This window comes from Rhodococcus sp. 06-156-4, from assembly GCF_002259345.1.
In the GTDB taxonomy this organism is placed as follows: Bacteria; Actinomycetota; Actinomycetes; order Mycobacteriales; family Mycobacteriaceae; genus Rhodococcoides; species Rhodococcoides fascians_E.
The window spans coordinates 57,289-114,959 of sequence record NZ_NPGB01000026.1; the positions used below are offsets into that span (position 1 = coordinate 57,289).

Annotated in this window: 53 protein-coding genes and 3 pseudogenes (2 of these 56 only partly in view); 34 read left to right on the forward strand and 22 right to left on the reverse strand. The window is 64.7% G+C overall.

Going from position 1 to position 57,671, the window contains the following annotated elements; translation table 11 throughout:
* On the reverse strand, positions 1–936 hold the 5' portion of the coding sequence (locus CH290_RS17755; protein ID WP_026347941.1) for a potassium channel family protein. Its footprint begins 132 nt before the window's first position; the window shows 936 of its 1,068 coding nt (coding positions 1–936); it begins with the start codon at positions 934–936; its stop codon lies beyond the left edge, outside the window.
* Between the two features lie 148 nt (positions 937–1,084).
* Here CH290_RS17755 and CH290_RS17760 point away from each other — a divergent pair, with 148 nt between their 5' ends.
* Positions 1,085–1,468 (forward strand): DoxX family protein, encoded by a 384-nt coding sequence (locus tag CH290_RS17760; protein ID WP_020112090.1) that lies wholly within the window; start codon positions 1,085–1,087, stop codon positions 1,466–1,468.
* A gap of 3 nt (positions 1,469–1,471) precedes the next feature.
* On the opposite strand, the gene CH290_RS17765 is transcribed toward CH290_RS17760, so the two are convergent.
* From CH290_RS17765 to CH290_RS17785, 5 genes are all read right to left on the reverse strand, one after another.
* A complete protein-coding gene (locus tag CH290_RS17765; RefSeq protein ID WP_094620629.1) occupies positions 1,472–4,972 on the reverse strand; it encodes an ATP-dependent helicase in 3,501 nt (1,166 codons plus the stop codon).
* Entirely contained in the window at positions 4,969–8,331 is a 3,363-nt protein-coding gene (locus CH290_RS17770) for an ATP-dependent helicase (RefSeq protein ID WP_033190579.1), read from the reverse strand. The genes CH290_RS17765 and CH290_RS17770 overlap by 4 nt, the downstream gene beginning before the upstream one ends.
* Before the next feature lie 66 nt (positions 8,332–8,397).
* Complete coding sequence (locus tag CH290_RS17775) at positions 8,398–9,378, reverse strand: ABC transporter substrate-binding protein (RefSeq protein WP_019666064.1); 981 nt, start codon at positions 9,376–9,378, stop codon at positions 8,398–8,400.
* Positions 9,375–11,210, reverse strand: a complete 1,836-nt coding sequence (locus CH290_RS17780) for an ABC transporter ATP-binding protein (RefSeq protein ID WP_033190578.1) — start codon at positions 11,208–11,210, stop codon at positions 9,375–9,377. Before CH290_RS17780 ends, CH290_RS17775 begins: the two co-directional genes overlap by 4 nt.
* Complete coding sequence (locus CH290_RS17785; protein WP_230621119.1) at positions 11,207–12,937, reverse strand: ABC transporter ATP-binding protein; 1,731 nt, start codon at positions 12,935–12,937, stop codon at positions 11,207–11,209. Before CH290_RS17785 ends, CH290_RS17780 begins: the two co-directional genes overlap by 4 nt.
* 113 nt (positions 12,938–13,050) lie before the next feature.
* On the opposite strand from CH290_RS17785, the gene CH290_RS17790 reads away from it, so the two are divergent.
* Genes CH290_RS17790 through CH290_RS17810 form a run of 5 tightly spaced genes read left to right on the forward strand, consistent with a single transcriptional unit; the run spans position 13,051 to position 17,024 of the window.
* On the forward strand, positions 13,051–13,737 hold the full coding sequence (locus CH290_RS17790) for a TetR/AcrR family transcriptional regulator C-terminal domain-containing protein (RefSeq protein ID WP_033190576.1): 687 nt from the start codon (positions 13,051–13,053) through the stop codon (positions 13,735–13,737).
* Between the two features lie 7 nt (positions 13,738–13,744).
* Positions 13,745–14,521, forward strand: a complete 777-nt coding sequence (locus CH290_RS17795; protein WP_033190575.1) for an alpha/beta fold hydrolase — start codon at positions 13,745–13,747, stop codon at positions 14,519–14,521.
* A complete protein-coding gene (locus tag CH290_RS17800) occupies positions 14,522–14,827 on the forward strand; it encodes an MGMT family protein (RefSeq protein WP_019666069.1) in 306 nt (101 codons plus the stop codon).
* A gap of 11 nt (positions 14,828–14,838) precedes the next feature.
* The gene (locus CH290_RS17805) at positions 14,839–15,273 is read left to right on the forward strand and encodes a PaaI family thioesterase (protein ID WP_019666070.1); all 435 of its coding nucleotides are present in this window, start codon (positions 14,839–14,841) and stop codon (positions 15,271–15,273) included.
* Complete coding sequence (locus tag CH290_RS17810; protein WP_033190574.1) at positions 15,270–17,024, forward strand: NTP transferase domain-containing protein; 1,755 nt, start codon at positions 15,270–15,272, stop codon at positions 17,022–17,024. Before CH290_RS17805 ends, CH290_RS17810 begins: the two co-directional genes overlap by 4 nt.
* 1 nt (position 17,025) lies before the next feature.
* Here the strand turns inward: CH290_RS17810 and CH290_RS17815 are convergent, their stop codons facing one another.
* From CH290_RS17815 to CH290_RS17835, 5 genes are all read right to left on the reverse strand, one after another.
* Positions 17,026–17,763, reverse strand: a complete 738-nt coding sequence (locus CH290_RS17815) for a sirohydrochlorin chelatase (RefSeq protein WP_080733952.1) — start codon at positions 17,761–17,763, stop codon at positions 17,026–17,028.
* 1 nt (position 17,764) lies between these two features.
* Positions 17,765–19,018, reverse strand: coding sequence for a uroporphyrinogen-III synthase (locus CH290_RS17820; RefSeq protein ID WP_033190573.1), 1,254 nt, complete (start codon positions 19,016–19,018; stop codon positions 17,765–17,767).
* Positions 19,015–19,407 carry a nitrite reductase small subunit NirD gene (gene nirD, locus CH290_RS17825; RefSeq protein WP_019666074.1) on the reverse strand — a complete coding sequence of 131 codons (393 nt, stop codon included), beginning with the start codon at positions 19,405–19,407 and terminating at the stop codon, positions 19,015–19,017. The genes CH290_RS17820 and nirD overlap by 4 nt, the downstream gene beginning before the upstream one ends.
* Before the next feature lie 113 nt (positions 19,408–19,520).
* Positions 19,521–22,028 carry a nitrite reductase large subunit NirB gene (gene nirB, locus CH290_RS17830; protein WP_033190572.1) on the reverse strand — a complete coding sequence of 836 codons (2,508 nt, stop codon included), beginning with the start codon at positions 22,026–22,028 and terminating at the stop codon, positions 19,521–19,523.
* A gap of 51 nt (positions 22,029–22,079) precedes the next feature.
* Positions 22,080–23,504 (reverse strand): nitrate/nitrite transporter, encoded by a 1,425-nt coding sequence (locus tag CH290_RS17835; RefSeq protein ID WP_033190571.1) that lies wholly within the window; start codon positions 23,502–23,504, stop codon positions 22,080–22,082.
* A 192-nt stretch (positions 23,505–23,696) separates the two neighbouring features.
* On the opposite strand from CH290_RS17835, the gene CH290_RS17840 reads away from it, so the two are divergent.
* The 5 genes and pseudogenes from CH290_RS17840 to CH290_RS30305 all read left to right on the forward strand — a co-directional run bounded on the left by CH290_RS17840 (position 23,697) and on the right by CH290_RS30305 (position 26,537).
* Complete coding sequence (locus tag CH290_RS17840; protein ID WP_033190570.1) at positions 23,697–24,026, forward strand: hypothetical protein; 330 nt, start codon at positions 23,697–23,699, stop codon at positions 24,024–24,026.
* 284 nt (positions 24,027–24,310) lie between these two features.
* Positions 24,311–24,817 (forward strand): hypothetical protein, encoded by a 507-nt coding sequence (locus CH290_RS17845; protein ID WP_033190640.1) that lies wholly within the window; start codon positions 24,311–24,313, stop codon positions 24,815–24,817.
* Positions 24,817–25,212 (forward strand): hypothetical protein, encoded by a 396-nt coding sequence (locus CH290_RS17850; RefSeq protein WP_033190569.1) that lies wholly within the window; start codon positions 24,817–24,819, stop codon positions 25,210–25,212. Before CH290_RS17845 ends, CH290_RS17850 begins: the two co-directional genes overlap by 1 nt.
* Positions 25,213–25,428: 216 nt before the next feature.
* Positions 25,429–25,889, forward strand: a pseudogene (locus tag CH290_RS17855) (alanine dehydrogenase); the annotation flags it as partial.
* 495 nt (positions 25,890–26,384) lie between these two features.
* Complete coding sequence (locus tag CH290_RS30305) at positions 26,385–26,537, forward strand: hypothetical protein (protein ID WP_155295549.1); 153 nt, start codon at positions 26,385–26,387, stop codon at positions 26,535–26,537.
* A gap of 116 nt (positions 26,538–26,653) precedes the next feature.
* Here CH290_RS30305 and CH290_RS17860 read toward each other — a convergent pair whose 3' ends face one another.
* The gene (locus CH290_RS17860; protein WP_033190567.1) at positions 26,654–27,133 is read right to left on the reverse strand and encodes an Lrp/AsnC family transcriptional regulator; all 480 of its coding nucleotides are present in this window, start codon (positions 27,131–27,133) and stop codon (positions 26,654–26,656) included.
* 160 nt (positions 27,134–27,293) lie between these two features.
* Between CH290_RS17860 and CH290_RS17865 the strand changes: the two genes are divergently transcribed.
* The 4 genes from CH290_RS17865 to lpdA are packed head-to-tail and all read left to right on the forward strand — an operon-like array spanning position 27,294 to position 32,074.
* Positions 27,294–28,409 carry a thiamine pyrophosphate-dependent dehydrogenase E1 component subunit alpha gene (locus CH290_RS17865; RefSeq protein ID WP_033190566.1) on the forward strand — a complete coding sequence of 372 codons (1,116 nt, stop codon included), beginning with the start codon at positions 27,294–27,296 and terminating at the stop codon, positions 28,407–28,409.
* Position 28,410: 1 nt separating this feature from the next.
* Complete coding sequence (locus tag CH290_RS17870; RefSeq protein ID WP_033190565.1) at positions 28,411–29,415, forward strand: alpha-ketoacid dehydrogenase subunit beta; 1,005 nt, start codon at positions 28,411–28,413, stop codon at positions 29,413–29,415.
* Positions 29,412–30,710 carry a dihydrolipoamide acetyltransferase family protein gene (locus tag CH290_RS17875; RefSeq protein WP_033190564.1) on the forward strand — a complete coding sequence of 433 codons (1,299 nt, stop codon included), beginning with the start codon at positions 29,412–29,414 and terminating at the stop codon, positions 30,708–30,710. The genes CH290_RS17870 and CH290_RS17875 overlap by 4 nt, the downstream gene beginning before the upstream one ends.
* On the forward strand, positions 30,707–32,074 hold the full coding sequence (lpdA, locus tag CH290_RS17880; RefSeq protein ID WP_033190563.1) for a dihydrolipoyl dehydrogenase: 1,368 nt from the start codon (positions 30,707–30,709) through the stop codon (positions 32,072–32,074). Before CH290_RS17875 ends, lpdA begins: the two co-directional genes overlap by 4 nt.
* Before the next feature lie 230 nt (positions 32,075–32,304).
* On the opposite strand, the gene CH290_RS17885 is transcribed toward lpdA, so the two are convergent.
* Both CH290_RS17885 and CH290_RS17895 read right to left on the reverse strand, forming a co-directional pair.
* On the reverse strand, positions 32,305–32,484 hold the full coding sequence (locus CH290_RS17885) for a hypothetical protein (protein WP_033190562.1): 180 nt from the start codon (positions 32,482–32,484) through the stop codon (positions 32,305–32,307).
* 349 nt (positions 32,485–32,833) lie between these two features.
* On the reverse strand, positions 32,834–33,700 hold the full coding sequence (locus tag CH290_RS17895) for a LysR family transcriptional regulator (RefSeq protein WP_033190639.1): 867 nt from the start codon (positions 33,698–33,700) through the stop codon (positions 32,834–32,836).
* A 94-nt stretch (positions 33,701–33,794) separates the two neighbouring features.
* On the opposite strand from CH290_RS17895, the gene CH290_RS17900 reads away from it, so the two are divergent.
* From CH290_RS17900 to CH290_RS17930, 8 genes and pseudogenes are all read left to right on the forward strand, one after another.
* On the forward strand, positions 33,795–34,223 hold the full coding sequence (locus CH290_RS17900) for a DUF3237 domain-containing protein (RefSeq protein WP_052083293.1): 429 nt from the start codon (positions 33,795–33,797) through the stop codon (positions 34,221–34,223).
* Positions 34,224–34,364: 141 nt separating this feature from the next.
* Positions 34,365–35,795 (forward strand): sulfatase family protein, encoded by a 1,431-nt coding sequence (locus tag CH290_RS17905; protein ID WP_033190559.1) that lies wholly within the window; start codon positions 34,365–34,367, stop codon positions 35,793–35,795.
* 42 nt (positions 35,796–35,837) lie between these two features.
* Positions 35,838–37,184 (forward strand): MFS transporter, encoded by a 1,347-nt coding sequence (locus CH290_RS17910; RefSeq protein ID WP_212555954.1) that lies wholly within the window; start codon positions 35,838–35,840, stop codon positions 37,182–37,184.
* A gap of 2 nt (positions 37,185–37,186) precedes the next feature.
* On the forward strand, positions 37,187–38,146 hold the full coding sequence (locus CH290_RS17915) for a formylglycine-generating enzyme family protein (RefSeq protein WP_080748801.1): 960 nt from the start codon (positions 37,187–37,189) through the stop codon (positions 38,144–38,146).
* Positions 38,143–38,511 carry a YidH family protein gene (locus tag CH290_RS17920; protein WP_033190558.1) on the forward strand — a complete coding sequence of 123 codons (369 nt, stop codon included), beginning with the start codon at positions 38,143–38,145 and terminating at the stop codon, positions 38,509–38,511. Before CH290_RS17915 ends, CH290_RS17920 begins: the two co-directional genes overlap by 4 nt.
* A pseudogene (locus CH290_RS30765) lies at positions 38,508–38,708 on the forward strand (DUF202 domain-containing protein); the annotation flags it as partial. The gene CH290_RS17920 and the pseudogene CH290_RS30765, both read left to right, overlap by 4 nt.
* A 12-nt stretch (positions 38,709–38,720) precedes the next feature.
* The gene (locus CH290_RS30950) at positions 38,721–38,846 is read left to right on the forward strand and encodes a hypothetical protein (RefSeq protein ID WP_254924964.1); all 126 of its coding nucleotides are present in this window, start codon (positions 38,721–38,723) and stop codon (positions 38,844–38,846) included.
* Positions 38,847–38,955: 109 nt separating this feature from the next.
* Entirely contained in the window at positions 38,956–40,380 is a 1,425-nt protein-coding gene (locus CH290_RS17930) for an FAD-binding oxidoreductase (RefSeq protein ID WP_033190557.1), read from the forward strand.
* On the opposite strand, the gene CH290_RS17935 is transcribed toward CH290_RS17930, so the two are convergent.
* The 5 genes from CH290_RS17935 to CH290_RS17955 all read right to left on the reverse strand — a co-directional run bounded on the left by CH290_RS17935 (position 40,342) and on the right by CH290_RS17955 (position 44,924).
* Positions 40,342–41,445, reverse strand: a complete 1,104-nt coding sequence (locus CH290_RS17935; protein WP_141216118.1) for a PucR family transcriptional regulator — start codon at positions 41,443–41,445, stop codon at positions 40,342–40,344. The genes CH290_RS17930 and CH290_RS17935 overlap by 39 nt on opposite strands.
* A 37-nt stretch (positions 41,446–41,482) precedes the next feature.
* Entirely contained in the window at positions 41,483–41,881 is a 399-nt protein-coding gene (gene paaI / locus CH290_RS17940; RefSeq protein WP_033190555.1) for a hydroxyphenylacetyl-CoA thioesterase PaaI, read from the reverse strand.
* Positions 41,882–41,883: 2 nt separating this feature from the next.
* The gene (locus CH290_RS17945; RefSeq protein WP_033190554.1) at positions 41,884–42,207 is read right to left on the reverse strand and encodes an EthD family reductase; all 324 of its coding nucleotides are present in this window, start codon (positions 42,205–42,207) and stop codon (positions 41,884–41,886) included.
* Entirely contained in the window at positions 42,204–44,231 is a 2,028-nt protein-coding gene (gene paaZ / locus CH290_RS17950; protein ID WP_033190553.1) for a phenylacetic acid degradation bifunctional protein PaaZ, read from the reverse strand. The genes CH290_RS17945 and paaZ overlap by 4 nt, the downstream gene beginning before the upstream one ends.
* Before the next feature lie 75 nt (positions 44,232–44,306).
* Entirely contained in the window at positions 44,307–44,924 is a 618-nt protein-coding gene (locus CH290_RS17955) for a TetR/AcrR family transcriptional regulator (protein WP_026347377.1), read from the reverse strand.
* Between the two features lie 112 nt (positions 44,925–45,036).
* Between CH290_RS17955 and CH290_RS17960 the strand changes: the two genes are divergently transcribed.
* From CH290_RS17960 to paaK, 10 genes are all read left to right on the forward strand, one after another.
* Positions 45,037–46,215: a thiolase family protein gene (locus tag CH290_RS17960; protein WP_033190552.1), complete on the forward strand. Its 1,179-nt coding sequence runs from the start codon at positions 45,037–45,039 to the stop codon at positions 46,213–46,215.
* A complete protein-coding gene (locus CH290_RS17965) occupies positions 46,212–46,931 on the forward strand; it encodes an enoyl-CoA hydratase/isomerase family protein (RefSeq protein WP_033190551.1) in 720 nt (239 codons plus the stop codon). The genes CH290_RS17960 and CH290_RS17965 overlap by 4 nt, the downstream gene beginning before the upstream one ends.
* Positions 46,928–47,779: a 3-hydroxyacyl-CoA dehydrogenase family protein gene (locus CH290_RS17970; RefSeq protein ID WP_033190550.1), complete on the forward strand. Its 852-nt coding sequence runs from the start codon at positions 46,928–46,930 to the stop codon at positions 47,777–47,779. Before CH290_RS17965 ends, CH290_RS17970 begins: the two co-directional genes overlap by 4 nt.
* Positions 47,776–48,534, forward strand: coding sequence for an enoyl-CoA hydratase-related protein (locus CH290_RS17975; RefSeq protein ID WP_033190549.1), 759 nt, complete (start codon positions 47,776–47,778; stop codon positions 48,532–48,534). The genes CH290_RS17970 and CH290_RS17975 overlap by 4 nt, the downstream gene beginning before the upstream one ends.
* A gap of 82 nt (positions 48,535–48,616) precedes the next feature.
* Positions 48,617–49,561 (forward strand): 1,2-phenylacetyl-CoA epoxidase subunit PaaA, encoded by a 945-nt coding sequence (paaA, locus tag CH290_RS17980; protein WP_033190548.1) that lies wholly within the window; start codon positions 48,617–48,619, stop codon positions 49,559–49,561.
* Complete coding sequence (gene paaB / locus CH290_RS17985) at positions 49,558–49,920, forward strand: 1,2-phenylacetyl-CoA epoxidase subunit PaaB (RefSeq protein ID WP_019662811.1); 363 nt, start codon at positions 49,558–49,560, stop codon at positions 49,918–49,920. Before paaA ends, paaB begins: the two co-directional genes overlap by 4 nt.
* A gap of 8 nt (positions 49,921–49,928) precedes the next feature.
* Positions 49,929–50,846, forward strand: coding sequence for a 1,2-phenylacetyl-CoA epoxidase subunit PaaC (gene paaC / locus CH290_RS17990; RefSeq protein ID WP_033190547.1), 918 nt, complete (start codon positions 49,929–49,931; stop codon positions 50,844–50,846).
* A 5-nt stretch (positions 50,847–50,851) separates the two neighbouring features.
* The gene (paaD, locus tag CH290_RS17995) at positions 50,852–51,349 is read left to right on the forward strand and encodes a 1,2-phenylacetyl-CoA epoxidase subunit PaaD (protein ID WP_033190546.1); all 498 of its coding nucleotides are present in this window, start codon (positions 50,852–50,854) and stop codon (positions 51,347–51,349) included.
* Positions 51,349–52,443: a 1,2-phenylacetyl-CoA epoxidase subunit PaaE gene (paaE, locus tag CH290_RS18000; protein ID WP_019662808.1), complete on the forward strand. Its 1,095-nt coding sequence runs from the start codon at positions 51,349–51,351 to the stop codon at positions 52,441–52,443. Before paaD ends, paaE begins: the two co-directional genes overlap by 1 nt.
* Positions 52,444–52,460: 17 nt before the next feature.
* A complete protein-coding gene (gene paaK, locus CH290_RS18005; RefSeq protein ID WP_033190545.1) occupies positions 52,461–53,768 on the forward strand; it encodes a phenylacetate--CoA ligase PaaK in 1,308 nt (435 codons plus the stop codon).
* Between the two features lie 432 nt (positions 53,769–54,200).
* Here the strand turns inward: paaK and CH290_RS18015 are convergent.
* Positions 54,201–54,914 (reverse strand): annotated as a pseudogene (locus CH290_RS18015) (integrase); the annotation flags it as partial.
* Positions 54,915–55,309: 395 nt separating this feature from the next.
* Positions 55,310–56,557: an MFS transporter gene (locus tag CH290_RS18020; protein WP_033190636.1), complete on the reverse strand. Its 1,248-nt coding sequence runs from the start codon at positions 56,555–56,557 to the stop codon at positions 55,310–55,312.
* 100 nt (positions 56,558–56,657) lie between these two features.
* Between CH290_RS18020 and CH290_RS18025 the strand changes: the two genes are divergently transcribed.
* Entirely contained in the window at positions 56,658–57,323 is a 666-nt protein-coding gene (locus CH290_RS18025; RefSeq protein ID WP_033190543.1) for a FadR/GntR family transcriptional regulator, read from the forward strand.
* A gap of 18 nt (positions 57,324–57,341) precedes the next feature.
* Here CH290_RS18025 and CH290_RS18030 read toward each other — a convergent pair whose 3' ends face one another.
* Positions 57,342–57,671, reverse strand: the 3' portion of a protein-coding gene (locus CH290_RS18030) for a TIGR02569 family protein (RefSeq protein WP_026347942.1). It continues 525 nt past the right edge of the window; the window shows 330 of its 855 coding nt (coding positions 526–855); its start codon lies off the right edge, out of view — the gene reads right to left on this strand; it ends in the stop codon at positions 57,342–57,344.

The following is a 57,671-nucleotide window of genomic DNA, read 5'->3' on the forward strand; positions in this document are numbered from 1 at the left end:
CCCGCCCACCTCGTCGCGCTCGACTTCGCGCTCGGCGACAGCGAATCCGGCCTCCGGCGTCAGGAGATCCTCGATCATCTCCACCACGCTCGGCGTCGAGGTAGCGATGCCGAGCAGACGTCCTGCGGTCTCCGAGGACACCACCACCGAGTCCGCACCCGACTGCCGAACCAGGTGAGTGTTCTCGGCCTCTCGTACCGACGCGACGATCTTGGCCTTCGGCGCGATCTCGCGCGCGGTGAGCGTCACCAGCACCGCGGTGTCGTCGCGGTTGGTGGCGACGATGATCGCTGCGGCGTGCTGTGCGCCGGTCAATCGCAACACGTCCGACTTGGTTGCGGAACCGTGCACCGTGACCAACCCCATGTTGGACGCGGAATCGAGGACCGTCTGGTCCGTATCCACGACGACGATCTCCGACGCGGGAACACCGTCCCCGAGCATGGCGTCGACCGCGGTGCGGCCCTTCGTTCCGAAACCGATGACCACGGTGTGATTGCGCACGCTGCGCCTCCATCGCTGAATTTTGAATGCCTGCCGGGAACGCTCCGTGAGAACCGCGAGCGTCGTGCCGACCAACAAGATGAGGAAGAAGATTCGAAGTGGTGTGATCACCAGAATGTTGACGAGGCGGGCCGACGGCGCGATCGGGGTGATGTCGCCGTATCCGGTCGTGGACAACGAGACCGTCGCGTAGTAGAGCGCATCGAGGAAGGACAGTTCGTTGTCCTGAGCGTCCCGATACCCGTCGCGGTCCAGGTACACGATCACCGCGGCCAGCAGCAAGGCCGCGAGCGCGATGAGGATGCGCCGATAGATCGCGCGCCACGGGCTGCTCTGCAACTCCGGGACCCGCAGAACACCCACCAACGCGAAGTCCGGCTTGTCGGTCAGCGTGTCGCCCGCACTCAAGCGGGCACGCAATCTACCAGCCACGTTTCCTTCTCTGCTCTCGTCGCATCTGCACTCGTCGCAGCCCGTTCGTTCACCGCAACGGTCCGGCTGGCAGCCTAACCCCAATCCGCGATTTCGCTCGTGCCGACGCGTCGACCACTGTCGTCGCCGCTTGTGGCACGGTGTAGCCATGACACAGCGCACGAGTCACGCCGCGGCCGCACGACTCGCCGTTCTTCTGGGCGGCGCGGGGGTCCTCCACTTCGTCACCCCCCAGTTCTTCGACATGCAGGTACCCCGCGCTCTTCCGGGCAAGGCGCGCACGTACACGCAGGTGTCGGGAATCGCCGAGCTCGCCGTGGCCGGTGCAGTGGCCGTTCCGGCGACACGGCGCCTCGGTGGCGGGCTCGCTGCAGCGCTCTTCGTCGCGGTGTTTCCCGCGAACATCGACATGGCGCGCAGGTTCGTGAGCAACCCCAAGACCTCCCCCGTCGTCAAAGCCGCTGTGCTGGCCCGTCTTCCGCTCCAGATTCCACTGGTGACCGAAGCCCTGAAGGTACGACGACTGTCCTGACGCTCACGATCTCTCGCCGAACTCGATGTCCCGGGTCCCGTCGATGAGGGTCGCGAGTTGCCCGGCGTCGGGCAGGTCGTTCGGAGCGATGGTCCGGCCGCTGCGCACATAATGGAACGCGGCACGCACACGATCCAGAGGAACGGGCTCCGCAGTCGACGCGGACATCAGTTCGGCCCACGCGATGCGATACGCAGCGAGCTGCATGACCACCGACTTCTCCTCGGCGGCAGTCGGCTCCTGACCCGTCTTCCAGTCGATGACGGTCCATCCACCGTCCGAATCGGCGAACACCGCATCGATCCGGCCCCGAAGTACCGTCCCGGCAACGGACGTCTCGAACGGGACCTCGACCTCGATCGGACTACGAAGCGACCAGTCGGAGTCGAGGAAGGCCTGCTGCAACGTCTCGAGATCGACATCGGCGGAGGCACCCGTGTCCGCCGAACCCGGTAGCTCGTCGAGATCCAACAACCTCGTCGCCCCGAAGCGTCGCTCGATCCAGGCGTGGAACGCTGTGCCTCGACGCGCCAGAGGGTTGGGAGGAAACGGCAACGGTCGACGAAGTCGCGACGCCAACGCGTCCGGATCTGCGGCGAGATCGACGAGCTGACTCACCGAGAGGTTGTGCGGCAACTCCACATCCACCCTGGTGTGCATACGCTCCTCTCGTTCGGCGAGCAGAGCATCGACGTCGGCAGCCCAGTTCTCCGGATCGGATTCGTCGTCGTGCCCGGAAGGCTGCGACGTGTCCACGCTCAGGACCGCCCTCACTCCACGCTCCACGGCGTCGCGGCGCAGTCCCAGCGGATCTCGCGGCCACAGGGCAGAATGAGGCTGGGCCGCAAGCGGATTCTCCAATCCGTCCTCGGGCTCGGGGTCCCAATGATCGACGACGCCGACAGGGCGGCCGCGGTCGGAGCCGTCGTCGAGGACGGCCCGCACCTCACTGAGGAAGTCGGACGGTCCGCGCGGTTTGCTGCTCGTCTCGTCCCAGTGGTGACCCGAGACGAACAGGACCCGTTCCGTCCTGGTGAGCGCTACGTAGAACAGGCGGCGGTCCTCGGCCAACCGGCGACGTGCCAGCGCGTCCTTGTGCCGGTCGATGGCGTCGGCGAGGTCCTTACGGTTGTGCACGTCGTCGAGTTCCAGAACGGGGACGCCCTCGGACATCCGACCGCTGTCGCCGGCGACCGATCTGTCTCCGCGCAGTGTCGGCGGAAGCTCCGCCATCGCGCCGAGCCAGGTCGATGCAGCCGTCGACGACGGAAATACACCCTTGGACACGTGCGGGACAGCGACGACCTCCCATTCGAGGCCCTTCGCCGAATGCACGGTGAGTACCTGCACTCGGTGCGGCGCCACCTCGATCTCCCCTGGTGCAAGTCCGTCCTCGACGGTCTCCGCGGCGGCGAGAAAGGCAAGGAAACCGGTGACCGTCGCGCTGGGATTGTCGGCGTAATCGGCCACCACAACCGCGAATTCGTCGAGGTGCTCGCGGCCGACCACTCCGACGGCGGACATCGGCGTACGAGCCTGGGCTTCGATTCCGATGCCCATCGACCGCTCGATGTCGGCCACGAGCTCCGTCAGAGGCTGACCGATTCGATCCCGTAGTGCATGCACCTCGGCGGCGAGCGCGGAGATCCTCGCGAATCCGCTCTCCGAATAGCGCTCCTCCGGACCGGGATCGGCGATCGCGTCCGCCAGTCCGGCGTCCTCCGAATGCTCACCCGGGAGCGAACTTTCGAGCGCGGCATCGAGCGCCGCCACATCGTCGACTCGGCCCGGTGTTCCGTGGCCGGAGCGAATTCCCAGTTCCCGCATTCGCCGCGACAGAGCACGAAGGTCGGCGGCACCGATCTGCCAACGCGAACCGGTGAGGACACGCATGGCTGCACTTCCCGCCATCGGGTCCGCGACCAGTCGGAGCATCGCGATGACGTCGGCGACCTCCGGGACGTGCAGCAAGCCGCCGAGTCCGACCACCTCGACCGGAAGACCCCGGGCGCGTAGTGCATCGGCTATCGGTTCGGCGTCGGCGTTCCTACGCACCAACACCGCCGCCGTCGGGGGTAACCGATCCTCGGCGAGCGCCGATCGATACTCCCCGGCGATGCTGTCCGCGACCCACTCGCGCTCGTCGACCACCGTCGCCGACAACGCAATCCTCACGTCACCGGGCTCCACCCCCGGCCGCGGCCGAAGCGTCGGCACCGACACACCAGTCTCCGGGTCGCTCCCGCCGGCTCCGCTCCCAGCCCCCGGGTCGCTCCCGCCGGCTCCGCTCCCAGCCCCCGGGTCGCTCCCGCCGGCTCCGCTCCCAGCCCCCTCACGGAGCGGCGTCGTGATCCGATTCGCGAGTTCGAGCGCTTCGGCAGGATTGCGCCAGCTGGTCAGCAGTTCGAGCCTGGGTGCGGGTGCGCCGCTCGACTGCGGGAAATCGGTCGCGAACCGCGGGAGGTTGGCCGCCGAGGCACCTCGCCATCCGTAGATCGACTGCATCGGATCACCGACCGCAGTCAATGCGAGAGTGGCGTCGGATCCTCGACCGAACAACGAGGACAACAGGACTCGCTGTGCATGGCCCGTGTCCTGATACTCGTCGAGTAATACCAGCCGGAACCTGCTCCGTTCGGACCTGCCCACGTCCTGGTGTTCGGCCGCGACCCGTGCCGCGAGCGACATTTGACTGCCGAAGTCGAGCGCACCCTCGCGACGCAGTGTCTCGGCGAGCCGCTCGACCAGTGGCAACAACGCAACACGTGCGTGCTGCGCATCGACGATGTCCAGCAGGGCCTTCGCCGGACCGCCTCGCTGCTTGGGACCGGGGCCGAGGGTGTGGACCAGTCGATCGAGCTCCAGGTGCGCGCCGCGGAGGGCGTCGGGCGCGACCAGATGCTCGGCGAGCTGACCCGACAGCGCAAGAACCGCCTCGGTGATCGACGTGGGGTTGCGTTCGGTGTCCAGGTCGCCGTCCCACGTGCTCACCACCCGATGCGCCAACTGCCACAGTTCGGTCTCCGACAGGAGTGTGGCCGAGGGCTCGATCGGGAGCAACAGTCCGTGCTCGGTCAACAGCCGCCCCGCGTACGAGTGGTACGTACTCACTTCCGGCTCACCGCTCAGAATTCGTTCTCGCAGAGCGAGACTGGGATCGAGTTCTCGAACGATGTCGGAACCGGCGAGCCGCGCGAGGCGGGCCCGGATTCGCGAAGTGAGCTGCTGCGCGGCCTTTCGTGTGAACGTGAGGCCGAGTACGGCGTCGGGGTCGACGAATTCGTTGGCGACCATCCAGACGACGCGCGCAGCCATGGTCTCGGTCTTGCCCGCTCCCGCTCCTGCGACGACGAGCGTCGGCCCGAGCGGGGCCGAGATCACTGCCGCCTGTTCTGCTGTCGGCGGATGCTTCTGCCCCAGCGCCCGAGACAACTCGATCGGATCGATCCGTGCGTCGCGAACGGAACGTTCGAGCCGTGTGCCGGTTTTGGTGACCGTACTCAACTTTCGGTGACCTGCCTTCCGGTTTCCTGCGCCGGGCAACTGGACTTCACCGGGCAATGCCTGCACCCGTCGTTCACGAATGCCTCGAAATACGGGCCTTGCGTCGCCGACGCCGCGGCGTGAACCGTGTCGCGCCACTCGGCCAACTTCTCCGGCGTCGGCGCTTCCTGGATACGCTGCGTCGCACCGTCCTGTTTGTGGGGCTTGGCGACGAAGACCAACCGTGCTCCGCCCGGCTCGCCCGCCGGCTCTCCTTCGATGGCGCCGGCCGCGGCCGCCACCTGGTAGGTGGCCAACTGATTGTGGGAGCGAGCGTCCTCCTTGGACATGACCGTCTTGGCCGTCTTGACGTCGATGATCACCGGCCGACCGTCCGGGTCGTGCTCGAGCCTGTCGATTCGTCCACGGAGCGCTACGGACGGTTCGTCGTCGGTCCGCGCCGGGAGCACACCGTCGACTGCTACCTCCACCCCTGCTTCGGTGAGCTCACCTCGGGTTCCACTGAGCCATCTCTCGAAGGTGTCCAGCATCGCTCCGGTGCGATCCAACTCGTGACGCGAGAACCACTGCGAGCCGAGATCCACCGCGTCCCAGGCAGTTTCGAGAGCACGCCGGACCTGCTCCGGAGGCATTTTTCCGGCAACCGCCTGAACGAGAGTGTGCACGAGAGTTCCCGTCACCGCGTGGGTGTTGGCGCCGTCGTTGCCGCCGTGGCGGTCCAGCATCCACCGGAGCGGGCATGTGGTGAGCTGCTCCACGGTGGACGGCGACAGCGGTACCGGGCCGTCACCGAGTGTCCACAGCGGAGCGTCGGTACTGGTACCCGCAACTCCGAACCACTCGCGTGGGTGTGCGCCCTTCACCCCAGCGTCGGCCAGCCTGGCCAGTTGCCGCGCGGCGCGGGCGTGCTTCTGCGGGTCGTGTTCGGCGACATCGGCGTCGCACACGACTCTGCGGAGCTCGGCGACCAACATGGGCAGTGCGAGTACTCGTGCCGCAGGCTGCGGCACCTCGGGAACATGCTCCAGCTCGTCCGCATCCTCGTTACCTCGAAGTTCGTCGAGAAAGCGCGACCGAACCAGATCGGTGTCACCCGTCGAGGAGTCCACTGCAGTGACCAGCAGAGTCGACCGCGCTCGACTGCATGCGACCATAAACAACCGTCTCTCGTCCGCGAGCAGAGGCGCCGTCTTGGACAACGTTCCGTCCGACGTCACGTCGTCGGCGACTCCGGACGCGAGATCGACGAGGGATTCCGTTCCCAACAAGCTGCCGCGAGCCCGGAGACCTGGCCACAAGCCCTCCTGCACACCGGCTACAGCCACGAGATCCCACTCCCGGCCCGCTGCCGAGTGTGCGCTCAGTACGGTCACGGCATCCTTGGGGACAGCACCGGCCATGCCATTCGACGTCGGAATCTGTTGTTGCGAAATGTATTCGACGAACCCGGCGAGCCGCGCCTGCGGCAGACGATCGACGTATGCGGCTGCGCTGTCGAACAGGGCGACGACGGCATCGAGATCACGGTCCGCCTGAGCACCGGCCGATCCTCCACGAGCCGACGCCGCCGACCACCGCCGCTCGAGCCCGGAGGCCTGCCACGCAGCCCACAGCACGTCCTCGACTCCACGTCCGCGGCGTGCGACGGCGTTGGCCTTGCGCACCACACCGAGCACGCGGCGCAGCGGAGCCGCCTCCACGTCGGACAACTGGGCCATCCACCGAGAACGGTCCGTCTCGGGGGCGGTGTCGCTACCGGAATGCGATCGAACTCCGGTGATGGCCTGCCGCAGCAGCTCTGCCGAATCCCGCTCCCCTCCCGAAGCCAGCTCCACACGCCGGACACCGCGGCGGAGGCGTCGAAGTGCCACCGGATCCGCGCCGCCGACCGGACCCGACAGCAGAGCGAGCGCGTCCTCACCGTCGAAGGTCGGGTCCACCAGGGCGCGCACCACGAGCAGTAGACCGACGGCGCCGTGCTGACGATGCAGCGGAAGTTCCGACGCCGGCGTCAGGATCGGGACCCCCGCCGCCTGCAAGGCTCGGCGCAGCGGCGCGATGACGCGGGGAACGGACCGTACGACCACGGCCATCGCGGACCACGGCATGCCGTCGACGAGGTGCGCGCGCCGCATCGTGTCCGCGATCAGCGCCGCTTCCTTCGCGGCCGACGGCAGCACCTGCACGAGCGCTCGGGCGTCGCCGTACTGCGCGGACGCCACTGCCTCCGGGGCGCGGTGCCGACCGAGGCCGGGTAGACGCCCGCTGATCCTCGCGGTGACAGCAGCGACTGCGGGTGCGCTGCGGAAATTTCGGTCGAGCATCACGTGTTGCTCGGACCCGGCGTCGGCGAGGTCGGCCAGAAAGGACGGGTCGGCGCCGCGGAAGGTGAACACCGATTGATCCGGGTCTCCGGCGATCACCGTCGATTCCGTGCGGCTACCGATCAACCGAACCAACTGTGCGGCTTGTGGATCCAAATGCTGCGCATCGTCGACGACGAGGTGTCTGATACGGGCGCGCTCGGAATGAAGAAGATCGGGGTCGGTGGCGAACGCCATCAGTGCACTGCCGATGAGTTCGGCAGCGTCCAGCCCGGGTGCCGACGCGCCTGCCGCCTCGACTCCGACGGCTCCGCGCAGCAGCATCGCTTGCTCGTACCGCGCGGCGAACTTTCCGACGGCCATCCACTCCGGACGCGCATGCCTACGACCCAGTTTCACCAGATCCTCCGGACCGATCCCGCGTTCTGCCGAGCGCAGCATGAGGTCGCGTACCGCGGTGACGAACCCCGCCATGCCGAGCGCGGGACGCAATCGGTCCGGCCAGTCCTGGGCTCCGTCCTCGAGGTCGCCGCGCAGCATCTCGCGGACGACGGCGTCCTGTTCGGCGCCGGTGAGCAGCCGAGGGGGCGGGTTGCCGTGAATGGCCGCCTGCAGGCGCAGCACAGCGAAGGCGTAGGAATGTACCGTTCGTACCAGGGGCTCCCGTGTTGCGCGCACGGCGTGCTCACCGGCGAACAATCCCCCGGTGATCTGCTGACGCATCGCGGTGGCCGCGCGCTTCGACTGAGTCAGCACGAGGACCGCTTCCGGGTCACCGGCGACGATCCGCGACACCGCATAGTCCGCGACCAGGGAGGACTTACCAGTACCCGGACCTCCGATCACCTGCCACGGCTGCCAGGCGGGTGCGCCGTCCACCGCGGCGGACACGGCGTCGGTCCTCCCGGCGAGCATGTGCGCCGCAGAACCCGTCCACGTCCGGGGCGGTACGGCGACCTTCGGTGCCCGCACGAGGGTGGCCGCAGCGGCGTGCCTACCCCCGTGCTGGGTACCGCTCCGACTGTCCGAACTCATTGCTCGATTGGATCATGGGCCACCGACATGTCGTCCCCGCCCCGAAGTGCTCGCCGGGACCCGCGGTCACCTCGAGGCGGCGACGAAGTCGTCGTAGCGGCTCTGCGCCGTCGCCTCGCTTCCGACGTCGCCGACGTTCCCGTCGATCAGGGCGCGGAGATCGCGCACCAACCAGTACACGGCGAACGGGTGACCCGCGAACCACATGTCACCGTTGACCTCGACGGCTCGGTCCCCTGTTGCCTCGGCGAAACCCGGTGTCCGCCGGACATTCTCCGCCGAGTAGACCCCCTCGTCGAACACGGCCACGATATCGGCGTTCTGGCTCGGCAGCACTTCGGGCGACAGGGCCGTCCACGGGCCGCCCGTTCCGCCGGTCGACGGGTCTGCTTGCATCGGTGGTGCACTGATACCCACCTCGGCAGCGAGAATCGACGACGGAGCCGTGGGAGCCGCGACGGCCAGGATGTCGGAGCTGTTCATCAGAACCGACAGCGACACCGGATGGGCAGCCACATCACTGCGCAGAGCGTCGATGTCGGAATCCAGAACCGATTCGAGGCGCGCCGCGTCGTCGTCACGGTCGAACACGCCGGCCGTGAACGCCAGCGACTCCCGCCATGGCGTCGCGTACGGCATCGGGACTGTCGGGACGGTCTCGGAGATCGCACGGTACAGGGTGTCGTCGCCGTAGTCACTCGAGACCACGAGGTCCGGATTCTGCGCAAGCACGTCCTCGGTGGGAGGCGCGCCCGTCGGGGGTACCTCGATGACCTCCGAACCCGCTTGCGCACTCAGCCGATCGCCGATGGGGGAACCGAACCCGGTGAACACGACGGCAGGCACCACCCCCACGGCCAGCAAACTCATCGCCGCGTACTCGTCGGTCGCGACGATGCGCTGCGGATGCACGGGCACTTCGGTGGTCCCGTAGGAGTGGTCGACAGTTCGCGTCGACTCCTGGCCGGAGTTGTCGGTGGTCGACGAACACCCTGCGACGATCAGAGTTCCGATCACCGCGGCGGTGAGTGCGGCAAAGACCTTCACCCGTTGTTCTCCTGCTCGATCCCGAGCTTCTGCTGTGTCACTGTCGCTTCCTCGTTCCGTGGTTTCTCGTTCTGTGATTTCTTGGTGTTCAGGGTCCATCCGACTGCATCGGTGCGATCGCGGAAGAAGCTGGAGTACAGGCCGTCTCGTCCGACGAGCTCGTCGTGTGTGCCGATGTCCTCTACCGTTCCATCACCGAGTACCACGATTCGGTCTGCACCGCGGACGGTCTCGAGCCGGTGCGCGATGACGATGACAGTCCGTCCCGTCGACAGTTCTCGGATCGCTGCGCCCACGGCTGCCTCGTTCTCCGCGTCGAGCGCGGCCGTTGCTTCGTCCAGGAGGACGATGGGCGCGTTTCTCACCAGCGCACGGGCTATGGACACGCGCTGCCGCTGACCGCCGGAGAGCAACGCGCCGCCTTCGCCTACTCGTGTGTTCCATCCTTCCGGCAATTCGGCGACGACCGAATCGAGCCGAGCCGCGCGGGCCGCAGCGTGGATCTCCGCGTCGGATGCGGTCGGGTTGCCCAGGCGCACGTTCTCGAGGATCGTGTCGTCGAACAGATACACGTTCTGGAACACCATTGCGATCATGCTCGCAAGCGACGACGACGCCATGTCTCGCACGTCGACACCGCCGATACGGACGGCGCCCTCGTCGGTGTCCCAGAACCGCGCAACCAGCCGGGTGAGCGTCGATTTTCCGGAACCGGACGGGCCGACCAGCGCCGTCACCGTGCCTGGTTCGCAGCGAAAGCTGACCTCACGCAACACTGGGCGCTCGTCGTATCCGAATGTGACGCTGTCGAATTCGACCGAAACGCCAACCGCAGAATCCGCGGAGTCACCGACAGAGACTGGACTCGGCTCCTTCGGATAGGCAGGCTCGGGAAGTGGCTCGGCGTCGAGGACGGCCGTGACACTGTCGAGGGCAGTGTCGGCGAGCCTCAGACCCGATGCGTACGCGCCGAGCAGCGACAGCGGTTCGACGAACCTCACGGCAAGAAGCATGACGACGACCGCGTCGGCGGCCTGCAGCTCGCCGCCGAGCGCAAGGTAGGTCGTCACGACGAGCACGAGCACCAAGGTGAGTCCGACTGTTGCGACGAACCTCGCGAGAGGAGCGTTCTGCCGGTCCAGACTTGCCCGAGTCGACACCCTCGAGGCGTCGATGGTCCGGTTCAGCTCGTCCCAGCCGTCGGTGAGCCTTCCCGACGCTCGCAGCACCGGTTGCAGGCGTGCGAACTCGAGAACACGCTCGGAGACCTCGGTGTGGATGCGCTCCTCGCGATCGTGTTCGGGGCCGACGATGGTCTTGATGCGACGGAAGAAGAAGTACAGCAACGGTATCGGGAGGATCATCACTGCCGCGACCCGCCAGTCGACGAATGCGGTGACGATCACCACGGTGGCAGGCGTCGTGACCGCCACGGTCAGTTGCTGCAGGAACACCGACGGCACGCTCATCAAGTTCTGCAGAGACGTGGACATGATCGCCGAGACCTGCCCGGCACGCGGACCGGTGAACCATCCGAGCGGCAGAGTGGTCACGTGCGCTCCGATCTTTCTCATCAGAGCATCGGTCATCGCGTCGATACCGACGTAGAACCCCACGTTGGATGTCACGATCAGTGCCGCACCCGACGCCGCGGCACCGACAGCGGCGATCACGATCCACCCGACCGGGACCTTCCCGTCGAACAGGGATCGGAGAATCGGTACGAGGGCGCCGAACACCAGCCCCTGGGTGACACCGACGATCGAGTATCCGACGACCAGGCCACGCAGCCCGCTCGGCCTGTCCAGCAACGCATCCGTGCGGCCGATCATCGTGCGCCTGCTGCAACACGCATCTGGCGGTAGCGCCCGCCGAGAGCGTCGAGCTCGTCGTGCGTGCCTTGTTCCACTACACGTCCGCCTTCCAGTACGACGATCGAATCCGCGTCGCGAATCGTCTCGAGTCGATGAGCGATCACCAGCACGGTCCGTCCGGCGACCAGGGTCGACAATGCGCGTTGAATTCGGGCTTCGCTGTGAGGATCGGCATGTGCGGTCGCCTCGTCGAGAACCAGGATCTTCGCGTCCTGCAACACAGCTCGGGCGATCGTGATGCGTTGCAGCTCACCGCCGGACAGCCCGGACCCGCTCGAGCCGAGAACGGTGTCGTAGCCGTCTGGCAGTTCGGTGATGCGGTCGTGGATGTAGGCCGCACGTGCGGCAGCCTCGACGGCATCGTCACCGGCCTCCGGACGGGCAAGCCGAATGTTCTCGCGCACCGTGTCGCGGAGCACCTGCGCGTCCTGGAAGACGACAGCGACGTCGGACAGGAGTTGTGCCTGATCGACGTCCCGGACATCGACACCCCCGATCCGGACGGCTCCGCCGGACACGTCCCAGAACCTCGGGACCAGCCGCGCCACAGTGGTTTTCCCCGACCCCGACGGACCGACGAGCGCGGTGACGGTACCTGGTTCCATCACCAGGTTCACTGCGCGGAGTGCCACGTGCGCGTCGGGGCCGTCCCCGTACGCGAACACCACGTCGCTGAATTCCACCGAGGACCCGACGGGTGACGCCGGGTGTTCGGACGGCGGCAGCGGCGGTGTGGCCAGGACTGTCCCGACGTGAGCCGCGGCGACACTCGCGCTGCTGATCGACCCTGCGATCTGAGTCAGGTTCATGAACGGCCCCGGCAGACCCACTCCCACCGCGAGGAACGGCAACAGATTCACCGGCTCGAGCGAGTCCGAGACGACAAGCACCGATCCGGTGGCGAGAATCCACACGATCAGGACAGCGGGCGAATACAGCACCGTGAGCACGGTCACCGGGCCACCGGTGCCCTTCATCCACGTCCGGCAGATGTCGGTCAACCGATCGACCGATGACGTGAAACGCGAGAACACCTCTGTTCCGCGTCCGTACGCTTTGACGACCTCGATACCGTCGACCAGTTCCACGGTGGATCGGGCAGCGTCGGCGAGTGCAGTGTTGTAGGCGCCCATGTACTTCCGAAATGTCGTGCGCATGGGCGGGCTGACCAGAAGGAACGCGATCACGACGAATCCGACGACGAGGGCAGCCATTCGCCAGTCGACGAGAAACAGGTAGATCGACGCGACGACGGGGGTGACGACGGTTCCCGCGAGCTCGGCGACCGAGTGAGCGACGATGACGTGCATACGCTTGACGTCGTCGGAGACTGCCTTGTCCACCTCGGACGACCCGGCGTCGCCGAACCAGCCAAGCGGTGCAGCGGCGAGTACCTCGACGATGGATCGACGGGTGATGGCCCGAAAATCGGCGTCGGCGTAGTGACACAGCACCGTGGCGACGCCGTAGAGGAGGATTCGAGCTACCGCACCGACGATGCCGACGAGGGTCCACCACCACACGGCGTCGGGGTCTGCGCCGAGCAGTGACCTGCCGGCCTCGGCGACTGCAACGAAGGGCACCACTGCGGCTGCGCCGGAGAGTGCGGCCAGTACGGCGCCCGCGACCAATCGACCGCGGACCGGCCGCAGAAAATCGAGAAGCGAAACAGAGGGGGGATTCATGCGCACCCGTCTACTATTGGATCACTGATCTAATTCTGGAAGGAAAGGTACCAGTGCCGGGAACGGAACGTAAAGGCTCTCGTTCGCAGAACAAACGCACCTATCGAACCGGGATGACAGCGGAGTTGATCGTCGTCGAAGCGGTGGCTCTGACGCGAGTCCACGGCCTCGACGGCTGGACGAGCAGGCAGCTGGCGACAGCACTGGACACGTCACTGTCGGTGATCGCCCACCACGCGGGAGACAGGGCCGCGCTGTGCGCGGCTGTCGTCGACCGTGTCTCGTCGTCCGTATCCGTTCCACCGGAGGAACTTTCGTGGCGGCCGTGGCTCACCGAGCTCCTGCTTAACGTGCGTCACGCCTTCGCGCGACATCCTGGAGTGGCGCAGTGGAGCCTGTTGCACGGGCCGGCGACCCCGGCGATCGCACCGATACTGGAGGCTGCGGTGTCGAAGCTGATCGATGCCGGATTCGGCGACGCTGCGGCGCCCGCGTACACGGTCGCGTTCACGATGTGCGTCTCGCACGTGGCACTGGCCGACGCCCGGATGATGTCCGGTCCCGATCATCGTGCGATGCTAGGCAACCTGCCGCCCGCGGACGAACGAGGTCGCGGACTGGGCGCGGTGGCCGACATGATGGAACGTTTCGCGGCGGACAACGGTGCCGAGGAGCACTTCAGGTACGCACTGGACTGCGTTCTCGACGGCATCGAAGCTCACCGTGCTCGCCTGCACCGCGCCGTCCGCAGCTCGAGTGAAGCCGTCGAAGCGAGCAGCAGAATACCGGGTACGGCATAGTTGAGCCGTGCCGAAGTTGAACTCTTACACGTACGGTCCCGCCGACGGACCCGAAGTTCTCGCTGTTCACGGAATGACGGGACACGGCGCACGCTGGGCGCACCTAGCCCACCAGCATCTCGCCGATGTTCGCGTGCTGGCTCCCGATCTCGTCGGCCACGGCCGGTCTCCGTGGACGCCGCCGTGGGACATCGACGCTCAGGTCGACGGCTTGAGCGAGCTGCTCGACGCGCATGCTCGGGGCCCGGTGGTGGTCGTCGGTCACTCCTACGGTGGTGCGCTTGCCGTACACCTCGCGAAGTCCCGTCCCGAGAAGGTACGCGGGTTGCTGTTGCTCGATCCGGCGATCGAGCTGGACCCGTCCGACCTCCTCGAAGTGGCTGGGCTCACGGCCAAGTTTCCCGATTACACCGACGCCGAGGAAGCCAAGTCGGAGAAACTGAACGGCGCGTGGGCCGACGTCGATCCGGCTTTGCTCGATCAGGAGGTGCAGGACCACCTCGTCGACGCCGACAAGGGGCGTGTCGCCTGGCGGATCTCGACCCCGGCGATCGTCTCGTCGTGGGGTGAACTCGCCCGGCCGCTCGTGGTTCCTCCTGCCGATGTGCCGACGATTTTGGTGCAGGCGATGCGCGTGCAACCTCCGTACGTCGGAGACAAGTTCAAGGCCGCGTTGTCCGATCGACTCGGGGACAACCTGACCGTCCTGGAGTTCGACTGCGACCACATGGTGGCTCAGGCCAAGCCCGCAGAGGTCGCCGAGCTGGTGCGTCGGCTCCTGTAGATGGCAGCGATCACCGACGAGCAGGTCGAACGGGTCCGCGAACTCGTCGCGTCGATTCCAGCTGGACGCGTCAGTACCTACGGGGACATCGCTGCCGCAGCGGGCCTGTCGAGTCCGCGCATCGTGGCGTGGATCATGCGCACCGACTCCGCGGACCTGCCGTGGCATCGGGTGCTGCCGGTGAGCGGCAGACCGGCAGCTCACCTCGCGACTCGTCAGTTGGAGAACCTGCGGAGCGAAGGCGTCCTCGCCGTCGACGGGCGGGTGCGCCTGGGGGAAATTCGGTTCGCGTTCGGCGCCGACTAACCTCGGAAAGCATGAACCTCGGACCGTTCGATCCTCGCCCGACTGCCAAGTACGCACTCGGTAAGGCAAGCCCGTTCGTCGCGGCAGCCGGACTGGTCGTCGACGAGGTCTCTGGAACTCGGGTGGTCGGCCACATCGAGCTGTCGGAGGACCATCACACTCCGTGGGGCGTCGTGCACGGTGGGGTCTACACCGCGGCAGTCGAATCCGCTGCGAGCATCGGCGCGAGCGAAGCGGTGAAGGATCGAGGCGAGTTCGCCGTCGGTGTGCACAACGGTACCGATTTCCTTCGCGCCAGTAAGGGCGGCAGAGTGGACGTCGTCGCAGAGCCGCTGCAGCAAGGCCGAATTCAGCAACTGTGGCTGGTCACGATCACCGCCACGGACAGCGGAAAGGCCATTGCCCGGGGGCAGGTTCGGCTGCAGAACGTGCCGCTCCCGACATGAGCATCACCGGTGTCGACGCGGTCATCCTTGCGGGAGGCGCCGCACGCAGGATGCACGGCGTCGACAAACCAGGCCTGACCGTCGGCCGAATCAGCATGCTGCAGAGAATGATCGACGCGGCCGCGGTAGCAGACACCATCGTCGTCGTCGGACCGCATCGACCGGAGTTGGCGCCGCACATCGTGCAAACCCGCGAGAATCCCGCCGGGTCCGGGCCGGTCGCGGCGATCGCAGCGGGGTTGGACGCCCTCCGCGATCGCAGCGTCGGTACCGGTGACGCGAACGCACTTCTGATACTGGCCGCGGATCTCCCGTTCGTCGACGCCGCGGCGATCGATCGCCTCGTGGCGGAGTCGGACGCTGCTGCCGCCACCTTCGCGGCGGACGGCGACGGACGCACGCAGTACCTCTTCGGTGTCTGGAACACCGCAGCCCTCAGGCGCAGCATCGACGATCTCCCGGACACGCGGGATCTGCCGATGCGTGCGTTGATTCCGCAGGATCACCGCGTGATCCGCATCGACGGCGTCGACGACTGCGACACTCCCGAGCATCTGAGTCTGGCGCGGCGACACCTCGCCGAGTACTTGCCGGCTCAACCCGTACCGACCGTCGACGAGGCACGCGAGACGATCCGAAACAGGCTGCGCCCCATTCCGACCCGACGTACGGCCACCCGTGACGCTCTCGGTGCGACCTCGAGCGAGCCCGTGATCGCGTCGGCCCCTCTGCCGCCGGTCGACATCTCGGCGATGGACGGATACGCGGTGTGCGGGACGGGGCCGTGGACGATTCGCAGCGAGATCGCATTCGCAGGCACATCGGGCCACCGGCCGCTGGGGCGCGGGGAAGCCATGCGCATCGCCACCGGTGCCCTCGTTCCCGCGGGAGCGGACTCGGTAGTACGGGACGAAGACGTGCGAGTGTCCGGTGACGACTTGAATCGAGCCGAGGGTGCACCCGTGCACGACGACACTCGGCGTGCGGGCGAGGATTGGATCGCCGGAACGGTACTCGCCCCGGCGGGAACCGACATCGGGGCCGCCCTCGTGTCCGTCGCCCTCGGCGCCGAGATCGAGGACATCTCAGTACGCGGACCGGTCCGAGCACGAATAATTCTCAGCGGGAACGAGATTCGGGGACCCGGCGAGCTACAACCAGGGCAGACCCGCGACACCATCGGGCCAGTCTTGCCGAACTATCTCGCTGCGTGCGGCATCTCCACGACCGACTCGGAACACCTCGACGATTCGCCCACGGCGTTCGACGATCTCCTCGCCGACCCCACCGACGCCGATCTCGTCGTCGTCGTCGGTGCGACCGGAGGCGGAGCCGCCGATTCTCTGCGCAGCGCGCTCGTCGACGCGGACGCGGACGTCGTGGTGCACCGCACGCGCGTCCGTCCGGGCGGTTCGCAGATCACAGCGGTGCTACCGGACGGTACGGTGGTGCTCGGACTGCCCGGTAATCCGTTCGCGGCCGTCGCGACGGTCATGGTGACTGGACCCGCCGTCGTCGACGCTCTCACAGCGCGAACTCCCCGACCTCCGCTGCTGGGGTACGTGAGCGGGACCGACAAGGCGTCGACGACACGCATCGTGCCCGTTGTGCGGGACGGCACTGGCTGGCGCGTCTCCCCCGGCATCGGGACCGCCCATCTGCGCACTCTGATCGACAGCGACGCCGTGGCGTTGATCCCGCCGGAGCACGACCCCGACGTACCCGTCGAACTGGTGCTCCTGCCTCGGTGAACTACCGCACGGACCCGCGCGAGTAGTCGTTCGACCGCGCCGCAAGCTCGGCGGAGCCGCTACGGAACCGGTCGACGACGAGGTCCACGATGCCCTGATGCAGCCCGAGAGGATCGGCCACGCCGTCGCTCCCGGCGTCGGACAGTCGGTCGTGAAAGAGCCCTCGTGCCAACAGATACGACGCCACGAACACCCGCTGGTGGCCGTACGACCGTAGTGTCGCCACGGCGTCGGGAACGGTGGGGCTGGCGGTCGCGACATAGCCGATCCGGACCGGCACGTCGGTCAGTTCGGCCACCATCAGTGCAGCGCGGCGATGTTCGGCGAGGGCGCGCCGATCCGACGACCCGGCCGCAGCGAACACGATGGCATCACCCGGTCGCCAGCCCGCCGCGAGCAGTCGGTCCACCATCACTCGGGCGAACACACGGTCCGGTCCGAGTGCCGGCGTCACCGTCGTGCACGGATGCTCGCTCGCGGCGACCTCACGTGGAACATCGGTGTGCACGTGATACCCGGACGCCAGAAACGCCGGGACCACCACAGCGGGACCCTCCAGCTCGCGCAGCACCTCGGCAGGGGACGGCCCCAGCACGTCGACGAACGCCACCCGGGTCGGTCCGACCTCGGCGCCGACGGCCTCGGCCAGTGTCGCGATCATTTCGACGCCGCGTGGATTGCGAGTTCCATGGGCCACCAACACCAGCGAAGGTGTTGCGGCAGAGCGAATACCGTTCATGTCAGTACTTGCTTCCTTCCTGGTATGCAGCTACACCGACGCTCTCGGCAGCGACGCCGGTGTCGGATGGTGCATCGGGGAGTGTGTCGACCGGATCGATCGCGAGTCGATAGCCCCGCTTGACCACTGTCTGAATCACTTTCGGCGCACCGAGGGAGGATCTCAGTCTCGTCATGGCCGTCTCGACGGCATGGGTGTCGTCGCCGCCTCCCGGGAGAGCGCCGAGCAGATCGTCCCTGGACACGACGCGGCCCGGTGTGGCAGCCAACGTCTTCAGGATCGCCATGCCTGCCGGAGACACCGCCCGAACGACACCGTCGACGACGACGCATCGACTCCGCACACTCAGCGAGTGACCGCCTGCGCTCATCGGAGCGGCACGCCTCGGTAGTTCCTCGGCGATGTGCCGCGCGAGCGATCCCAGCCGGGCCCGCGTCGGTTGCGTCGTCGGCACGTTCGATTGTTCCAACGGCGCCGCGGTGACCGGTCCGACGCACACGGCGAGAACGCGCGTCCGCAAAGAATGCAGCAACGCGTCCAGAACACCGTTCTCGTCCGCCCGCATCAACAGCGACACCACCGCCGGGGCGCTCGTGAAGCTGATCGCGTCGAGATCCCCCAGGACGACGGCCTCGATCATCCGGTCCATCGGTGAGCTGTCGTCGGGAGCCGTCCACCGGTACACCGGAACCGGCACGACCTCGGCGCCGGCATTGCGCAACGCCTCGCAAAAATCGGGCACCGGCTCCCATTCGGTCGTGGCACCGTGCAGCTGAACCGCGATCCGTGTGCCCTCGACGCCCTCGGCGAGCAGGTGTTCGAGCACCTCCGCCGAGGATTCGGACGCCGGGCTCCACTCTTCTCGCAAGTCGGCGGCTCGAATGGCGCCCTTCGCCTTGGGCCCGCGAGCAAGAACTCTCGACGCCGCGAGGGCCTCGTTCAACGCTTCCGCTCGGCCCCACCCCTCCGCGGCCTCGATCCATCCTCGAAAACCGATACCCGTGGTGGCGACGGTTATCTCGGGAGGGTCGGCAATGATTTCCTCGGTGACGCGTTCCAACTCGGCGTCGTCGGCCAGCGGGATGATTCGGATCGCGGGTGCGTGCATGACCGTCGCACCTCGTCGTTGCAGCAGTGTCTCGAGCTCGTCGGCCCGGCGTGACGCGGTGATCCCGACGGCGAATCCGGCCAGAGGCTCCCCCGAGACCGGTGTCGCAGCGCACGACTCCGTTCCCGCCTCGGCTGCACTCGTCACGTCGATTCGCCCCGCACGTGGATGACGCCGCCGTCCGTCCTGGTCTCGAAGGAACCGAGGCCGACGCTCTCGTCGTCGAGGCACCGTCCGTCGACCAGCGAGAAAACCTGCTTCAGCAGAGGCGACGCGACGGTCGCCTCCCCGGCCCGATCGCCGACGAGTCCTCTGGACATGACGGCCGCACGACCGAACGGGTCGACGTTGCCGACGGCGTAGGTCTCGCCCGTCTCGAGCAGGAACAGGGCTACCTGTGTACCTCCGCGCAACAGCACGGCTACTCCCCTGCCGGGTACCAGGGAATCGACGGTGCACGCCGGTGTCCACTCACGAGCCGAATGAGTGCCGCCCGCGGCCGGTGTGGTGGTACTGAGCGAATCGATGACAGTCATGGTGTCGGACCTCCTGATGCAATTGCACTGTGCCGATGTTTCTTCGTCGTTAAGGGCCGATTACCCGGGTGTGCACATGCGTGCAGACCCGGGAACCAGCCCGCGTGAGGTGCTCAGGCGCCGATCTTCGGCATGCCCATCAACACCGGCACCTTGCGCCGGCCGGTGTCGTCGAACGAGATGGTCGGGTCCGACTCCGCGGGAGCGTTGACGAACGACACGAAGCGGCCGAGCTTCTCCTCGTCTTCGAGTACGCCTGCCCATTCGTCCTTGTAGCCCGCGACGTGGCGCTCCATGTCGGCCTCCAACTCGGCGCCGATGCCCAAGCTGTCCTCGCACACGACGGCCTTCAGATGGTCGAGACCACCGTCGAGAGAATCGAGCCACGGCGCGGTGCGCTGGAGCCGGTCCGCTGTCCGCACGTAGAACATGAGGTACCTGTCGATGTAACTGACCAGCGTCGCATCGTCGAGGTTCGACGCCAGCAGCTGAGCGTGCTTCGGAGACTGTCCGCCGTTGCCACCGACGTACAGGTTCCAGCCGTGTTCGGTCGCGATGACGCCGACATCCTTCCCGCGGGCCTCGGCGCACTCGCGTGCACAGCCGGACACTCCGAACTTGATCTTGTGCGGAGACCGCAGTCCGCGGTAACGGTTTTCGAGATCGACGGCCATTCCCACCGAATCCTGGACACCGTATCGGCACCAGCTCGACCCGACGCAGCTCTTCACCGTCCGCAGCGATTTTCCGTACGCCTGGCCGGATTCCATGCCTGCGTCGACCAGTCGCTTCCAGATGGCGGGCAACTGCTCGACGCGTGCACCGAACAGATCGATGCGCTGGCCACCGGTGACCTTGGTGTAGAGGCCGAAGTCGCGGGCGACCTCACCGATGACGATGAGTTGCTCCGGGGTGCACTCGCCGCCCGGCATACGCGGTACGACCGAGTAGGTTCCGTTCTTCTGGATGTTCGCCAGGAAGTGATCGTTGGTGTCCTGCAGAGACGCCTGTTCGCCGTCGAGAATGTGGTCCGAGGAAGTGGACGCCAGAATCGACGCGACGACAGGTTTGCAGATATCGCAGCCACTTCCCGTGCCGTACTTGGCGATCAGCGACGAGAACGTGCGCGTGTTGGTCGCGCGGACGATCTCGAACAGTTCCGCGCGGGACTGACCGAAGTGCTCGCACAGTGCCTTCGACATCACGACACCGGACGCCGCCAACAGTTGCTTGATGGACGGCAGGCAGCCTCCGCAGGTGGTACCGGCAGTGGTGCAGCTCTTGACCGAGGCGACATCGCACGCCCCGTCCGCGATCGCGCCGCAGATCGCACCTTTGGTGACACCGTTGCACGAGCAGATCTCGGCCTCGTCGGGAAGTGCGCCGATGCCCACTTTTTCCGCTACGGGTGAGATCAACGAGCCTGGATCGCCCGGCAATTCACGACCGACGAGCGGACGCAGCAGCGAGTAGGCGGTGGCATCGCCGACGAGAATCCCACCGAGCAACGTCTTCGCATCGTCGGAGACGACAAGTTTGGCGTACGTCCCCTTCGGTGCGTCGCTGAAGACGACCTCGAGTGCACCCGGCGTTGCGGCCATGGCGTCACCGAAACTGGCGACATCCACGCCCATCAATTTGAGTTTGGTGGACATGTCCGCGCCCGGGAACTCGGCGGCGCCGCCGAGCAACCTGTCCGCGACGACCTCCGCCGTCGAGTACCCCGGGGCGACCAGTCCGTAGCAGCGACCGTCGACGGCGGCGCACTCACCGATGGCGAACACTGCCGAATCGGATGTGCGGCAGCCGGCGTCGACAAGGATGCCGCCACGTTCCCCGACGTCGAGGCCGCTCTCCCGTGCCAGACGATCCTGTGGACGCACGCCCGCGGAGAAGACCAGCAGGGCTGCGTCGATGGTGCTGCCGTCGGACAGTTCGACCGTCAGCCCGGCGCTGTCGTTCTCAGTGATGGACGACGTCCCGACGCCGGTGTGCACGTTGAGCCCCAGATCGGTCACCAGCCGCGCCAGGAGCGCGCCGCCGCCTTCATCGACCTGCAGCGGCATCAACCGCGGCGCGAACTCGATGACGTGCGGAGTCATTCCGAGCTTCTTCAGCGCATTGGCTGCCTCCAGCCCCAGGAGGCCACCGCCGACGACCACGCCGACCGCGCCCGGTCCCGCCGCGTCGGCGCGGGCGCGGATGCGATCCAGATCGTCCAGGGTGCGGTAGACGAAGCACCTGTCCAGGTCGTGTCCGGTTATGGGCGGCACGAACGGGTAGGAGCCAGTCGCGAACACCAGTGCGTCGTAACCGATCACCTCACCGGTCGACGTCGCAACCGTCCTACCTTCGCGGTCGACGCTGTCCGCGCGGACACCGAGCCGCATGTCCACCGCGGCGTCGCCCGGGTAGTCGTTGCCGGCGAGCGCGAGTTCCTTGTGATCCCAGGCCCCGACGTACGACGACAGACCGACGCGGTCGTAGGCAGGCAGCGCCTCCTCGCAGAGGACGGTGACTTTCCATTCCGCTGCCTCGTCGCGAGACCGCAATGCCTCGACGAAGCGATGTCCGACCATGCCGTGACCGATGACCACCGCGTTCTTCGTCGCGTTCTTCATCAGGGGTTCCTTCCGAGAATTACTGCAGAGCATTGAAAGACGGGGAGGGCGTCAGACTTCCACCGAGGACTGGGTCGCCTCGTCGGCGATCACACGCGGTCTGCGCAGGTAAACGGCGTATGTCACCGCGCAGCACAGCACGTAGAAGGCGAGGAACACCCAGAAGGCCGTGGTCGCGGACTTCGCCTCACCGGAGTACGACGCGCGCAGAACCAGGTTGATGCCGACGCCGCCCAAGGCGCCGATGGCGCCTGCGATTCCGATGAGCGCTCCGGACATCCGGCGGGACCAGTGCTGCTGTTCCTCGGTCGACATGCCCTGCAGCTCGGTTGATTTGGCGGCGAAAATCGCCGGAATCATCTTGTAGACCGAGCCGTTGCCGAGACCGGACAGCAGGAACAGCAGGATGAATCCGACGACGAACAGCGCCATCATCGTGCCGCTGGCTGCCCCCGCGGTGTTGTCGTCCCAGGTGCTTGCGGCCACCAGAATGCCGGTGGCGAACACCATCGACACGAAGGTGTACAGCGTGATCTTGCCGCCACCGATCTTGTCCGCGAGCTTGCCGCCGAACGGGCGGGAGATGGATCCGAGAAGTGGTCCGAGAAAAGCGATCTGAGCTGCGTGGAGTGACGCCTGCGCCTGCTGGGCGGCCGTCGCCGGTGCACCGTCGGTCAATCCCGCGAGGAAGTTGATCTGCAACACCTGGCCGAACGCGAAGCTGAAACCGATGAACGAACCGAAGGTGCCGATGTAGAGGAACGCGATCCACCACGAGTCCGAGAACCTGAGGACGTCGATCATGGAGCGCCCGTTGGTCTTCTGGTTGTCGAGGTTGTCCATGAACAATGCGGCGCCGACTGCGGCGATCGCGATGAAGACGAGGTAGACGGCGCAGACGATCTCCGGTGACGTGTTGCCGATCGTCGCGATCACGAGCAGACCGATCAGCTGAATGACGGGAACGCCGATGTTGCCGCCGCCGGCGTTCAGGCCGAGCGCCCAGCCCTTCTCACGCTGCGGGTAGAACGCATTGATGTTGGTCATCGACGATGCGAAGTTGCCGCCGCCGAGGCCCGCGAACGCCGCGACGACGATGTAGGTCGTGTACGACGCCGGGTTCAGCATGAAGTACATGGTCAGCACCGTCGGGACCAGAAGTACGAGAGCGCTGAAGATCGTCCAGTTCCGACCGCCGAACTTCGCTGTCGCGAAGGTGTACGGGATACGAAGCACAGCGCCGACGAGCGTGGGAACGGCGACGAGGAAGAATTTTCCTGCGGCGTCGATTCCGTACACCGACACAGGCATGAACAGCACCATGACCGACCAGATCGACCAGATGGAGAAGCCGACGTGCTCGGCGACTACGGACCAGATCAGATTCCGCTTCGCGATCGCCTTTCCACTGGCCTCCCAGGCCGCGACGTCCTCGGAGTTCCAGTGGCTGATGCGGTGCTTGATCGACACCGGCACCGTCCCCGGAGGGGGTGTCGACGGTGTGGGTGTCGATTCGGGCGCCGCATCGGCTTGTGGTGCCTCGGGAATGCTGGTCACGTGGGCCTCCTGATCGCGTGGGAGACCCAAAGATAGAAAAGCCATGTTGCGCGGGCGCTGCGCGCGGTGACCCCTTGATTAACTTGGTCTCACGAACACGGAACGCCTGCCGTGAGGACGCCGTCGCGGTCACCGCCGACGCTGCACTGTTTCCGCTCGGCGCGCATCCCGCGGTTCGGTGGCTGGCACGGCCTTGCGGCCCCGCGCATCGCGTGGATTTCCGACAACACGACGGACAACCCGATCATCGATCCAGCGGACCTTCCTGCGGCGCAACGCGCAGTCGACGAGCTGCGCACATCCGGTCCGGGTCACAGCGTTGCGCTGACAGTCCGGTTCCTCACCATCGACGGCGGATACGAACCCGTCGAGCTGTCGGCGTCACTACTCGACCTCGAATCGGGACAGTGCGCCTTGCTGGTTGTGCTGACCGTCGAGTAAACGGCACACCAAACGTTGCCATGCAGTGTCCGACTCCGTTTGGTAAGTTCCACAGCAATACGCTTCGGTGTGTGAAGTTCGATCCTGGGACACGTCGGGACGGTCTTCTTCCAGCCCCGTGTGGGAGCTGATGGGCATGCTCGCGTGAGCCTGCCGTGTCGCCGTTCCACCCGGCCCAGCATCTTGGCGCAACCTTGTTGGCCGATCCGTACCCGAATCGACTTCCCTCCCATGAACCGGTAAGACGGAAATTAAAGTGAGCTGTGCACGTGAAAAATGCTGCTGTGTCATCCGGTTTGGTCGCGGCGATCGCATTGACGATCTTCGCCGCGCCCGCGTCTGCTCAGCCCAGCGTCGGTCCCGGTCCCACTACTGGCGAGGTGCAGGAGCAGCCAGTGGATCAGGATCGTGTCGAGCAGATCGACGCGGAGAGGTTGGTGCTCTTCAACGACCAGCTTGCCGCCGCCGGCAACGAGCAAATCCTCACAGGAACAGTGGCTCTGGAGTATCGCACCGACGGCAGTGTGGTGGGGTACCTCGCGGATGGCACCACCTACGAACGGTCCGCAGCGGCGCTGGAGAACAACCCGCTGCTCCGCGCCGGGATCGTCGAAGAAATCAAGCGGGTCGTCGCAGCCTGCTTGGGCGTGTCATTGACTGCTACCGGATTCTGGGCCAGCATCGAAGCCGAGTTGACCAGTTGGGACCGGGCCGCGAAGTTCTTGGTACGTAGGCTCGGCGTGCTCGGCGCAGTCAGCTGCGCCGGTGGGATCATTTGGGAGTACATCTGATGAACGACGCACTGCTCAGAGCGGACCGGAGCACGAAAGGCTTCTTCGGCGGCCCCGGTCTCGGAGTGATCGCCCTCGTTGTCGTTGTCGCAGTTGTCGTTCCGGTCGTTGTCTCTTCCGCGGGGTGGTCCACGTTCGGCGCTGCCGCTGTTGTGTATGCGGTCGCTATCGTGGCGGCGACGCTCGCTGTGGCGATACGTCGCGGAGCTGGACGTTCGAGTGTGGTGGCTGCCGGCGGAGCGGCGGCCATCGCGATCCTGTTCGTGGTCGGGTACACCGGGATCTTCAGCATGTCCGACGATGTCCGATGGTCCGGTTCGAGCGCAGTGACCGGGATGGTTCTCGGTTCAGTGGTTCTCGGCTTGCTCGTTCGCCGAGGACGGGACAGTCGTTGACGGTGTGACGAACAGTCAGTATCCGGCAGCACCGCGGCATACGGCAGTCATGACGCATGCCGCGGTGCTGCGCGTATCGGCCGAACCGACCGAAAAGTGAGACAGCCCAGCCTGCCAGCGAGGCGGTTATTCAATCGAACGGATAGCTGCGGGTAGATTCCGCCGGGCATCTCCGGGCACCTGGTGTTACACGCGATCGGAGCAGTCGTACCGAAAGGTGCAGTCAAGACCATCACGTCCAACAGCTTCGAGCTCGAACAGGCTGTGCTCGCAGCCGACCTCGTCATCGGCGCTGTCCTGGTCCCGGGAGCCAAACGCACCCACCTTGGTCTCAAACAGCCTGATCTGGAGAATGAAGCCCGGATCGGTGCTCGTCGACATTGCCATCGACCAAGGCGGTTGCTTCGAGGACTCCCGGCCCACCACCCACGCCGAGCCGACCACGATTCGGTGTTCTACTGCGTAGCTAACATGCCCGGAGCGGTACCGCCCACCTCGACCTACGCACTGACCAACGCCCCCTGCCCTACGGGTTCGCACTGGCCGACAAAGGCTGGCGGACTGCCGTCGAAACGGTCCCGGGACTGGCGTCAGGACTGAGCACCCACGACGGCCAACTTCTCTCCGACAGCGTCGCCGTCGCACATAGATACGCCGTGGGTACGCTTTACAGCTAGCGCTGGGAAACACTCGACGAGTCCGGGGCCCGAGGCACCCGCGGCCCCGGACTCGAATCAGACGCCGCGAATAGATAAACAGGAAGGGACTGCCGTGTCGCACGGCTTGCTACCGTTCCGGTGGCCTGCTACCTGCGGTCGCACCGATCGCCCGCGTGCATCTGGCTCCGCGCAGGTCTGCTCATCTCAGCAGCGCTGCGTAACGCGCTGGCCATGCGTCCTGTACGCCGGTGGACCATCGCCTGCGCACTGCTCGCGCGTCGATCGATGCACTCCGCATGGATCATGCGTTCAGATGTTTACCACGGAGTAGCTTCCTCTGTGCCAGGCCGCGGTTTAGCGTCGGAGCGACGCCGGGACACCGAATGGGAAAGCGAGGCAATGTCTTTCGTCCTGAACAAGAACCACAGCGATCGAGTCGACCCGATCACGCGTATGCGGTGATCGCACCCGTAGCAGCGCTCGGAGGGTCGTTTCCGGCCGCGATCGTGTTCGGTGATTGTCGCGTTCTGGCGGCGCGCCGGCCGCGGCGTATCGATCGCAGGTCTGGCACCCAGGGTGATCGAGGCCCTCACGCTCGCGGTGTTCGTCTACGGCGCCGGAGAGGGACTGACCTCGGGTATTCCAGGGCTGCAGGTGTCGGTCTGATCAGGGTAAGGCGTCGTCGCCGAGTAGGTCGAGCGTGCGCTGCACGGTATTCGAGTTCCGCGGACGGATGTGGAGTCCGTCGTGCCGATGCACGGCAACATTCTCACGCAGGATTGTCACATCCCGGCAGGATTTTCGCCGTCCGCGCCCCGATCTTCGTCGAATATGAGCCAGGTTCGTGTGGAGCGAACACCGTCCATGCCTTGTAGTCCTTCGAGTACGACCCGACGTAGCACTTCGTTGTCCGGCGTGCGCACGAGGACCAGAACGTCAAAATCGCCGCCCAGGAGACTGAAATGATCGACGAACTGCATCGTCCGGAGCTCTTCGGACACGGTACGCCACGAATCCTGACGGATCGACAGTGCGATGAATGCCGAGGTGTCCAACCCCGACGCCGTGTGGTTGATGCGCACGGTGAAACGCTCGATTGTCCCCGCGTTCTTCAGCCGCTCAACGCGGTTGTAAGCATGGGCACGCGAGATGTGCACCCGGTCGGCAAGGACGCGCATCGACAGACGACCGTCGACTTGCAACTCCCGGAGGATCCGCCGGTCGACCTCGTCGAGCTCCACACGCCCACTGTCACCTACCATTCGTCCACCACTCCCTCTCGTCGCTCTGGTTCAAGTAGACGATAGCGAACACTTTCGAGCTCAGGCGGACCAATCGTCCACTACAGACTCCCATCGGCCGGAATCCTGCTTCTTTGCGTGCAGAATCACAGTACAAGTAATCAGTCAGGAGAGTTACAGAATGACGACCATCGACACTCGTAGAGACACATCCACGTACCAGCGCTTCATGCCTGCCGACCTGCCTGTTCAATATTTGTCCGCCGATGGCAAGGCCGTCGACAGCGCCGCTCGCTACGAACGTCCGACGGACGAGCGGCTACTTGCGATGTATCAGGCCATGGTCAGCGGACGTCGATTCGACCAGCAGGCAACGGCATTGACGAAACAGGGCAGATTAGCTGTATACCCTTCGGCCCGTGGGCAGGAGGCCTGCCAGATCGCGGCGGCGATGTGCCTGGGCGAGTCGGACTGGATGTTCCCTACGTATAGGGACTCCATGGCCCTGGCCGCCCGTGGTGTGGATCAAGTCGAACTGCTCGGCATGCTCGCGGGATACTGGCACTGCGGTTACGACCCGAAGAAGTACCGAGTCGCACCCCAGTGCACCCCCCTCGCGACCCAATTGCTGCACGCGACCGGATTCGCCTATGCAGAAATGAAGCAGGGTAGAGACACGGTCGCGTTGGCATTCTGCGGTGATGGCGCGACGAGCGAAGGAGATTTCCACGAGGCTCTCAATTTCGCAGCCGTCTTCAAGGCACCGGTCATCTTTCTCGTCCAGAACAACGGTTTCGCGATCAGTGTGCCGCTCGCGCGACAAACAGTCGCACCTTCTTTGTCACACAAAGGCGTTGGCTACGGTGTCGGTAGCGAGCAGGTCGACGGAAACGACCCCATCGCGATGATGAGCGTCATGGACGAAGCCGTTAAATACGCCCGGGCAGGCAGGGGGCCGGTCGTCGTCGAGGCGCACACCTACCGGATGGACGCACATACCAATGCGGACGACGCGACCCGCTACCGCAAGGCTGACGAGGTCGAGGGCTGGCTCGCCCGCGACCCGTTGGCGCGTCTCGACGCGCACCTCGGAGCGCGCGGAATTTTGAACGACGATTTACGCGCCGAATTCACCGAATCCGCAGACTCCGACGCCGCAGCCCTCCGCTCGGGGATGAACGTCGAACAGCAGGTCGATGCCGAAGACCTGTTTCGCTTCGTGTACTCCACACCCACCCCCAATTTGATCGAACAGCGCGACCAGGTTGCTGCCGAAATCGCAGCCGAGGAGAACTGACATGACCACGATGACAATGGCCGGCGCACTGAACGCCGCTCTGCGTGACGCGTTGACAGAAGACGAGAAAGTCGTCGTCTTCGGCGAGGACGTCGGCACCCTCGGTGGCGTCTTCCGCGTTACCGACGGCCTGACCCGCGACTTCGGAGAAGACAGGTGCTTCGACACACCCTTGGCCGAATCCGGAATCATCGGCTTCGCCGTCGGCATGTCGATCTCGGGTTACAAGCCCGTCGTCGAGATGCAATTCGACGCGTTCGCCTACCCCGCCTTCGAACAGATCGTCTCGCATGTTGCCAAGCTGCGGAACCGAACTCGCGGGTCCCTCACCGCGCCCATGGTTATTCGCATTCCGTTTGCCGGGGGCATCGGCGGCGTCGAGCATCACTGTGATTCGAGCGAGGCGTATTACGCTCACACGCCGGGGTTGAAGGTGGTCTCCCCATCGACCGTCGCCGACGCCTATTCGATGATGCGCGACGCCATCGCCGATCCTGACCCGGTGGTCTTTCTCGAACCCAAGCGTCTGTACTTCTCCAAAGCCGACGTCGAGCTCGCCCGCACCGAACCCATCGGCACGGCCGTCGTGCGGCAGGCCGGCACCGACGTGACACTCCTCGCCTACGGACCGACCGTGTCCGTCGCCATGCAGGCAGCCGCGTACGCAGCCGAGGACTGCCGCAGTGTGGAGGTCATTGACCTGCGTTCACTCAACCCGTTCGACGACGAGACCGTCGGACGCTCGGTCCGCAAGACCGGCCGCTGCATCGTGTTGCAAGAAGCTCAGTCCTTCGCGGGCGTGGGCGCAGAGATTGCCTCTCGGGTGCAGGAACGCTGCTTCCACCACCTGCATGCTCCCGTGTTGCGTGTCAGCGGACTCGATATCCCCTACCCCGCACCCAAGCTCGAGCATTTCCACCTTCCGTCCGCCGATCGTGTCCTCGATGCCATCGACCGGCTGCAGTGGAACGACGCTCCCGATCTCAGCAAGGCGGTATCGGCATGACCGCACAGGTATTCAACCTTCCCGACCTCGGCGAAGGCCTCACCGACGCCGTGATCATCGAGTGGAAAGTCGCATCGGGCGACACTGTCGCCATCGACCAGGTCGTCGTTGAAGTAGAGACAGCGAAGGCTTCCGTAGAGGTGCCGTGCCCATTCGAAGGCGTCGTCGGCGAACTCCACGGCGCAGAGGGCGATGTCGTGCCTGTCGGCCAGCCGCTGATCACCGTCACCGGCGCCGCCGTTGCCGACACGGCTGGTAAGGCCCCTGCAGCACACGAGCAGTACCGCGAGGAAGAACGCGCCGGCTCGGGCAACGTGCTGATCGGCTACGGAACAGGCCACGGCCCGACTGGGCGTCGCAGGCGCGCTGCGCACGGCCGGGTTCCAGAAACGCAGGCGGTGACCTCACCACCGCACGCCACGTCGACCCGTGATGCGGTCAAGGTGCTTTCACCCATTGTTCGCAAGCTGGCCCGGGACGGTGGCCTGGAGCTCGACGGTATCTCCGCTTCCGGTAGGCACGGCGTGATCACGCGTACCGATGTCGAGCGGGCACTCGAAGGGCTTACGGTAGCTCCCAGCGAGGTTCCGACGACCGGGGGGATCACCCGTATCCCTCTTACCGGAATCCGAAAGGCCATAGCCGACAAGCTGTCCCGAAGCCGTGCGGAGATCCCTGAGGCTACCGTGTGGGTCGACGTCGACGCCACCGCACTGCTCCAGGCCCGTCGCGATCTCGATGCATCCATCGATGGCGTCAAGGTGTCGTTGTTGGCACTCCTGGCCAAACTGACGATCATCGCTCTGCAGAAGTATCCGGAGCTGAACAGCACGGTCGACACCGCTGCGGGCGAAATACTCCGTTACCAGGACATCCATCTCGGCATCGCAGCACAGACGGACCGCGGTCTGATGGTTCCCGTTGTCTCCCACGCCAACCACAATGATCTTCGCGAGCTTGCAGAGCGACTCGGTGAGACGACCGAGATGGCACGCACTGGATCCATTCCGCCGGCTCGCCTGTCCGGCGGCACGTTCACGCTGAACAACTATGGCGTCTTCGGCGTCGATGGTTCCGCTGCGATCATAAATCACCCCGAGGCCGCGATTCTGGGCATCGGGCGCATCATCGACCGTCCCTGGATTGTCGACGGGCAAGTCACCGTCCGCAAGATCGCTCAGCTCTCGATCGCGTTCGATCACCGCGTGTGCGACGGCGGAGTGGCCGGAGGCTTCCTCCGTACCGTCGCCGACTACATCGAGAACCCTGTACTCACTTTGGCGGGTGTCCGATGAATGATGCCGACATCGTAATCCTCGGCGGCGGTTCCGGCGGATACTCCTGCGCCATCCGCGCCGAGCAACTCGGACTGTCCGTCGTGCTGATAGAAGAAGACAAGCTCGGCGGAACATGCCTGCACCGCGGATGCATTCCCACCAAAGCGCTCCTCCATACAGCAGAAGTCGCCGACGCTGTGCGCGGATCCGAACACGTCGGTGTCACCGCATCTTTGGGAGGAGTCGATGCAGCGGCGGCTGTGAAGTACCAGCAGAGCATCGTCGATGCGCTCTACACGGGACTCAAAGGGCTACTGAACCGACCCAAGATCGAAATCATCAGTGGCAGAGGCCGTCTGGTCGACAAAAACACTGTCGAGGTCGACGGTCGACGCATCGCCGGCACTTCGGTGGTGCTCGCTACGGGATCCTACTCTCGAACAATTCCGGGCATCGAGATCGGCGAGCGCGTCATGACGAGCGAACAGGCCCTCGCGTTCGGTCGGGTCCCCGAATCGGTCGTCGTTCTCGGCGGTGGCGTCATCGGGGTCGAATTCGCCAGTATCTGGCAGTCGTTCGGGTCGAAAGTGATTGTCGTCGAAGCGCTTGATCGCATCCTGCCGGGCGAAGACGAATGGGCGTCCAAACAGATGCTGCGCGCACTGAAGAAGCGCGGCATGGACATTCGTGTCGGCACCAAGGTCGAAGCGGTCCAGGAATCCGCAGATTCCGTGGCTGTGACGCTGTCCGGTGGCCAGACCCTCGACACCGACATCGTGCTGGTCGCTGTCGGTCGCGGTCCCCGCACCGAGGACACAGGGATCGCCGAGGTCGGCGTCGGTACCGAGCGCGGATTCGTGACCGTCGACGACAACCTGATGACGTCGGTTCCCGGCGTGTATGCCGTCGGTGACATTGTTCCCGGTTATCAGTTGGCGCACCGCGGATTTCAACATGGCATGTTCGTCGCCGAGCATCTGGCGGGGAAGTCTCCCGCTAGGATCGACGGCGACCGCGTACCGCGCGTCACGTACTCGCACCCCGAGGTCGCGTCCGTCGGACTGACCGAAAAGGATGCCGAAGCGAAGTACGGTAGCGCCACCTCGCTCGTGTACGACCTCGGAGGCAACGGTAAGAGCCGAATCCTCGGTACCGCGGGCGGAGTCAAGGTGACTCGCGCGCGTGACGACGGACCTGTGGTCGGCGTCCACATCGTCGGCGATCGAGCGGGCGAGCTCATCGGCGAAGCTCAACTGGCCGTGGCATGGGAAGCACTGCCGTCGGAGGTCGGGGCATTCGTCCACGCTCACCCGACGCAGAACGAGGCACTCGGCGAGGCCATGATGGCTCTTTCCGGGCGACCGCTACACGCGCATTCCTAACAACCGCCTGAGTTACGGATGGCCCGTCGTCTTGTCTTGCAGGGACTACGGGACGCCCGCGCAGCCGAGCGCAACGGTTTTACAAACTACGTATTGCACTGGAGTGCACGGATTCGGGAAGGCGTTGCACAGTACTCCGTTCGCGCCGCCAGCCACTGCGACACGGTCCTTCTGGTCCTGTCTGCGTCGTAGATCGAGTTCAATCGGGTCGACGATGGCGTTAGCTCAAGTCAGAGGTCGTCGACGACATCGGCGTAGCGCGAGTGGCTGGCGTAGTCGTTCAGCTCGCCGGGGTCCAGCTCGAGATCGAGCAGCCGCGAGGAGAGGCATACATGATTGTGCAGTTGAAGCGCCCGCGCCGAGTCATGTACGACACCGAGCTCGACAGAACAAAGTGGTCTGACGGTCAAGTCCCAGCTTCTCGCTGCGGTCGTGCTGTGTCTGGTTGGAGCATTCCGCATTCGTCTCCACCGCGGGTATTCCAGCTGCCCTCGTACCCCTGGCACTTCCAATCGTCGCCCTGGGCACTTTTTAAACGACCATGGACTGGTCATCGCACGCGAGCTAAGGCTCGCCCTCATCGACACCCCTTTCTCCGCAGGTGGCGCTGCCGTCGTCGCGAGTGCGCAGGACGAACAGCGCGAGCTCATGTCGAAAGCCCTCATCGGCTGGGGTTTGTCGACGATCGTCGTCGGCCCGATTATGACAATTGGTGCCCTTATGGCGACGGGCCAACTGTGACCGGCCAACGGTGACAGGTCAAGCGTTTCCCATCACCCGGTCGACGGCGAGCAAGAAAGCGCCGACTGCGGGGGACGGCTGGCCTTCCCGTCGTAGCAACCGCATCGGGCGGCTGAGGGAGGGCTCGATCGACTGTAGAACGCACGCTCCGTTGTCCATCGGGGTCCACCACAATGCGTATCCCGCGCCGATGGTCACCAATGGAACGATGCTGTCCGACGAGCTCAGTTCCACCGCAACGTTCGGCCGCAAACCCAGCTTTCCCAGTTCCTTCTCCAACCACCGTCGAGATGTCGAGTTGCGCATTGTGATCAGGTCCATCGTCGCCAACTCGTGCAGATTGATAGGCGCGTCACGGGGGGCGGTACTGGGAGGCAGTAGCGCCTTCAGTTCCTGGCTGCCTACATCGATTCCTTCGACGCCCACGCCCACGGTTGCCTCGACGATCAGGCCGATGTCATGAGTGCCGTCGGCGACGCAGTCAGCGATTGCCTGACTGTCGATATCGGATACCACCGACAACTGCACGGCTGGGTGTGAACGTCGGAATTCCGCGAGGACTTGTGTGAGCCAACCGAAGCCGATCGCAGGTACCGTCGAGATGGATAAGCGCCCGCCACTGAGTCCGAGCACGTCCTGCACACTGTCGGTTGCGGCATCGAAGTCGCTCAGAATGCGCCGGGCCGGACCTACAAGCGACTTGCCGGCCTGAGTGAGAATGAAGCGGCCCTTCCCGCGCTCGAAAAGTTGTCCGCCGAGCTCCTTCTCCAGAGTGCGCAGCGCCGCGGAGATGGTCGGCTGTGCAACGTGAAGCCTCGTCGCGGCACGCGTCACGCCGCCGTGCTCGACGATGGCAAGAAAGTATTCGAGTTGGCGGCGCTCCACGCAGTCCACTCTGTCACACTTCGCACCCAGCGGAACCTGACGAAAGCGAAAAACATTGTCCGATAGTACATTTCCGAACACACCGAGACTCGAAATGCTCGGGACGGCTGACATCACCGTAGGCCGACCTCAGAACATCGGCGGCACCCCACAACGGCGGATAGTCCCCGTAACCGGCGGCACAATCGTCGGCGATCGTCTGAGCGGAGTCATCCTCCCCGGCGGCGGCGATTGGCAGGCAACTCGACCGGACGGCTCCGTCGACATCGATGCTCGCTACACCGTCGAGACGGACGCCGATACCCTGATCTACGTTCAAAGCATCGGCGTTCGGCGACTACCAGCGGGGAACACCCCATCGGGCGCGGACACTGCCGCCGACCCGTCGTCGTACTATTTCCGACTCGCCGTGAGATTCGAGACCGAGAGCCCCAAGTACCGGTGGCTAACCGACCATCTCGCAATCGGGTCGGCGATCAAGCATCCGGGTGGCATCCGATGCACCTTCTACGTCGTTCTCTAATTCTGTATAGATAGCTTATTTCTATCGGTCCAATCAGTTAGAACAGTTCGACTCTATCGGCGACGTTTTGTAATGTGGACCACATAAACGACCGAATGGTCGGCGGGTCATAGCCCGCAGAACAGCGAGGTTCTCCACTTCATGGCAACCAATTTCCTCATCATCATGTCGGATCAGCACACCCCTGCGGTGTACGGCGCGTACGGCAACCGTCTTGCTCGGACGCCCAATCTCGACCGATTGGCAGGGCAAGGCACAACGTTCGACGCTGCCTATTGCAATTCACCGATATGCGTGCCCTCACGTGCAGCGATGGCAACGGGGCGATACGTCCACGACACCGGAAACTACGACAACGCTTCGCCGTACGTCGGCACAGAGGCGCGCAGCTGGGGCCACCGCGCGGAGGCCGCAGGCGTCACTGCGACAACGATCGGTAAGCTTCACTACCGGGCGACCACGGACGACACCGGATTCTCTGATCAGCGTGTGCCGTTGCACGTTCGCGGCGGCGTCGGCGACCTGTTTCATGCGCTACGGGATCGCCAACCACCTGCGATCCAACTCCGAGATGCCGTCCTCGATGTGCGAGCCCAGGAGTCCAGCTACAGCACCTTCGATCGTTCGGTGTCCAAGGAGGCGGCCCGCTTCCTCCACGACAAGGCCGACGATGATGCTCCGTGGCTGTGCAAAGTCTCCTTCGTGACGCCGCACTACCCGTTCGTGGTCCCCGAGGAATTCCTCGATCTCCACGACGCAGGGTCGCTGCCAAGTCCGGTTCGGCATGCGCCGTCCGAGTGGAATCGGCATCCTGCCGTCGATATCTACCGCGCAGCGTGTGGCCTCGACGAGCCGCTGACCGACGCGCAGACCAAAGAAGCAGTTCGCGCCTATTACGGTCTGGTTGCCTTCATGGACGCACAGGTGGGTATCGTTCTCGATGCAGTTCGCGACAGCGGTCAGTGGGACGACACAGTCATCTTGTACTTGTCTGACCACGGCGAACTACTCGGCACCGACGGACTGTGGTTCAAGGGGACGATGGGCGAGATGTCCGTTCGTGTCCCGATGATCCTTTCCGGACCCGGAATCGATTCCGGGGTGTGTTCGACCCCGGTCTCGCTCGTCGACGTGTTCCCGACCGTCGTCGACGTCATGAATTTGCCGCACGACGATTCCGATTCCACCCTGCCGGGTACGTCACTGCTACAGATCGCCGCGCAACCGAACGATTCCGAGCGGATCGCGTTCTCCGAGTACCACTCCGCGAACTCGCATTCTGGCCTGTTCATGATCAGGCAGGGCAACTGGAAGTACATCCATTGCGTCGGATTCGACGAACAACTCTTCGATCTCGCGTCCGACCCTACCGAGTCGTGCGATCTGGCGGCCGATCCCGCCTACGCCGACAGGCTTATTCGATGCCGAAATGCACTGCAAGGCATATGCGAAACCGACGAGGTGAACCGACAGGTTCGTCTGGCGCAAGATCAACGTGTCACCGAATACGGCGGAGTCGACAAAGTCTTGGAAAAGCCATTGATGGCGTACTCACCCACCAGCGGATCCTGACCCGCGTCACACGAAAACGCCCTTCTACCAAAGGCAATGAAAATGTCTATCGTCGATACACCGGCCACTTCACTACGAATGGTCCGCAAAGCTGCCTCGGGCAGTGCGGTCGGAAACGCCATCGAGGCGTACGACTTTCAGATCTACGGCGTCGCCTCGGCGCTGGTGTTCAGCCAAGTCTTCTTTTCGAACGTCCCCGCTTCCGTCGGGATCATTCTATCGTTCGCATCGCTCGCCGTAGGATTTCTGGCCCGCCCGTTCGGCGCGATAATCTTCGGCCATTTCGGTGACCGAATGGGACGCAAGAAGCTGCTCATCATCTCCCTGCTGGGCGCGGGTGGATGCACCACCGTGATGGGAATGCTGCCCACGCACGCACAGATCGGCGTACTCGCTCCGATCTTGCTGACATTCCTGCGACTTCTTCAGGGCATCTTCCACGGCGGTGAACAGGGCGGCGCTGTTCTGATGGCAGTCGAGCATGCGCCGGCGAACCGCCGCGGCTGGTACGGCAGCTGGGCGTTCCTCGGAAACCCGGGCGGAACACTTCTGGCAGCTGGCGTCATGTCCATCACCATCGCCGCGACCGGCGACAGCTTCCTCGACTGGGGCTGGCGTATCCCATTCCTTATCAGCTTCGTCCTTCTCGGTGTCGGCCTGATCATTCGTGCCACAGTGTCCGAAAGCCCCGAGTTCGAGAAGGCAGGCGGAAAAGCCCACGCAGTCAAGGCCCCACTCAAAGAGGTCCTCAAGAACTCATGGCGTCTGGTGCTGTCGGCGATCGGTGTCAATCTCGGATTCAACGCGTTCATCTGGGTTCTGTTGTCCTACAGTCTCGCTTACGGCACTCAATATCTGGAACTTCCCCGTGAAACCATGCTGCGAGGCACCCTCATCGGAGCCGTGGCGATGATGATCTCGATGTTGTTCTTCGCACGCCTGTCCGACATCGTCGGTCGGATGACTGTCATGGTCGGCGGCGCCCTCTTCATCGCCTGCTACCCGTTCGTCCTGTTCGCATTCATGGACACCGCGGACTCGACCTGGGTCCTCACCGGAATGATCATCGGATTCGTCGGAGCGTCCGCCCTGTTCGGTCCCCTCGCAGCGTTCCTGGTCGAACTGTTTCCGACCAAGGTCGCTTACAGCGGCGTATCTCTCGGCTACGCCGTAGGCGCAGTGCTCGGCGGCGGATTTGCACCGTTCATCGCCAGCCTCCTGATGACAGCGACCGACGGCAATTCGTGGAGCGTGTCGCTGTATCTCACTGTCGGCGGCCTCATCACTCTCACGTCGCTGCTCTACCTGCGTAAGACGTCAACATCCTTCCGGCGTCCCACTGTGGCGGCACCGGCTACACCCGTCGTAACCGACGCAGTAGACCGGTAGTCATGACCGATTCTCGTGAAGCCCCGTGCTGCGCCTCTCAGCGCACCACGGGGCTGCCCGCGTCGAAGACGGTAATACCTGCACAGCAATATCCGAAAAGACGTGAGGTCGCGCTCGCCTCGTCGACCTTCGAGATGGGCGACGCCTTCGACGAGGGTTATCCTGCCGACGGCGAGCGCCCAGTCCATGCGGTGACGTTGTCGGCCTATCGAATCGATACCACCGCCGTCACCAACGCCGAGTTCGCACAGTTCGTCTCTGCCACGGGTTACCGCACCGAGTCAGAGCGATTCGGCTCGTCGGCCGTGTTTCATTTACTTGCTCAGGGTGACCAGTCCGACATTCTCGGCCGCATGCCCGGGGCGCCGTGGTGGCTCGACATCCGCGGCGCCGACTGGGCACATCCCCGAGGAAGAGGATCGAGCTGGAAGTCGGTGCACAACCATCCTGTCGTCCATATCTCATGGGCCGATGCGGAGGCCTACTGCACGTGGGCCGGACGACGCCTTCCCACCGAAGCCGAGTGGGAGCACGCAGCGCGCGGAGGTCTGCACGGTGCGCGGTACTGCTGGGGTGACGACCTTCGCGGCGCCGACGGAGAACTGCAGTGCAACATTTGGCGCGGTTCATTTCCCGACCAGCACTACGAAGGCAAGCAGTTCGGCGGAACAAGAGCTGTCGGATCGTACTCCGCCAACGGTTTCGGCTTGTACGACATGAGCGGTAATGTATGGGAGTGGTGCCATGATTGGTACTTACCCAAGTACTACCGATTCTCCCCCAGCCACGATCCGGGGGGCCCTAAGGTCGGCCGTGGCCGCGTTATGCGAGGCGGTTCGTACCTGTGCCACGATTCCTACTGCAACCGCTACCGTGTTGCGGCCCGCAGTTTCGCACCGCCTGATTCGGCAAGTGGGAATTGCGGATTCCGCACTGTGGCAATAGATCCGAGAGATGTATGACCGATCAGTCCAATCGCTTCCCGTCGAGCCTCTACTCGGTCGGCGACGAACCGGACCCACGTTTTTCGTTCGCGAACGAACGTACTTTTCTTGCATGGATACGCACGTCACTTGCGTTGATGGCAGGCGGAATCGCTTTGGAAGCTCTGCCTCTCGACATAAACTCCACACTACGAGTAGCCGTGGCAACCGCCTTGATCGCGACAGGGATCATGTCGTCGATACACGCTTGGTGGTCATGGTATCGCGCCGAGAAGGCGATGCGCGCTGGTCGACCCCTCCCCGGTGCGTCGGGAACGCTGCCGCTGATGATCTGCCTGACCGTCGTCGGTGGCGCCGTCGGTGTCGCAGTACTGATGCAGTGAAAGCACATTCAACCCACTTCGATCCCGGCCTACAACCAGAGCGAACCTCACTAGCTTGGCGTCGCACGATCCTGTCGGTCGTCGCGGGCACCCTGGTCTCGGCGCGGTTGTTGCACGATACGCTGGGTTCGACAGCACTGATCGCGTCTACAGTACTTATAGTGGCCGCCGGATTCGCACTCTACTTGTCGCACCGGAAGCATCGCATCGTGACAGCGCAACTTCTCAGCGGCAGGCACCGCAGATACCTGCCCGACGGTCGACTCCAGGCGACGGTCGCCGTGCTGACGGTTGCGCTGGGTTTAATCGCTGCCGTGTATGTGTTCGTAGACTGAGGTTTCTGGCTAGACGAGTGAATTTCGTTCGAATCCACCGACTCACTCTCGCAATTTCGTTGATTTCGACGCAGACAACGACACTGCATTCCCACCACAATCGTATTCCATGACGATTTTACAATCACCTCCGATCGACGGAGACGTACTGGCCGAGCTTCGCGACGCAATCGGTGACGGCGCAGTCGTGGTCGATCCTGACATCTTGTCGAGTTACCAGCACGACTCGGCAGCGCTGTGCGAATCCACGCCCCCCGCAGTAGCAGTACTTCCGACAACGGAAGCCGACGTGCAGGCAATCATGGCCGTCAGCTCACGACACCGTGTTCCCGTCGTCGTCCAGGGAGCACTGACCGGACTGTCCGGAGCCGCGAACGCCACCGAGCGGTGCATCGTGCTCAGCACTCGTCGCATGAACACGATAATCGAACTTGACGTCGAGAACCGTGTGGCCGTTGTGCAACCCGGAGTGACGAACAAGCAGCTCAAAGATGCTGCGGCACTCCAGGGACTGACGTATCTGCCCGACCCGTCGAGTTGGGAGTCGTCGACCATCGGCGGAAACATCGCCACAAACGCCGGAGGGTTGTGCTGCGTGAAGTACGGCGTCACGGCACGTTTCGTTCGCGGGCTGCGTGTGGTCCTCGCCGACGGTCGCGCCACATTCGTCGGCAGGCGGACGGTCAAGGGCGTGGCGGGACTGTCGTTGGCCGAGCTGTTCGTCGGGTCGGAAGGCACGCTGGGTGTCGTCACCGAAGCCACGGTCGGACTGGACTTCCCTGCTGCAGCACCCTTGACCGTTGCCGCCACTTTTCCCTCAACGGTCGCTGCCGCCGCTGCCGTATCGCGAACTCGGGCAGCAGGTATCACGCCGAGCTTGTTCGAATTGTTGGACCGCACCACGATCAGCGCCATTGATGCGTACGCCAAGATGGACTTCGGGCCCAGTGCCGGCGCAGTCCTGATCGCGCAATCGGATTCGGGACCGGCTGCGGTCGCCGAACTGGAAGCCATTGCAGCGATCTGCGCCGAAGCCGGGGCGTCCGACGTCGTGGTAGCCGAGGACAGCTCGGAATCCGACCAGCTCGTACAGGCTCGTCGACTCGCATATCCCGCCCTGGAACAGCTCGGGTCTCCCCTCGTCGACGATGTGTCCGTGCCGCTCTCACAGCTGGCGCGAATGATCGACGAAGTGGCAACCATTGCGGACCGTGTCGGCATCATCATCGGCGTGGTCGGACATGCCGGCGACGGAAACATCCATCCAACGGTCATCGTCGATCCCCACGACCCCGACTCAATGGTCGCAGCGCATCGAGCCTTCGACGACATCGCTGAATTCGCTTTGTCTGTCGGCGGGACCATCACCGGTGAGCACGGCGTCGGGTTGCTCAAACGCGACCTGCTCGAGAAAGAGCTGGACCCCGTTGCAATGGCACTACAGCGTGGCATCAAAGAACTGCTGGATCCGAATTATCTGTTGAACCCCGGAAAGCTACTGACGGCGCAGCCGAAGTGTCAGCCACGTCAGTAGCCGGGTGTCTGGGTCATCGAGGTCGAGTCCAAACAACTCTGTCGTTCGGCGCAGTCGATATCGGAAAGTATTGGAATGCAGATACATCGACGACGCGGCCAGCGACACATTCGATTCGTGTTCGAGAAGCGCGAGCACCGTTGCTGCGTAGCTCGTCCCCTCGGCGTCGTCGTGAGCCAGCATCGCGTCGACCCCCGATACAGGCAATGCGACACACTGCAGAGCGTTGCCGATGTCCGAGAGCATTATGTGCTTCTGCTTGCCTCTGTAGGTGGCGCTGCACGGCTGACCCGCAAGTACCTCGAGGACTCGGTGGGCCTGTTCGCGTGCTGTGCGGGCACGCACAGACGGATCACTGATACCAATGGACACTGTGACATCGAGCGAGGCAGACACCCGCTGACGTGCCGCCTCCACCTCATCTTCGAATCCCTCGGGAGTGGGTGCAGGGTGGATGGAGTACACAGTCCCATCGATCACTACTGTCCCCGATTCAGGGGTACGGGGCAGCAAGAGCTCGAGTCGGACCGCCAGCTGCTCCAGAACCGAAGGCGGTTGTTTGCCCGCAATTTCCGCCGCAACCACCACGCGCATCACATCAGAGACGGCTGCGTTCTCCTCGGTCAGCAGAGCCGCGAGTCGGTCATTGCCTACGCAAGCCGGCTCTCGACGAGCCAACAACAGGGGTAGGGCCGACTCGGCTGCGCGCGTCAACACCGCGGCGGCTTCGGACTCGATCGAGTCCGAAGCCGCCGGCGCGATCGACCAGATCGATCCGAGATGGTCTCCGCCTGTTCCGACTGCGATGGCCAGCCGAGGCAGTGCGCCCGCGGCATAGACCAGCCGAACGGTACGCTCGGCCCGGAAGGCCACTTCGCGATGATGAACAAGGAGTTCTTTCGGCACTCGTTTGCCCAGAATCCCTTCGCGGCGCACAGTGTCTATCGGCTGATCTTGCACCGACGAATAGGCGATGACGAATCCGTCCGGATCCATGATGGACACGGCGCCGCCGACTGCAGCAGCAACCGCGTCGGCAAGGCTCGAGAGTGTGTCCGCGGTCACCGTTCCATGATACAACTGCACGTGCCCACCTCGGACTTCATCGTGCCGCGATCGTCCTGCTGTCGCCTCGAAACTCCGCAACTACTCGTTCACCGCTGGTGACGGTGACGTCGTAGATCCCGTTCTTGCCGAAGCGTGCACGCTCGACGGCGTCGGCGACCAGAACGTCTCCGGCCTTCGTCGGCCGCAGATAGCGGATATCGCAACGCGCCGCCACTGCGGCATCGTCGTAACTGTTGCACGCCATCGCGAACGTCGTGTCGGCAAGGATGAACACGTATCCTCCGTGCGTGATGGCGTGACCGTTGACCATGTCCTCGGTGACGACCATCGACATCCTGGCGTGGCCGTCCCTCAGCTCGAGCAACTCGATTCCGAGTGTGCGGGATGCGACGTCGGCGGCGAACATCTCGTGAGCGATCCTGTTCTGTCCCATCACTACCGATCCACCGATGAGACCCGCACGTCCTCCTGCGTGAACATCGTCGCTCCACCGGTGGCGAAGTTGCGGACGTCCTTGCCTGCGGCCTTCATCTCGGCTGATCCCAGACCGACCTTCAGGGACGCCTCGTCCGCGAAGACCAGGTACGCGATCATGTAGTACGGCGGCTCGGATCCGTCCATGGAACTGGCTTTGCCGTAGGTGAATTCGATCAATCCCGGCACCGCGGCAGCAAGCGGGACATGCACCGAGGTGTAGTGCTCGTCGAATGCGGCCGGATCTTCTGGTGTGCCGTAACACACGACTACACGGGCAGTCACTTGTCTCCCTCCGGCTTCGCGACGAGTGTGAGCACGTCGTATGTCGCGACGGGGTCACCCTCCTGATTCACTACCACTGCATCCCAACGCACTTCACCGTAGTCCGCACTCTGACGAGGTGTTATCAGTTTCGCCGTGAGCGTCACGGTGAGCGAGTCCTCGGCTTTCACCGGTGTCAGGAACCGCAGGTTGTCGACGCCGAAGTTCGCGAGAACAGGGCCGGGCGCGGGGTCGACGAACAGTCCGGCCGCCAGCGAGACGACGAGGTACCCGTGCGCGACGATGCCACCGAACAGTGGATTGGCTGCTGCCGCTTCGGGATCGGTGTGGGCATAGAACGTGTCGCCGGTGAACTCGGCGAAATGGTCGATGTCCGCACGGGTGACCTGACGAGGACCTCCGACGATGGTGTCGCCGAGCTGCAGCTCACCGAGGTCTTTACGGAAGGGATGAATGTCACCGGTGATCCGAGCCGAACCAGCCACCCACTTGTTGCCGACGGCTGTCAACACATCCGGTGTGCCCTGGATCGCTGTGCGCTGCATGTGATGCAGCACGCCTCGCATGCCGCCGAGTTCTTCACCGCCACCCGCTCGACCAGGTCCGCCGTGCACCAGAACCGGCAGGGGGGATCCGTGGCCGGTGGACTCTCGGGCGTCGCCCGTGTTGAGCACCAGGATGCGACCGTGGTACGGCGCTGATCCCAGCACGATCTCGCGGGCGAGTGCCGAATCCTTGGTGACGAGCGAGGCGACGAGGGAGCCCTTGCCGCGGGCAACGAGGTCAAGGAGATCCGCGGTGTCGTCGTATCCGATCACCGTGGACACGGGGCCGAATGCTTCGATTTCGTGCGGCTCGGGTGCAGACGAGTCGCCGGCCTTCAACAGGACCGGCGCCATGAATGCGCCCGGGCGCGGGTCGACGGCCTCGGGGGCACCGAAGACAACCGAGGCCGATTTGGTCAGGCCACGAATCGATTCGAGGACTTCGTCGCGCTGATCGATGCTGGCGAGCGCACCCATCGTGACGCCGTCGTCGCGGGGATCGCCGACGACGACCTTCCCCAGCTCGGCCGCCAGCGCGTCGATGACCGGGTCGACCTGCGCTTGTGGGACCAGGACGCGCCGAATGGCGGTGCATTTCTGTCCGGCCTTGACCGTCATCTCGGTGAAGACACCCTTGACGAACAGGTCGAATTCCGGATCCTGCTGCGTCACATCGGTGCCGAGAATCGACGCATTGAGCGAATCGGCTTCGGCGGTGAAGTGCACACCCTCGCCGACAACGTTCGGGTGCGCACGCAGCTGCGTCGCTGTGTCGGCAGAACCGGTGAACGCGACGGAATCCTGCCCGCCCAGGTGATCGATGATTCCCCTGGCGCTGCCGGCCAGCAGTTGTACGGATCCCTCGGGGAGAATTCCGCTCTCGATGATGCGCCGGAAGACGAGTTCTGTCAGATAGGCGGTCTGGCTCGCCGGCTTCACGATGGACGGCACGCCCGCGATGAACGCAGGCGCCAATTTCTCGAGGAACCCCCACACCGGGAAGTTGAACGCGTTGATCTGCACCGCTACGCCGCGACGGGACGTGTAGATGTGCTGGCCGAGGAACGTGCCCTTCTTGCCGAGTTGCTCGACGGCGCCGTCGAGATAGACGGTGTCGTTGGGGAGTTCACGCCGAGCCTTGCTCGCGTAACTCAGCACGGTCCCGAATCCCCCGTCGATGTCGACGCCGGAATCGCGCTCGGTGGCGCCCGTGAGGGTCGACACCTCGTAGAACTCGCCCTTCCCTGCCATCAACGTCAGACCGACCTGTTTGAGCAGACCGGCGCGATCGTGGAACGTCAGCGCGGCGAGCGCCGGGCCACCTACCGTGCGGGCGTAGTCCACCATGCCCGCGACATCGAGGCCGGTGGACGAAATCCGAGCGACCTCGGTTCCATCGATCGCACTGAGCAACGGAGTGCCCTCGTCACTCGCGGCGAACCAGCGACCTTGTGCGTAGCTTTCCAACAATCTGCTCACAGCATCTCTCCGTCTCACCGTACGTTCGGTCGGTAATTACCATCGCGCTCCGGCGCGGAGATGTCAAGGAACGTCTCACGCGGGGCGGTGACGCAAACCGTCGAAGGTCAAGGCGACGACGGCGTCGGCCAGGGCGTCGGCGGACCCGCCGGTCCGGGGCTTGTACCATTCGATCAGCGAGTTGACCGTGCCGAAGAGCAAGCGCGAGACCAGAGCGGGATCGATGTCGCCGCGCAGGTCCCCCTCCTCCGCGGCCGCGACCACGAGGCCACTGACGAAGGCGTCGAACTCGCGGCGCCTGGCCAGGGCACGACGCTCCACCTCGGTGTTCCCACGCACCCGCAGCAACAGCGTGACGTAGGGCAACTCGGCGACAAGGATCTCGACGCTACGCCGGACCAGGTACTCGAGCCGATCGATGTATCGACCGGTAGTGGCCCGCTCCTCCGTGGTGACAGCGAACAACGCATTGAGCGCTCGCGACAGGGCCAGCTCGAGAAGCTCGGACTTGCCGGACACGTGGTGGTAGATGGACGACTTGGTGATACCGAGCCGTCCGGCCAAGACCTCCATCGACGTGCCGTCGTACCCCTTGTCGTTGAAAACCTTGACTGCGACGGCAAGCAACGAGTCGAGGTCGTAACCCGGGCGTCCCGGCAGACCGGTCCGGCGCGGAGTCCGTGCAGTTGTCATGTCGAACATCCTCCCAGGCGCTGCCCCATTCCACAGCACCGACGCCGCCCACCCTTGCGCGACGACCGAATGTTCGGTTATTAATTGAAAGGAACTGAAGAAGGAGCGAACAGTGGGCGAAGTATTTCTGGTAGCGGGCGCGCGCACACCGCACGGTCGATACGGCGGCGCGCTCGCGACGGTCCGTCCGGACGACCTCGCCGGGTGCGTCGTCGCCGAAACAGTGCGCCGAGCGGGCGTCCCCGCGGACAGGATCGACGAGGTCATCCTCGGCGCAGCCAACCAGGCCGGCGAGGACAACCGCGACGTCGCACGCATGGCGGTACTTCTCGCGGGCCTGCCGAACACCGTGCCCGGCTACACCGTCAACCGGTTGTGCGCGAGCGGGCTCACCGCGGTCGCGAGTGCCGCGTCCACCATCCGCAGCGGAGAAGCAGACGTCATCGTCGCGGGCGGTGTCGAATCGATGACTCGTGCCCCATGGGTGATGGCCAAGCCCGGCACGCCGTGGGCCAAGCCCGGCCAGATCTTCGACACGGCCCTCGGCTGGCGTTTCACGAATCCTCGCTTCGACGACAAGACGACGTTGTCCATGGGCGAGACCGCAGAGGAGGTGGCCCGCCAGGAGGGCATCACCCGCGAGGAGTCCGACGCCTTCGCCCTCCGCAGCCAAGAGCGCGCGGTCGCCGCGCAGGATGCAGGACGATTCGTCGACGAGATCGTGTCGGTATCCACGAAGACCGGAGACGTCAGCGAGGACGAAACACCGAGGCGTGGAACAACTCTGGACAAGCTCGGCACACTGAAGACGGTGTTTCGGCAGGACGGCATCGTCACCGCCGGAACCTCGTCGCCGTTCACCGACGGCGCCACAGCGCTGGTCGTCGCATCCGAAGAGGCAGTGAACAAGTACGGCCTCGACGTGCGGGGCCGCATCGTCACCAGCGCGAGCGCAGGCGTCGAACCCCACGTCATGGGCCTCGGACCCGTGCCCTCGACCCACAAAGCACTCGCACGTGCGGGGTGGGCGATCGACGACCTCGGCGCCGTCGAACTCAACGAGGCCTTCGCCGCGCAATCTCTCGGCGTCATCCGACAGTTGAAGCTCGACGAGACGATCGTCAACGCCGACGGCGGTGCCATCGCACTGGGACATCCACTCGGGGCATCGGGAGCGCGCATCCTGTTGACTCTCCTGGGCCGAATGGAACGCGAGAAGGCGTCGCGGGGACTGGCGACGCTGTGTGTCGGCGTCGGGCAGGGTGTGTCGATGTTGATCGAGGCGCCGTGAACACCATCGTCGTCGACGAACGTGCGGATCGCGTCGTCGTCACGCTGGCACGAGAGAAGCAGCGCAACGCGATCGACTCCGACATGATCGCGGAGCTGCACGACGTGTGCGCGCTGATCGAGCGGGATCCTCGTGTACTGATCCTGACCGGGCGCGGTGAGCACTTCGCCGGCGGTGCTGACATCAACCAGCTCCGTCGACGCACGCGCGACGACGCTCTGCGTGGCATCAACCGAAACCTGTTCGACCGCATCGCTTCTCTTCCGCTGCCGACGATCGCCGCCATCCGCGGTTACGCCTTGGGCGGCGGCGCCGAACTGTCGTATGCCTGCGACATCAGAATCGCTTCCGCTACGGCTGTTTTCGGTAATCCCGAGCCGGGCCTCGGAATCATGGCGGCCGCGGGAGCGAGCTACCGGCTGCCGACGTTGGTGGGGGTGTCCGTCGCCAAACAGGTCCTCCTGGGAGGCCGCTTGCTCGACGCCGACGCAGCGTCGAAATCGGGGTTGGTGATGGAGATCGTGGACGATCCGCTGGCTTCGGCACACACGCTCGCCGATCGCATCGTCAAGCAAGCGCCATTGGCCCTGAAACTGACCAAGACGATCCTCGATGCACCCGGTTCGCACCCGTGGGCCGACGACATCGCTCAAGCCGTTCTGTTCGAGACCGAGGACAAACAACGCCGCATGACGGCATTCTTGGAGAAGAAATGACAGTTCCCGTAAGCGTCGGTGTCGTCGGTGGTGGCAGGATGGGCGCGGGAATCGCCCAGGTCTTCGCCGCTCTCGGCGCCCCCGTGACCATAGCCGAAGCGGCAGACCAGGCAGCGGCGCTCGGCCGCGTCGAGACCGGGTTGGCCCGGGCTCACGAGCGCGGAAAGCTGGACGAGGATCCCGCCGCGATCCTTGCGCGTGTCACCACCGTCGCGGGCCCGACCGATCTGCCCACCGATCTCGAACTCGTCGTCGAGGCCGTACCGGAAATCCCGTCGCTCAAGGTCGAGGTGCTTGCGCTGATCGACAAGACCGTGTCGGCAAGCACGGTGATCGCGTCGAATACCAGCTCGATTTCGATCGCCGAGCTCGGTGCGGCGGTGAACGATCCTTCGCGCTTCATCGGTATGCACTTCTTCAATCCGGTTCCGGCGTCGACGTTGGTGGAGATCGTCCGAGCGCCGGCCACGTCGGCGGCCGTCGTGGAGCACGTCCGCGAATGGGTCTCGTTGCTCGGCAAGACCGAGGTGCTCGTCAACGACTCCCCCGGGTTCGCGACGTCCCGGCTCGGAGTGTGCCTGGGGCTCGAAGCAATCCGCATGCTCGAGGAAGGCGTCGCCGATGCCGAGTCCATCGACCGAGCAATGGAACTCGGATACAAGCACCCGATGGGGCCGCTACGTTCGACGGACCTCGTCGGCCTCGACGTGCGGCTGGCGATCGCCGAACACCTCGCGTCGACTCTGGGCGACCGTTTCACTCCACCTCGGTTGCTGCGGGACAAGGTGGCGCGTGGTGAGCTCGGACGTAAGTCAGGTAAGGGATTCCACGACTGGGAGAAGAAATGACCGTACGACTGGACAAATCCGACGGGTTGGCGACCATCACCCTGGAGCGGTCCTCGCTGAACGTCGAGACCAAGGTGGCGTTCCAAGAGGCTGTCGACGGGGTGTCAGGCGCTCGCGCCGTGCTCGTCACCGCCGAGGGAAAGAACTTCTGCGTCGGCCAGGACTTGGCTGAGCACGTCGAAGCCCTGCAGTCAAATCCCAAGACCGCGATGGACACCGTCGGAATTCACTACAACCCTCTGATCAGGTCGCTGAAGAATCTCGACGTTCCCGTCGTCGTCGCCATCCCCGGAGCCTGCGTCGGAGCCGGCCTCGGCATCGCGTTGGCCGGGGACGTTCGAGTTGCCGGCACGGGATCGTCGTTCGCGACCGCCTTCACGGGAATCGGGTTGGCCAGCGATTCCGGGCTCAGCTATTCCTTGGTGGAGTCGCTCGGCAGCTCACGGGCCGGCGCGTTGATGTTGCTCGGTGACAAGATCACCGCCGAGCAGGCTCTCGACTGGGGCCTGGTGCACCGCGTGGTTCCCGACGAGGAGGTGCGGGACGCGGCCGCGCAGATCGCCAGGAAACTCGCGACAGGCCCCACCGAGGCATATCGGCACGTGAAATCTCTCGTGCGCGCCTCTGCTTCCGGCCTGTTCGACGCACTGGATCGCGAGGCTCGGGCGCAGACCGCCCTCGGCCAGACCGTCGACCACAAGGCCGCTGTGGACGCGTTCCTCGCCAAGGCGAAGCCGGTGTTTCAGGGTCACTAGCGGCTCCGCTTCCCCTTGTAATCCACGCCACTTCGTTGCATACTAGTTTTCGACCGATCATTCGGTAATGAAAGTAGGACTTATGACCACGTCAGAGACCCTGCAAGCCGATGCGCTTCAGGACGGTTTCGACGAGACCATCGCCCGCGAGCAGCGCGTCGAACCCCGCGATTGGATGCCCGACGGCTACCGTAAGTCGCTCATCCGCCAGATCGCCCAGCACGCGCACTCCGAGATCATCGGGATGCAGCCGGAGGGCAACTGGCTCACCCGCGCGCCGTCGCTGCGCCGCAAGGCCATCTTGATGGCCAAGGTGCAGGACGAGGCAGGCCACGGCCTGTACCTGTACTCGGCCGCGGAGACGCTCGGGGCCGATCGCGCAGACCTCACGGTCAAGCTCATCGAGGGCAAGCAGAAGTACTCGTCGATCTTCAATTACCCCACCCTGACGTACGCGGACGTCGGCACCATCGGGTGGCTCGTCGACGGCGCCGCCATCTGCAACCAGGTTCCTCTGTGCCGCAGCAGCTTCGGGCCGTATGCGCGCGCGATGATCCGCGTCTGCAAAGAAGAGTCGTTCCACCAGCGCCAGGGATACGAACTGCTTGCGACGATGATGCGCGGCACCGACGAGCAGCGCGCCATGGTCCAGGAATCGGTGAACCGGTGGTGGTGGCCTGCTCTGATGATGTTCGGCCCGCCTGACGACGAGAGCCCCAACACCGAGCAGTCCATGAAGTGGGGAATCAAGCGCCACACCAATGACGAACTGCGCCAACGGTTCGTGGACATGTCCATCCCTCAGGCCGAAGCACTCGGCGTCACGTTCCCCGATCCCGACCTGAAGTGGAACGACGAGCGCAAGTCGCATGACTTCGGCGAGCCCGACTGGAGCGAGTTCATGCAGGTCATCAAGGGCAACGGCGCCTCCAACGTCGAGCGCATCGCGAACCGTCGCGCAGCTCACGAAGACGGTGCATGGGTTCGCGAGGCAGCGACGGCCTTCGCCGAAAGGAATGCATCATGACTGAATTCACTGCCGAGGGCGGCCACGGCGCGGTTCCGACCGAGAACGTTCCGGTAGAGCCCAAACCGGCTCAGGTCAAAGCTGATTGGCCCCTGTACGAAGTGTTTCTCCGTGGCAAGCGGGGGCTCAATCATGTGCACGTCGGATCCCTGCACGCCGCCGACGACCACATGGCACTGCGTCATGCACGGGACGTCTACACCCGCCGCAACGAAGGCGTCAGCATCTGGGTGGTGCCGTCCAACTCGATCGTCGCATCGTCTCCGTCGGAGAAGGATCCGTTCTTCGCTCCGAGCGGAGACAAGGTGTACCGGCACCCGACGTTCTACGAGATTCCCGACAACGTTCCCCACATGTGAGGCCTGCAATGACAGATCATGACAACGCCTACGAGGGCCTCGTCGACGAGGATTCACACGGGCAGTGGGCATTCGGTACCAGTTTCGACGACCCGCTCGCCGGCGTCGACACCACGGTTCCGGACGACGTCGACCTCGAAGCTCTGGCCGCGTACTGCCTCATGCTCGGGGACGATGCGCTGATCAGCTCACAGCGCCTGGCTCAGTGGAGCACACGCGCACCGGAACTCGAAGAAGAAGTGGCGCTGGCCAACGTCGGACTGGACTTGCTCGGGCAGGCACGTCTCCTGCTCGCTCGCGCCGCCAAGGCCGATCCGGCCGTGATCCCGTTCGTCTCCGAGAGCTCGCCCGCGCCCGCGGAGGACGCTCTGGCGTTCTTCCGTGACGAAGCGGACTTCCGTAACGTCCGGCTCACCGAGCTCGACAACGGCGACTTCGCGAAGTCCCTCGTTCGTCTGCTGGTGTTCTCGACATGGCGCCTCGCTGTGTTCTCGCGTCTGAAGGACTCACGGGATCCGGTCCTCGCGGCCGTCGCCGACAAGGGTGTCAAAGAGCTCACCTACCACCGCGACTACGCAGCACGCTGGGTTGTGACCCTCGGGTGCGGGACCGACGAATCCAAGCGTCGAGTCCGTGAGGCCATCACCCGCATCTGGCCGTATGTCTCCGAGCTGTTCGTCCCCACCGACGAGGAGATCGCCCTGGCGACGGTCGGCGTCGCAGTGGATCCGCGTGATGTGCGCGAGGAATTCGACTCCGTGATCGCGCAGGTCCTGCACGCGGCAGAGTTGCAAGCGCCGGAGGGCAAGTCAGTCGGCACCATCGGCGGCCGCGGCGGCCGACGCGGAATCCACACCGAGGCATTCGGCCCGTTGATCGCGGAGATGCAGGTCGTCGCCCGTGCACATCCGGAGGGAGTCTGGTGACGACAATGGAACTTTCTGCTCGCGACATCGCGGCGACCGTCCTGGACCCCGAGATGCCGCTGCTCACCCTCGACGATCTGGGCGTACTGCGCGACGTCGAGGTCCGCGAGAACGGCAGCGTGCTCGTCACCATCACCCCCACCTACTCGGGCTGCCCGGCGATGGCCACGATGCGCGACGACATCGCCCACAAGCTCGAAGACCACGGTTACACCGACGTCGAGATCGTCACCAGCCTGACTCCGCCGTGGAGCACGGACTGGATCTCCGAGGACGGCCTCCGGAAGCTCCGGGAAACCGGCTATTCGACGCCGGGGCCCGCTCCCGCGCGGACGTCGGGTCCGGTGCCCCTCACCCTCACCGTCAAGCCACGCCAGCTCGTGTGTCCTCGGTGTGGGTCGATGAACACCCGACTGACCTCCGAGTTCGGCGCAACCCTGTGCAAAGCCCAGTACCGATGCGACGACTGCCTCGAACCCTTCGACCACGTGAAGGAGATCTGATGACTGTGACCGCCGAGCCCGTCGTCACCCCCAATCGCAACAGGCCCTTCCACACGCTGACCGTTGCCGACGTCGAATCACTGTGCGACGACGCCGTTGCCGTGACGTTCGACGTACCAGAAGACCTGCGCGACGAATTCGATTTCCGCCCAGGCCAGTCCCTGATGCTCTCGCGCACGGTGGACGGTGTCGAACATCGGCGGTCCTACTCCATCTGCGCTCCGGCGGGTGCACGCCCCCGCGTCGGCGTTCGTGAGGTGACCGACGGACTGTTCTCGTCGTGGCTCGTGCGAGAGGTCAAGGCCGGCGACCGCATCGAGGTCCAGGGACCGACCGGAAACTTCCATGCCGACCCTGCCGCAGGCGGCAGGCACGTACTCATCGCGGCAGGCTCCGGGATCACCCCCATGCTGTCGATTGCCGCATCCGTTCTGGCCAACCCGAACGCCGAAGTGGTTCTGCTGTACGGCAACCGGCGAACCAGATCGGTGATGTTCGCCGAGGAAATCGCCGATCTGAAAGACCAGTACGGCAGTCGGTTCGACGTCATCCATGTCCTGTCCAGGGAGCCTCGCGAGGTCGAACTGTTCAGCGGCAGGCTCGACGCCGACAGGCTTCGCGCCATCCTCGACTCGGTCGTCGCGACACCCGAGATAGATCATTTCTGGCTGTGCGGTCCGTTCGGGATGGTGACCGATGCGCAAGCCGTTCTCGGTGAACTCGGCGTCGCCAAATCCAACGTGCACGCCGAACTCTTCTACGTCGACGACGTTCCCCCACCGCAGGAGAAGCATCGCGAGCCCGGCGTGACCGGACCCAGCAGCGAGGTCACCATCACCCTCGACGGCCGAAGCGTCACGGGCACTCTCCCGCAGGACGAGTCGATCCTCGATTCCGCGGAACTGCTGCGATCGGACCTGCCATTCGCCTGCAAGGGCGGTGTCTGCGGCACGTGCCGCGCCAAGGTGACCTGCGGTGACGTCGACATGCGCCGCAACTACGCCCTGGAGGAGAACGAGGTCGCCGCCGGCTTCGTGCTCACCTGCCAGACATTCCCCCTCAGCGACACCGTGACCGTCGACTTCGACGCCTGACCCCTCCGGAGACCGCCATGACCAGCGTCTTGTCCGCCCCGACCGATACCCCCGACATCGAGTTCGCATCACGTGATCGCATTTCGACGCTCCAGCTCGAACGGCTTCGATGGTCGCTTCAGCACGCGTACGACAACGTGCCGCACTACAAGAAGGCATTCGACGACGCCGGAGTTCACCCGACGGATCTGAAGGCCCTATCCGACCTCGCCAAATTCCCGTTCACCGCGAAGAAGGATCTGCGCGAAAACTACCCGTTCGGCATGTTCGCGGTTCCCCAGGACAAGGTCTCGCGGATCCACGCGTCCTCGGGAACGACCGGCAAAGCCACGGTGGTCGGCTACACCGCGAACGACATCAGCAACTGGGCCGACCTCATCGCTCGAAGCCTACGCGCGGGAGGCGTCAAGCCGTCGGACAAAGTTCACGTTGCCTACGGTTACGGCCTGTTCACCGGCGGTCTCGGCGCCCATTACGGCGCAGAGCGTTTGGGCTGCACAGTCATTCCGATGTCGGGCGGAATGACCGATCGTCAGATCCAGCTCATCGAGGACTTCGAGCCCGACGCGATCATGGTCACGCCGTCGTACATGCTCACGATCGTCGACGCGATGATCAAGAAGGGCATCGACCCGGCCAAGACATCCTTGAAGACCGGAGTCTTCGGTGCCGAGCCGTGGACCGAGGAGATGCGCAAGGAGATCGAGAAGACCCTCGACATGGACGCCGTCGACATCTACGGCCTGTCCGAGGTCATGGGACCGGGTGTTGCGATGGAATGCGTCGAAACCAAGGACGGACTACATATTTGGGAGGATCATTTTTACCCGGAAGTCATCGACCCGGTGACCGGCGAAGTCCTGCCCGACGGCGAGGAGGGTGAGTTGGTGTTCACGTCGCTGTCCAAGGAGGCGATGCCGATAATCCGCTACCGCACCCGCGACCTGACGCGGCTGCTGCCGGGCACCGCTCGCACGATGCGCCGGATGCAGAAGGTCACCGGCCGCACCGACGACATGATCATCCTGCGCGGAGTGAACCTGTTTCCGACACAGATCGAGGAGCTCATCCTGACGGTTCCGTCGCTGGCCCCGCAGTTCCAGTGTGTGCTGGAGCGTGCGGGTCGCATGGATTCGCTGACGGTGCTCGTCGAGGCTCGCCCCGGCGCTGGCCCCGATACAAACGGAGTTTCCGAAGCGGCCCTCAAGAAGCTGGTCAAGGACCGCATCGGGGTCAGCGTGAACGTCACAGTGGTTCCGCCGGCTTCACTCGAGCGTTCCATCGGCAAAGCCCGCCGGCTGATCGACAACCGGTCGACCGCATGATATGACTCCAGTGGCACAGGATTCGGCAATGGCGCGAGAACGTTTCGACGACGTTCGTGCCGCTCGACGCTGTGTCCACCGGCCGTCGTCGTTCGAAGGCATGCTGGTGAACAAGGGTCCGATGGCCACGGAGAAGGGCACCACACCTGCCGCAAACAAGGCACTCGCAGTGCCATTCTGTGACGTCTACCGTTCGATCGACGGGCGCATGACCTCGCCCCGCCGATTGGGAACACGCCAGCGTAATCGACGCACTGGGCTGTAACCAGCGTGGACGCAGTCGACGAGATGACATTGACATGCGGAGTTGTAGACGCGTAATTGCAGTGGTTGTATGTCCGCGTCGGCACCGCGTGCGGAACAACCTCGTGAGGCAGGACCTCCCGGGGCCCAGTTTCTGCTCCGTCAAGGATTTGACGGAGCGATAGCCAGAGCTACAACCTGAGCCCACCGGACGTACGCGCAGGGCGGGCAGATCTCATGAGACTCTGTGTACTTCAAAGCTTTTACCGCTCCCCTGCCTTCTTGATCGGTTTTCGACTTCCGCAACCGGACGTGCATCCCGTCGAGGCGATGCAGGGTGATATCCCCGCACGCCATCTGTGACAGCTCGCTCCGGCGGTATGCACCGGCAAACCCGAGTAGCAGAATGCCGAGTCGCGGCGCTCCAGGACCTCGTCGCCCCAGCCCCCGCACTGAGCCCGGCCCGTTCCGACTAGGAGTCTGATGTCGTCGACCAGCAACGGTTCTCGTGGGGTGCGGGGTCGATCCCCTGCGGCGGCATACTTGCGGCGGATCCCCGACAGCGTCGCAGTCACCAGTTCGTGTGCAGCCGGAGACAGATAACCATTGGTCCGGTGCTGGTGGTTGATCGCCGCGATCCAGGTCCCGAACGTAGCGACGGCGTAGGCCCGCTCCCCTGTCTTGGTGCGGGTGTCGGTGGCGTCCACGAGGTAGGCGGCAACGGTCACCGGGTGCGCGGGCAACGCGACATGCCCCTCCCGATCGCACACCTTCGAAGCGTCGCCACCCAGCGGCGTAGGTGCGCCGAGTTCCCTCGGACCGTGACGATTCCACCGCCTTCGCGATCCGTTTGGCCACAGCTGCCGGGATCTCGGCCAGGTCGACAGCCCATATCGGCGGCATAACGCAGGCCACCGACTGGTCTGCGAAGAAAAACAGTGTTGAACTGGGGTTTCGTGGTGGATGTTGCGGAAAATGCAATTTACACGGCCAACGTCTGAATTACCTCGGGTGAAATGCTTCCAGTTGTAGGCGGGGCGTTGTTCGACGACGCTCACTGAAGGTTCGCGGGTGTCGCGCGCCTACCAGAGCCCGTCGGAATCGTTTCAAGACCGACTTTGGCGGGTGTCACAACCGCTGAATCACATCAGCAAACGGACAATTCGAGAGACGGTGTTCTACTCGTGCGGGACCGACTCTCGCTCGAGACTGCGCGGGCCGGTTGGCCCCACGAGACGGTGGCTGAAATGGTCGCCGAAGGTCGATCTTCTCCGCACATGAATGTCGCCGCCTGCGCCTCACCACGTGTCTTCGAGCATGCGGGGCCTGCAGCACTGGTATCCCGCGACAAGCAGAACTGCGACGCAACCGGTGAGAACCAGGATCGGGACGCCCCAGCCCCCGGAGAGCGTGTGCAGGAAACCGAAAGACAGCGGACCCGTCGCCGAGACCACGTAGCCCAATCCCTGCGTGAACCCGGACAGGCCGGATGATCCCGCCGGAGTCCGTGTCCGAAGGTTGATGAGCGTCAACGACATCGGGAACGTCATGGTGCCGAGCCCGACGAGGCAGACCCACACCACCGTTCCACTGGTCGGGGTGAAATGCAGGCCGGCGAATCCCACCAGGTAGAAGACAGCGGCGGCGACGACGAGGCCGTACGGGTTGCGCAGCCGAGCGCACAGCGACGGTGCGGCCAGTGACGCGATCAGACCCATTCCACCGAACGCGGCCACCGACGCCCCTGCTGCGGCCTCCCCGATGCCTGCGTCGGTGAGCACGGTCGGCAGCCACGTGAGCATCGCGTAGGTGATGAACGACGTCATCGCGAACATGCCGACCATCCCCCAGGCCAGCGACGACCGCCAGATACGACCCTGCGGCTTCTCGTGCACAGCGGACGTGCCGCCCTCGCCGGTCGTGTCCGCGACGTCGTGGCCGCGACGCGACATCACCACACCCAGCCAGGGCAGAGCAGCGGCCAGGCCCACGAACGCCCAGATTCCGATGGACAGTCGCCACCCGTGCGCGTCGGCGACCGGCACCGCCAGCAGCGGCGGGACCATGGTGCTGACCTGCAGTGCGCAGATGTACATGGTGCTCACGATGGCGAGTCGGTCGGAGAAGTACCGCTTCACCAGAGGTGGGATGACGACGTTGCCGATTCCCATTCCGGCGAGAGCCACCGCGGACAGGACAATGAGCGACGCGGTGCCCGGAGCGAAAGCCCTCGTGGCCATGCCGACCGTCGTCAACGCCATCGCGAGAAGAGCGGCGCGTTCCATACCGGTTCGCTTGACCAGGACGGGCGTCAACAGTCCGAAGACGGCGAACATCGCCGGAGGAAGCATGCCGATGAGTCCCACGACGGACGACCCGAACTGCAGGTCGGTTCCGATACGGCCGAACAACGGGCTGATGGACGTCACTGCGGCGCGGAGCGTCAACGCGGAGACGATGATGGCGGCGAATACCAGGACGCGCCCGCGCAGAAGGTTCTGCGCCTCGGCGCCTGCCCCGGTCTCGGTCGTTGCGGTAGTACTCACGGCAGAAATCATAGGATGACCGGATCACCAGACGCAAAGAAGTTAAACTGTCCGCCGAACGACAAGCCGACAACATCGAACGACGACGGGGAGAGCACGGGTGCAGCAGGTTCAACGGTCCAGCCTGATCTCGCAGGTGACAGCGCAACTGCGGGCCGAGATCGTGTCCGAACGCTGGCCCGTCGGCACCCGAATCCCCACCGAAGCCGAGCTCTGTGAACTGACCGGCACCGGCCGCAACACCGTCCGCGAGGCAGTGCAGGCCCTCGTGCACGCAGGAATGGTCGAACGCCGTCAAGGGTCGGGCACATTCGTGCTGGCGACCTCGGACCTGGGCGGAACGCTCGGCAAGTACTTCGCCGACGCGCAGGATCGCGACGTCACCGAGCTGCGACGCACCCTCGAAGTGACCGCGGCGATGCTGGCGGCCGAACGCCGCGACGCTGCCGACGTCGCCGCGTTGACCGCGGCGCTCGCCGACAGGCACTCGGCGTGGGCGCACGACGGCACCGACACCGCGATCGCGGTCGATGCCAGATTCCACCGCGCCATCGTCGCGGCCAGTCACAATGCCATCTACCTCGAGTTCTACGACTCGCTGATGCCGATCATCGTCCAGACGATGCACCACCACGTCGCGGACCACGACAACGGATACGACGACGAGCACTCGGCACTGGTCGACGCCATCGTCCGCGGCGACGCCGAGGGCGCTCGCACGGCATCACTGAGGTTCTTCGACGAACTCGAGGCGCCGGAACACTGACTCCCGAGCCCTCGTCGCTCAGAGCAGCAGCCTCACCAGGTCCGCGGTGCGCGCGAGACCGGGGAATGCCTCCGGGGTCGAACGCGGGTGGAGCGCATGAACGGAAAATCGAAAGATCAACGCGCGCAACAACATCTGCGGCCACTCCGGGAGATCTTCCCAACGCCCGATCAACGCGTCGTCGGCTCCGCCCCACGAGATCGCGTCGACGACCGTCACCGCGGCTGCCCAGGAGGCCGGCCTCCAGTACGGCGCGATGTCGGTGATACCCGGCGCCTCGCTTCCGTCGAACAACACGGTCCCGAACAGGTCACCGTGCACCAACTGATCACCGACACCCACCGGCTT

What these genes read in the sequence shown, in the direction of transcription:
- CH290_RS17760 (WP_020112090.1), top strand. Translation starts at nt 1,085, where the DNA reads ATGACACAGCGCACGAGTCACGCCGCGGCCGCACGACTCGCCGTTCTT.
- CH290_RS17770 (WP_033190579.1), bottom strand. Translation starts at nt 8,331, where the DNA reads ATGAGTTCGGACAGTCGGAGCGGTACCCAGCACGGGGGTAGGCACGCC.
- CH290_RS17780 (WP_033190578.1), bottom strand. Translation starts at nt 11,210, where the DNA reads ATGATCGGCCGCACGGATGCGTTGCTGGACAGGCCGAGCGGGCTGCGT.
- CH290_RS17785 (WP_230621119.1), bottom strand. Translation starts at nt 12,937, where the DNA reads ATGAATCCCCCCTCTGTTTCGCTTCTCGATTTTCTGCGGCCGGTCCGC.
- CH290_RS17790 (WP_033190576.1), top strand. Translation starts at nt 13,051, where the DNA reads ATGACAGCGGAGTTGATCGTCGTCGAAGCGGTGGCTCTGACGCGAGTC.
- CH290_RS17800 (WP_019666069.1), top strand. Translation starts at nt 14,522, where the DNA reads ATGGCAGCGATCACCGACGAGCAGGTCGAACGGGTCCGCGAACTCGTC.
- CH290_RS17805 (WP_019666070.1), top strand. Translation starts at nt 14,839, where the DNA reads ATGAACCTCGGACCGTTCGATCCTCGCCCGACTGCCAAGTACGCACTC.
- CH290_RS17810 (WP_033190574.1), top strand. Translation starts at nt 15,270, where the DNA reads ATGAGCATCACCGGTGTCGACGCGGTCATCCTTGCGGGAGGCGCCGCA.
- CH290_RS17815 (WP_080733952.1), bottom strand. Translation starts at nt 17,763, where the DNA reads ATGAACGGTATTCGCTCTGCCGCAACACCTTCGCTGGTGTTGGTGGCC.
- nirD (WP_019666074.1), bottom strand. Translation starts at nt 19,407, where the DNA reads ATGACTGTCATCGATTCGCTCAGTACCACCACACCGGCCGCGGGCGGC.
- nirB (WP_033190572.1), bottom strand. Translation starts at nt 22,028, where the DNA reads ATGAAGAACGCGACGAAGAACGCGGTGGTCATCGGTCACGGCATGGTC.
- CH290_RS17850 (WP_033190569.1), top strand. Translation starts at nt 24,817, where the DNA reads ATGAACGACGCACTGCTCAGAGCGGACCGGAGCACGAAAGGCTTCTTC.
- CH290_RS17860 (WP_033190567.1), bottom strand. Translation starts at nt 27,133, where the DNA reads ATGGTAGGTGACAGTGGGCGTGTGGAGCTCGACGAGGTCGACCGGCGG.
- CH290_RS17865 (WP_033190566.1), top strand. Translation starts at nt 27,294, where the DNA reads ATGACGACCATCGACACTCGTAGAGACACATCCACGTACCAGCGCTTC.
- CH290_RS17870 (WP_033190565.1), top strand. Translation starts at nt 28,411, where the DNA reads ATGACCACGATGACAATGGCCGGCGCACTGAACGCCGCTCTGCGTGAC.
- CH290_RS17875 (WP_033190564.1), top strand. Translation starts at nt 29,412, where the DNA reads ATGACCGCACAGGTATTCAACCTTCCCGACCTCGGCGAAGGCCTCACC.
- lpdA (WP_033190563.1), top strand. Translation starts at nt 30,707, where the DNA reads ATGAATGATGCCGACATCGTAATCCTCGGCGGCGGTTCCGGCGGATAC.
- CH290_RS17900 (WP_052083293.1), top strand. Translation starts at nt 33,795, where the DNA reads ATGCTCGGGACGGCTGACATCACCGTAGGCCGACCTCAGAACATCGGC.
- CH290_RS17905 (WP_033190559.1), top strand. Translation starts at nt 34,365, where the DNA reads ATGGCAACCAATTTCCTCATCATCATGTCGGATCAGCACACCCCTGCG.
- CH290_RS17910 (WP_212555954.1), top strand. Translation starts at nt 35,838, where the DNA reads ATGTCTATCGTCGATACACCGGCCACTTCACTACGAATGGTCCGCAAA.
- CH290_RS17915 (WP_080748801.1), top strand. Translation starts at nt 37,187, where the DNA reads ATGACCGATTCTCGTGAAGCCCCGTGCTGCGCCTCTCAGCGCACCACG.
- CH290_RS17920 (WP_033190558.1), top strand. Translation starts at nt 38,143, where the DNA reads ATGACCGATCAGTCCAATCGCTTCCCGTCGAGCCTCTACTCGGTCGGC.
- CH290_RS17930 (WP_033190557.1), top strand. Translation starts at nt 38,956, where the DNA reads ATGACGATTTTACAATCACCTCCGATCGACGGAGACGTACTGGCCGAG.
- paaI (WP_033190555.1), bottom strand. Translation starts at nt 41,881, where the DNA reads ATGGGACAGAACAGGATCGCTCACGAGATGTTCGCCGCCGACGTCGCA.
- CH290_RS17955 (WP_026347377.1), bottom strand. Translation starts at nt 44,924, where the DNA reads ATGACAACTGCACGGACTCCGCGCCGGACCGGTCTGCCGGGACGCCCG.
- CH290_RS17970 (WP_033190550.1), top strand. Translation starts at nt 46,928, where the DNA reads ATGACAGTTCCCGTAAGCGTCGGTGTCGTCGGTGGTGGCAGGATGGGC.
- CH290_RS17975 (WP_033190549.1), top strand. Translation starts at nt 47,776, where the DNA reads ATGACCGTACGACTGGACAAATCCGACGGGTTGGCGACCATCACCCTG.
- paaA (WP_033190548.1), top strand. Translation starts at nt 48,617, where the DNA reads ATGACCACGTCAGAGACCCTGCAAGCCGATGCGCTTCAGGACGGTTTC.
- paaB (WP_019662811.1), top strand. Translation starts at nt 49,558, where the DNA reads ATGACTGAATTCACTGCCGAGGGCGGCCACGGCGCGGTTCCGACCGAG.
- paaC (WP_033190547.1), top strand. Translation starts at nt 49,929, where the DNA reads ATGACAGATCATGACAACGCCTACGAGGGCCTCGTCGACGAGGATTCA.
- paaD (WP_033190546.1), top strand. Translation starts at nt 50,852, where the DNA reads ATGGAACTTTCTGCTCGCGACATCGCGGCGACCGTCCTGGACCCCGAG.
- paaE (WP_019662808.1), top strand. Translation starts at nt 51,349, where the DNA reads ATGACTGTGACCGCCGAGCCCGTCGTCACCCCCAATCGCAACAGGCCC.
- paaK (WP_033190545.1), top strand. Translation starts at nt 52,461, where the DNA reads ATGACCAGCGTCTTGTCCGCCCCGACCGATACCCCCGACATCGAGTTC.